Raw genomic sequence first — 55,976 nt, 5'->3', positions numbered from 1 at the left:
CTGTGCGAAGGACTCGGAGCCCCCACCGAGGACCACATCGGGGCGCGTGTCCAGGTACTGCTCCGTGATGGACCCCGGGCCACCGTTCTCCAAGGCGAAGTCAGGGCATTCCTCGGATGCCTCCACCGGGCCGTAGCACCCGCGGCGATCGATGTGAGACACCAGCGCGGCCGGCGTCGCATCCTGGATCTCCGCAGTGGAGACGTTCCCGGTCTTCAGCCCGGCCTCCTGGGCGTGCTGCAGGATGGTGGTCTGCGGGTTGTACTCATGGTCGATGCCCAGCGCCCCGTTGTACGTCTTGGTGCCCGAGCCCCACGCCGTGGCCGAGGCCGCGGAATCCACCACGTAGTCCGACTCCCCGGTCTCCTCATCCACGGCGTAGGTGGTGTACTGGCCGGTCAGAGGAAACTGGTCCAGCCCCGGCAGGGAGCCCCCGGCCCCATACTCATAGTTGCGCGCGATGGTGATCTCAGAGTCAGCCATGCCGTCGCCGACCAGCAGGATGACGTTCTTGGCGTCGCTGTCTTCGATGGCCTCACGGATGGCGTCGGTCTGGTCGCCTTCGAATCGCTGCGCCCCTCCGTGCTCGGTGATGTCCCCGACAGCGCTGCGATCCACGTGGGCCTCGTGGCTGCCTGCGTCCCCCTGGGCATCGCCGCTGTCCTGCGCATCCGCTCCAGCCTCGCCACAGGCTGTGAGAGCGATCAGCGCGGTCAGGCCCAGCGCTGCCCACCGAGCGATGGGGCCGCGCAGGGCCCTCCTCGAAACGACGTCATTCGTTCTCCGCATAGGTCCTCTTCCCTCAGGCTTGGCTTGGATTCCGTTCGGCGGCGCAGGTCAGTCCGACCATCCGGGCCGAAGGCGCACTGGGACAGCCCCAACACCGCGTGGTTCAGCTCATCGGAGGAGAGTGACCAGCAGGTGACAGGCAGCTGAGAAGGACACGAACAGCCGGGAACCACAGGCGGAATACAAGTCCAGCTCGGGCATTCAGCCGTTCAGCGCATCCGGTGGCCGCAGCCACAGGGGGCCATAGCCGCGCAGCATGGCTCGCCGCGGAGTGCCCAGCAGATCCTCCTCAGACTCGGAGAAGTCGGTGATGATCTTCCCGCCCCCTGCCGAGCTGCGGTCCTCTGCGCTGATGCTCTCCAGCTCCAAGTCCAGCCAGGAGCCGCCCTCGCCCACCAGGGCGTGCTCCACCAGACCGCGACCCCACTCGATCACGGTCACCGAGCCCGCCAGCGTGGAGAGCAGGTCCAGGGACTCCAGCCCTTCGGCGTCGGTGCGGTAGGCGTCCACGTGGACCAGGTCCGGCCCTTCGGCGGCCCTGCGGTGGATGCGGCTGAGCACGAAGGTCGGCGAGCTGACCGGGCCGGTCACGTCCAGCCCCTCGGCCAGGCTCTGGGTGAAGGTGGTCTTGCCCGCACCGAGGCCGCCGGTGAGCACCAGCAACGTTCCTGCGGTCAGTTCGGCGGCAAGGATGTGGGCGAAGCGTTCGGTGGCCTCGAGATCCTCCAGCGGCATCTCCAGGGTCCAGTTCTCCCCGGTCAGCGGTGCTGCGGGCCCGTCGTCCTGCCGGCGGCTCACCGGACCCCCTGAGCGGTCGACTGCTGCACGCCCTCGGCCTCCTGGTCAGCCTCGATCTGATCCAGGCCGCTGTCGCGGACGATCCGTGGCACCCGGGCGCCGATGCGCGTGATGATCTCGTAGTTGATGGTCTGGGCGGCCGCGCCCCAGTCGGCTGCGGAAAGGCCTGAGTCGCCGCCGAAGAGGACGGCGTCGTCGCCTACCTGAACCTCGGTCTCTGGGTCCTCCAGGTCCACCACGAACTGATCCATAGCCACACGCCCCACTGAGCGGTAGACCCTGTCTCCGATCCGCACCGGCGCATCCACGGCGATGCGCGGGACGCCGTCGCCGTAGCCCAGCGGGATGAGCCCCAGGGAGGTGGGGCGGTCCACGCGGTGGGTCAGGCCGTAGCTGATGCCCTGCCCGGCCGGCACACGCTTCACATTGGAGACGGTGGTGCGCAGCTCCATCGTGGGCTTCAGGCCCAGGTCCTCCCCCGTGCGGTCTGCGAAGGGGCTCTGCCCGTAGACCCCGACGCCCACGCGCACCATGTCGAAGTGCGCATCCGGCCGGGACATAGCGGCGGGGGTGTTGGCCGCGTGGCGCAGGTCAGGGGTGATGCCGGCATCCTCGGCGGTGGCCACGGCCTCGCGGAAGAGAGCGAGCTGTTCGTCGGTCTCGCGGCGGTCAGGCTCATCGGCCACGGCCAGGTGGGTGAAGATGCCCTCCACACTGATCAGACCGCGCTCCTGGTGATCAGCGGCGGCACGCAGCAGCTCTGGCCACTTCTCCGTCGGGCAGCCGTTGCGGCCCAGGCCGGTGTCGATCTTCAGGTGCACGTGGGCAGGCGTCTGCAGAGCTGCGGCGGCCTCCGCCACGGCCTCGATCTCCCAGCCGGAGATGCCCAGGGCGATATGACGCTCCACGGCTGCGATGAAATCGGTGTCGCGGGTGTGCAGCCAGGCCAGGATGGGAGTCTCGATGCCGGAGTCGCGCAGCTCGATGGCCTCGGTGACATGGGCGACGCCCAACCAGTCGGCACCGCCGTCGAGGGCCGCCTGGGCAGCGGTGAGCGCGCCGTGGCCGTAGCCGTCCGCCTTCACGGCCACCATGACCTTGGCAGGAGAGACCGCCACAGCGATGGTGCGGACGTTATGCCTGATCGCAGCGGGGTCGATGATCGTTGCGCGCTCCAGACCCTCGAGCGGGCCGACGGTAGAACTCATGGTCTCCACTCTACGAGACCCGACCTCTGCACTCCGGGCGGCGTACCGAATCCGGATCCGACGCCGAAGGCCACAGCCGCGAGACCGTGGGCGATGAGGGCTCCGCGACGGCCGGTCCCACGGCGCTGGACACCGGCCGTTCGAGCCCGTGGTTCGTCGGCGTGCTCTCCCCAGCCGGCAGGCTCAAGACGCACCTGCCGGATCTGTGCTGTGCCCACGGCATGGCCCGGACAGCAGGCCCACCACCAGCGCCGAGGCGCCGAAGCCGCCGTGGCCCGCCGGGTCAAGACGTTCAGCGGCCTGGGCGTGCAGGCGGACGGCCAGTGCCGCACCTTCGGCCACAGCAAGCTCATCCTGCTGAGTGGCCAGCACGGCTCCGAGCACGCCGCTGAGCACATCTCCGCTGCCGGCGGTGGCCAGCCCCGGCGTCTGGGCCCGGTGCAGCAGAGTCTCTCCGCCGGGAGCCGCGATCACCGTGGTGGCCCCTTTGAGCAGAACGGTGGCCCCGGCAGACTCGGCCAGCGCCTCAGCCGCGGCCGCAGGGTCCGTGCTGAGCAGAGGCTCTACCTCGCGGAGCCCCAGCCCGTGGGCCATCCGCCGCGCCTCGCCCAGATGCGGGGTCAGCAGGACCTGCTCGCAGAGCGTGATCTCGGGGACCAGCGCCAGCGCGGAGGCATCCACCACACAGGGCCGGCGCTGATGCACCGCCCAACGGATCGCATCCGAGGCCGACTCCAGCTGGGCGGGGTCCTCCCCCAGTCCGGGCCCGACGACGACGGCACGGCACTTCTTCAGCCGCTCGTTGATCCCATCGGGCCCATAGTCGGGAGCGCCCACCACCTCCGGGGCCTCCATGAGGACCTGCCGGCGGACCTCCTCCGGGGCCTCCAGGGTCAGCATCCCGACGCCGGTGTTCAGAGCTGCGCCCACGGTCAGCTGCGCCGCCCCGGGATACTGCGGGGACCCCGCCAGGATGTGGACGGCCCCGCGGGAGTATTTGTGGTCGGCGCTCCGGGGCGGGGTCCAGGAGGAGGCCGGGTCCCAGTCCTCTGGGAGCAGCTGAGCGCGCGGCGTCGGGAGGTGTTCTCGCAGGCCTATGTCCACCGCATGGATGCGTCCGCTCAGGTGTCCGCCATCGCCGGTGAGCAGCCCGAGCTTGAGTCCGCCGAAGGTGACGGTGTGGTCGGCGGGGATCGCGGAGCCGCGGACCTCTCCGGTGTCCGCATCCACGCCGGAGGGCAGGTCGCAGGCCACCACAGCGGTGCCCTCGGGGATCTGCGGGGCGTCGAACTCGCCGTGGAAGCCGGTGCCGAGGACGGCGTCGATGATGAGCTCGGTCTGCGCCGGGATCTCCTCGACCACCCGGCCGCCGGCGTCGCAGAAGGCCTGCAGCGCCTCCTGATGGGCACGTCCGCGGGTCAGCACCGCACTGGCGTCCACTCCGCGACGGCGCAGAAAGGTCAGAGCCCAGAGGCCGTCGCCGCCGTTGTTCCCGGAGCCGATCAGCCCCGTGACCCGCGCACCATAGACCCGGGCCCCAGAGACCTGCGCGCCAGGGTCCCACGCACCGCGCGCAGCAGCACCGGAACCGGCGCGCAGCAGCTTCAGCACCACGGCGGCCAGCCCCCAGGAGGCTCGGCGCATCAGGGCGGGCCCGTGGCCGGCCTCAAGCAGGGGCATCTCCGCCGCGCGCACCTGTGCCCCGGTCCAGACCGGGGCCAGGGGCAGAGCAGAGGTCATGGGATCAGCCTTCGGCGACCACCATGGCGGTGGCGACGTCGCCGTCGTGGGAGAGGGAGAGGTGCCAGCTCTTCACACCGCGCTGCTCGGCGACGGCGGCCACGGTGCCCTCCACGTGGACCTGCGGGGCGCCGGCGGCGTTGAGCACCACCTGACAGTCCTGCCAGTTCATGCCGGCCGGGGCGCCGAGGGCCTTGGCCACAGCTTCCTTGGCGGCGAAGCGCGCGGCCAGGGAACGGGTGTTGAGCTCACGCTCGGCGGGGACGAAGAGCCGCTCGCGCAGGGCCGGGGCCCTGCGCAGCTGCTGCTCGAAGCGAGTGACCAGAACGACGTCGACGCCGATCCCCACGATCATGTGACTCTCCCCCTCTATAAGTCTTCGGACTCAGTCTCTGTCCGGGCTCAGACTCAGACCGGTCCGATCACTCCACGGTGACGGACTTGGCCAGGTTGCGCGGCTGGTCCACGTCGTAGCCCTTCTCAGCAGCCAGCGCGCAGGCGAAGATCTGCAGGGGCACGGTGGTCAGCAGCGGCATCAGCAGCGGCTGGGTCTCCGGCACATGGAAGACGGTCTCGGAGAACTCGCGCACGGCGTCATCACCGTCCTCAGCCACAGTGATGGTCTTGGCGCCGCGGGCGCGGACCTCCTGGATGTTGGAGACCACCTTGGAGTGCAGCGAGTGGCGCCCGTGCGGCGAGGGCACGACGACGAACACCGGCTGGCCTTCCTCGATCAGCGCGATCGGGCCGTGCTTGAGCTCGCCGGCGGCGAAGCCCTCGGCGTGGATGTAGGCCAGCTCCTTGAGCTTGAGAGCGCCCTCCATGGCCACCGGGAAGCCGACGTGGCGGCCCAGGAACAGCACCGAGGGGGTGTCGGCCATCCGGCGGGCCAGGTCCTTGATCTGGTCGGCGTTGTCCAGGATGCTCTGGATCTTGGACGGGATGCTGTGCAGGTCGGCCAGGATGTCCTTGATCTGGCCGGTGAACAGCTGGCCGCGCAGCTGGCCCAGGTAGAGGCCCAGCAGGTAGGAGGCGGTGACCATGGCCAGGAAGGCCTTGGTGGAGGCCACTGCGATCTCCGGACCGGCGTGCAGGTAGAGCACGGCGTCGGACTCGCGCGGGATGGTGGATCCGTTGGTGTTGCAGATGGCCAGGGTCCGGGCGCCCTGCTCCTTGGCGTAGCGGACGGCCATGAGGGTGTCCATGGTCTCGCCGGACTGGGAGATGGACACCACCAGGGTGGTCTCGTCGATGATCGGGTCGCGGTAACGGAACTCGTGGGCGAGCTCCACCTCCACGGGAATGCGGGTCCAGTGCTCGATCGCGTACTTGGCGACCTGACCGGCGTAGGCGGCGGTGCCGCAGGCCAGCACGATGATCTTGGAGGTGTTCTTCAGCTCCTCCGGATCGATGCGCAGCTCATCCAGGGCCAGGCGGCCCTCGGCGTCGGTGCGCCCCAGCAGGGTCTCCTCGACGGCCTTGGGCTGCTCGTTGATCTCCTTCTCCATGAAGGAGTCGTAGCCGCCCTTCTCCGCGGCGGAGGCGTCCCAGTCGATGTGGAAGCGCTTGCCCTCAGCGGAGGAGCCGTCGAAGTTGATGATGGTCACGTCACCGGTGGTGATGGTGACGATCTGGTCCTGCTCCAGCTCGACGGCCTCACGAGTGAAGTCGATGAAGCCGGAGACGTCGGACCCCAGGAAGTTCTCGCCCTCGCCCAGGCCGATGACCAGCGGGGAGTTGCGGCGGGAGGCGACCACCCGGTCGGGCTGATCGGCGTGGACGGCCAGCAGGGTGAAGGCACCCTCGAGCTCGTTGGAGGCCAGGCGCATGGCCTCGGTGAGGTCGCCCTCGGCGTCGCCGGTGAAGCAGCGGCCGATCAGCTTGGCTGCGACCTCGGTGTCCGTCTGGGACTCGAAGGTGTGACCCTCGGCCCGCAGCTTCTCCTTGAGCTCGGCGAAGTTCTCGATGATGCCGTTGTGGATCACGGCGAGCTTGGCCTCGTCGGCCAGGTGCGGGTGCGCGTTCTGGTCGGTGGGGCCGCCGTGGGTGGCCCAGCGGGTGTGACCGATGCCCAGCGAGGCGGGAGCCACCGGGGACTCCTCGATCTCGTTGATGAGGTTCACCAGCTTCCCGGACTTCTTCCGAGCTTCGACCCGACCTCCGGTGACCGTTGCCACACCGGCAGAGTCATAGCCGCGGTACTCCAAGCGCCGCAGCCCTTCCAACAACACGTCCAGAGCCTGATGCTCAGCAGACTTCTCCGGCAGACCGATGTAGCCAACAATTCCACACATGCCTTCTAGGGTACCGCGGGAATCAGGTGCGGACTCACTCCGACGCAGGGGCCTCACCTGTGCCGCGCTCGACGAGATCCTCGCCGCTCGAACTGCTCCACGACGACGTCGCACCTGACGCGCAGAGCCCGCAGGAGGCCCGCAACCACTACCGCGCGGTGATCCTGTTCCCCATCTCCGTGCTGATCGGCCTGATCGGCGCGGTGGCCGGGCTCCTCTTCCCCGCGCAGGTCGGCGAGGGATCCTTCCTGACCAATCCGTTGCTGGGCATGATCATGTTCGGCATGGGCCTGACCGTCCGTCCCGCCGACTTCCTGCTGGTGCTGAAGAAGCCGCTGCCGGTGCTGCTGGTGGTGCTGATGATCGCCCAGTACGCGAACATGCCGCTGAGGCGACTCAGCCGTCGTCGGAGTCTGAGCTGAGTTCGACGAGCTCCACATCTCCGGTGCTGTCCATGATCACCAGAGAATAGGACCCGCTGAGGCGCTCCTCGATGAGTCCTGCGAGCGCCGACGCCTGCGCCTCTCCTTCGCCTTCAGAGACTCGGACCTCGACGCTCTGCTCCCCTGAGGCGTCACGGGACCAGTCCAGGAATGTCACCTCGCCTGAGAGATCGCCTTCAGCGGCCGCCTCGGCCACCTGCTCAAGCGCTCGAGTCCCTCCTCGCTCTCCCCAGCGGTGGCACTCAGCAGGACGGTGACCGAGTCCTCGTCCTCCGATACGTCGGTGATGACCCCTCCCTCGGGGTAGAAGAGCACCTGGCCCTCCAGGGAGAGACCGATGTTCTGCAGACCGGCCGGCGTCTCGTGACTCTGCCAGGAACGGAACGCCTCAAGGTCTGCGGCATCGGCCCTGGAAGACCCCAGCTGGACATTCATGGCGAGCCCGTGGTCACCGGTGACCAGACTGGCTGAAGCCGGCTCCTCCTCCAGCAAGAGCGCCACCATGTCACCCCATGTATCTTCCGTGAGGGTCTCCAATTCGAATGACCGACCTCCGTCCGCGGTGAGGCTGGGGGCGCTCGAATCGTGCACGTCGCCCACGACGATGGTGACGTCAGTGAGTTGGTGATCCCGCTCCAGGCTTCGCTCGGTCCGCGACTCCGAGGGCCCGCATCCCGTCAGCACCAGCAGCCCCACGGCACCCGCTCCGAGCACCTGAGCCCGACGCCGACGCTCCCCCTGCACACCTCACGCTCTGCCCTTCCCACGTGATCCGCTCTCTGCCTTCCCAACCGTAGAAGAGAGCCTCGGCCGGGCCCGTTCCGGTATCGTGTCAGCGTGTCACTCCACTCACCTGACGAGGGGCCCCGCGCGGGCGACGGGCAGCCGCCTGCCGAACGACGTGCCCCCACGACGGCGACCGGCCCCATCCCGGCGGTCTACTCGAACACAGCCCCCTGGGCGAGCTCCCCGCCGTTCGAGGAGTCGCCCAACGCCTCCTATTCACCCTTCGTGGAGTTGGACCGCCAGGCCTGGGCCCGACTGGCCGACACCATCGAACAGCCGCTGAACCAGGACGACGTCGACCGCCTGCGCGGCATCGGCGAGCACCTCTCCCTGAACGAGGTGGAGCAGATCTACCTGCCGCTGTCCCGACTGCTGTCCATCTACGTGGAGAGCGCCGCCCAGCTGCGCGCCTCGGCCAACGACTTCCTGGGCGAGCAGACCCGGCGCACGCCCTTTGTGATCGGCGTGGCCGGATCCGTCGCCGTCGGGAAGTCCACCACCGCCCGTGTGCTGCAGGAGATGCTGCGCCGCTGGCCCTCCACCCCGCGGGTGGAGCTGGTGACCACCGACGGCTTCCTCTACCCCAACGCGGAGCTGAAGCGCCGCGGGATCATGGACCGCAAGGGCTTCCCGGAGGCCTATGACCGCCGTGCTCTGCTGCGGATGGTCTCGGAGGTGAAGTCCGGCAAGCCGGAGGTCACCGCGCCGAAGTACTCCCATCTGAAGTACGACATCATCCCAGAAGAGAAGGTCGTGGTACGTCGCCCCGATGTGCTCATCGTGGAGGGGCTCAACGTGTTGCAGCCCGCCCGGGTGCGCGAGGACGGCACCACCGGTCTGGCGCTGAGCGACTTCTTCGACTTCTCCATCTACGTGGACGCCAAGCAGCGCCACATCGAGCAGTGGTACGTGGACCGGTTCATGCGCTGGCGCTACGGAGCCTTCGCGGATCCGGAGAGCTACTTCCACCAGTACTCGTATCTCACCGACGAGGAAGCACGCGCCCGAGCCACCGACATCTGGCAGCGCATCAACGGGCCCAACCTTCGGGAGAACATCCAGCCCACCCGCTCCCGAGCACGTCTGGTGATGTCGAAGTCGGAGGACCACTCGGTCTCTCGGGTGCTGCTGAGGAAGGTCTGAGCATGGAACCGGCAGGACTGCGCCGAATCTCCCACCGCCTGGGTGCCGCGGCCGCCGCGCTGGCCCTGCTGGTCGCCTGCTCCGATCCGGAGTCAGCCGGCCCCACCCAGGGGCCCACAGAACCGACGACGACGCCGGCCACAGGTTCCGATCCGGCTGAGGCCAGCCCTCAGCCCGAGCCCACTCCGGAGCGGGCCAGCGATCCCTCCTGGGATCCGGATTCCATCCACGTGCTGGTCAATCCGCTGAACCCGCTGGAGCCGTTGGACTATGAGCCCCAGGACCTGGTGGAGCCGGAGGTTCGCATCACCACCGAGACCCCGCAGCTGCTGCGCGAGGAGCCGGCCGAGGCCCTGGAAGAACTCTTCGCGGCCATCCAGGGCGAGGGGATGGAGCTGGCGATGACCAGCGCATACCGCTCCTATGACCAGCAGTCGGCGATCTACCAGGAGCGAGCCGCCGAGCAGGGCACCGAGGCCACCGATGAGGCCATGGCCCGGCCCGGCTACTCCGAGCATCAGACCGGCCTGGCCGCCGATGTCATCTCCATCGACAACCCCGACTGCATCCACGGCGGCTGCTTCGCCGACACTCCGGAGGGCCAGTGGGTGGTGGAGAACGCCCATGAGTTCGGGTTCATCATCCGCTACCCCGAGGGCGCGGAGGACATCACCGGATACCAGTACGAGCCCTGGCATCTGCGCTATGTGGGCGTGGAGACCGCCCAGGAGGTCGTCGAGGAGGATGTGGCCCTCGAGGAGTACTGGGATCTGCCGGATGCGGCTGAGTACGACGAACAGGATCCGCCGGAGCCTGAGGATCCGGAGTTTGAGGATCCTCAGCAGGAGAACGGCTCGCCGGAGAACCCGGAGGGGCCTGCGCACCAGGAAGGTGCCCCACAGCAGGAGGGCTCGGCAGAGGGCTGAGCCGCTGCTGAGGCGGCCCGCTGCGGCTGCCCGAGCCGCCGGCGTGGGGACCTGCTGGTCACCGCCGGCTCAGCGACCGGCGTCGGGGTCACTCGCCCCAGACGATGCCCTTGGCCTTGCCCAGCAGACCCTTGTTGTTCTTCTCCTCCTCAGCCTTGGCGGCCTCTTCCTCGGCCATGCGCTCGGCTTCCACCAGGGAGGCGATGTAGGCCGGGTTGGTCACTTCGGTCTGAGCCTTGAGCTGATCGCGGATCTCCTTGAGGAGAGTGATGTTCTCCTCCTCTTCGTCCTCGGGCTCGCCCAGGGCCTTGTTGCGGGCCTCTATCATCTTGTTCATCGGCATGATGACGACGAAGTAGATCGCGGCGGCGATGAGCACGAAGTTCACCACGGTGGTCAGCAGGACGCCGAACTGGATGGGCGGACCGTCCATCACGCGCACCACTGCGAACTCGTCGAAGTCGGGCTCACCGCCCACCACCGAAGCGACCAGGGGCATCAGCACGCTCTCCACGAGCGCGTTGACCACAGCGCCGAACGCCGTGCCGATGACGACAGCAGTGGCAAGGTCGATGACGTTGCCCTGCATCAGGAAGTCTTTGAAACCCTTGAGCATGGCACAAGTGTAAGGCGATCCGTCGGCGAGTTATAGAGTCATCCGAGATCAGAGCTGTGAGGGGTTCTCCAGCGGAGACCCAGCGGGATCCCAGACACGATAACCTGGTGGCATGCGCCGTTCACTGCTCAGCACAGCCGCCGTGGGGACCCTGCTGCTGGCGGCGGGCTGCGCCGCGGAGGAAGACCCGAAGGACGATCCCGAGAGCACGGAGCACGCTGAGGGCACACCTGCGGAGACTGATCAGGAGGCAGCCGACGACGCCGAGCCCGCACCTCTCAGCGAACCTTCCTGGGATCCCGCATCCATCTATGTGCTGGTCAATAAGGCCAACCCGCTGGAGCCCGCCGATCATGAGCCCTCTGATCTGACCGTGCCCGTTGTCCCGGCCGAGCAGGATTCAGAGATGCGCGAGGAGCCTGCCCAGGCCCTGGAGGAGCTCTTCGAAGCGGCCGGTGAGGCGGAGATCCCGCTGGTGGTGACCAGCGCCTACCGGGACTATGAGCTGCAGAGCGCCCTCTACGAGCACTATTCGGAGACTATGGGCCAGGAGTCTGCGGACGAGGTCTCAGCCCGGCCCGGCTATTCGGAGCATCAGACCGGGCTGGCGGTGGATCTGTCCTATCCGGGCAATGAGGAGTGCTATCTGAAGGCCTGCTTCGGGGAGACGCCAACGGGAGTGTGGCTGGCGGAGAACAGCCATGAGCACGGCTTCATCATCCGGTACCCGGAGGATGCCCTGGAGATCACCGGCTTCTCCTATGAGCCCTGGCATCTGCGCTATGTGGGCCCGGAGACGGCCACTGATGTGGTGGAGCAGGGTGTGACCCTGGAAGAGTATTGGGACCAGCCCGCGGCCCCCGACTATGAGGACTGATCACCGATGAGCGCCCCGGCTGCTACCCCACCTGCCCACCCTCGTTCTACCAAGGCAGATTCAGATTACCCTGCACATCTGCAGGGGTAATCTGAGAAACGGTTGGTAAAACTAAGGTTCAGGGCCCGACGCCGGCCGCGGCAGTGACTGCAGTGCGGCTCAGATCAGAGCGCCAGCTCGGCCTGGACGATCTCGGCCAGGGCGGCGGCCTCAGAGTCGGCGATCTCGGCAGTCTCAGCCTCGACCATCACACGCACCACCGGCTCGGTGCCGGAGGGACGCAGCAGCACGCGGCCCTTCTCCCCCAACCGAGATTCGGTGGCCGCCACTGCCGCCAGCACGGCGTCGTGGGTCTTGGCCTTGGCCTTGTCCACTCCCTTGACGTTGACCAGCACCTGCGGGAGGCGCTCCATGGCCTCTTCGGCCAGCTGACGCAGCGATGTGCCGGTGGCAGAGACCCGCGCCGCCAGCTGCAGACCGGTCAGCAGACCATCACCGGTGGTGGCATAGTCGGAGAAGATCAGGTGCCCGGACTGCTCGCCGCCCAGGGAGTGTCCCCCGGAACGCATGGCCTCGAGCACGTAGCGGTCGCCCACTGCGGTCTCCACCAGCTCAATGCCCGCCGCGGCCATGCCCAGCTTCAGGCCGAGGTTGGACATCACGGTGACCACCAGGGTGTCGTCCACCAGGCCGCCGGTCTCCTTCAGCGCACGGGCCAGCACGCCCATGATCTGGTCGCCGTCGATGACCTCACCGGTGTGGTCCACGGCCAGACAGCGGTCGGCGTCACCGTCGTGGGCGATGCCCAGATCCGCTTTGTGCTCGACCACAGCGGCCTGCAGCGGCCCCAGGTGGGTGGACCCGTAGCCGTCGTTGATGTTCAGACCATCCGGATCCGCGCCGATGACCACGACTTCCGCACCGGCGGCCGCGAAGGCCTCCGGGGAGCAGCCCGAGGCCGCACCGTGGGCGCAGTCCAGCACGATCTTCATACCCTTCAGCGAGACCTCTCCCAGGGACTTCAGCAGGTGGACCACATAACGATCCTCCGCATCGGAGAAGCGCTGGACCCGGCCCACCTCGGCGCCGATCGGGCGCGGGGGCTCTTCGCCCATCTGCACTTCGATCTCGTCCTCGACGGAATCGTCGAGCTTATGACCGCCGCGGGCCAGGAACTTGATGCCGTTGTCCGGGGCAGGGTTGTGGGAGGCGGAGATCATCACACCGAAGTCGGCGTCGATGTCTCCCACCAGGAAGGCTGCGGCCGGAGTGGGCAGCACGCCGGCGTCGTAGACGTCCACACCGGAGGCGGCCAGGCCGGCCTCCACTGCCGAGGAGATGAACTCCCCGGAGACGCGCGGATCCCGGGCCACAACAGCCACGGGCCGCTTGCCCTGGGCCGCCCGCTCAGAGCTGATCCGCCGGTGCCCCAGCACCACTGCAGCTGCCTGAGACAGCTTCAACGCCACCTCCGCGGTCAGCAGCTCATTGGCCACCCCGCGCACGCCATCGGTACCGAATAGTCTCGCCATGATGGCTCAGTCTACTGGGGGTTGGAGCAAAATCCCCGCCGGTCGAACCTGACAGGGGCATTCGTGTTGAAGCTGTGATCAACGCCCCTGGATGCGCACTCCAGACGACGGCGCCGACCAGCCCGGAGGCAGACGGATCACCCGCCCGCAGACACGAAAGAGGCCCGCACCCTGCAGACGGATCTGCGAGGTGCGGGCCTCTTCTGCGAAGCCGCAGCATCCGGACGACGGTCCGGGTATGCGGCAATCAGCGCGTGGGAGCCGAGCGCTGGGCCGGCGAAGCCGGCCGCTGGCGCCAGCCAGCGAGATTGCCGCAAAGGGCCCCGGCACAGCTGCGGAGCAGATGTGCCGGGTATGCGGCAATCAGCGCTTGGAGTACTGCGGGGCCTTGCGTGCCTTCTTGAGGCCGGCCTTCTTGCGCTCCACGGCACGTGCGTCGCGGGTGAGGAAGCCTGCCTTCTTCAGCCCAGCGCGGTTGTGGTCGCGGTCGATCTCGTTCAGCGCACGGGAGATGCCCAGGCGCATGGCGCCGGACTGCCCGGAGGGGCCGCCGCCGTCGATACGTGCGATGACGTCGTAGGCGCCTTCCAGACCGAGCAGGGTGAACGGGTCGTTGACCTCCTGCTGGTGCAGCTTGTTCGGGAAGTAGTCCTCGAGCGCACGGCCGTTGATGGTCCACTGGCCGGAGCCGGGGATCAGGCGAACACGGGCACGGGCCTTCTTGCGACGGCCGATGGCTGCGCCACCGACGGTCAGCGGAGCACGCTCAGAAGAGACGGTCTCCTCAGCGGCGGGGGCAGATTCCGAGGTGTAGCTGTTCAGCTCCTCGGTCTCGTTGAGCTCTTCAGTGTTCTGAGCCACGGTTCTCCTCAATAAGTCTCTAGAGTCGGGCCCGGATTACTGGGCGACCTGGGAAATTTCGAACGGCTGGGGCTGCTGAGCGGCATGCGGGTGCTCGGCACCTGCGTAGACGCGCAGCTTCTTCAGCTGGGCGCGGCCGAGCTTGTTGTGCGGCAACATGCCCTTGACGGCCAACTCCACCGCGCGGGTGGGGTGGCGCTGCATCAGGTCGTTGAAGTTCACGGACTTGATGCCGCCGGGGAAGCCGGAGTGGCGCCAGTAGCGCTTCTTCTCAGCCTTGTCACCGGTCACGGCAACCTTGTCTGCGTTGATGATGATCACGAAGTCGCCCATGTCCTGGTGCGGAGCAAAGGTCGGCTTGTGCTTACCGCGCAGCAGCGCGGCGGACTGGGTGGCCAGACGGCCGAGCACGACGTCGGTGGCATCGATGATGTGCCACTGCGCGTCGGCGTCGCCGGGCTTGGGGGTGTACGTACGCACGTGTTAATGCCTTCGGTCGGTGTTCTACGGTTCAGCGCACTGCCCTGACCGGCAGGTGAGCTCCACCGGAGGCCAGTGCCTGATGCACTGTCATTCTTCGAGAGTGCGCTGTCCGGATCCCCAGGTGAGGGCTGGAGAGTTACCGGGCCCGTGGTTTCCCCTGGGGTCCGCGGAGGCTGTATGGGCCATGCAACTGAGCCGCCTCGACACGGTTCCACGCAGGAGTGGACACGCACAACAGCTGATAACTATACCTGGCCTCCCCTAACGGAGCAATCGGCGGCCAGCAACCCCACACGCGGAAGGCGTGTCTTCACGGGATCCTGCACGGAACCCTCAGTGCCGATCCCTCACCCAGGGAACTGCGGCGGGTGATTCGGCGCGTACTGGGGAGGATGCTGCGGCGCACTCCCGCCCACCCGGAAGATACCGCTGGACCTGACCGTCGAAGGCGAGGGCCAGCCACCACACGGTGAGGGTCAGCACTCCGGCACCCGAGGCGAGACGCTCGTCGCCACAGCCCTCCAGCTCCATCGGTACACCCAGGACACGGGAGATAGCGGTCTCCTCATTCGGTGAAGGTCCGGGCGGACTGCTCGCCTCACCCTCAACGGCATGCAATCACTCACCCATCTCCCGCCAGATGTGTTGGGCTCCCGGGAATCACCCCTCCTGGCTCCAGCCTTCCCAGGAACTCAACACATCGGCGGTCCTGCCGCCCGCACCGCGACGCCGATGGGCCCGCTTCTGTTGCAAAACACAGATATACACAGATAAAGTACGGAAAATCCCACAGCAGAGTGGGCCAGACCACATCCCCAGACACATTCCTCCGCCCCATCCCAGGAAGGCCTCATGCCGCTTCTGCCGCCCGAACGCCATGGGCGCATCCTCTCCCTCCTGGCCCGTGAGGGATCGGTGAGCGTCCAGCAGCTCGCCGATTCCCTCGACGTCACCCGGGAGACCGTCCGCCGCGACCTCGATCAGCTCGAGTCCGCCGGAGAGCTGCGCCGCATCCACGGAGGCGCCGTCGCCTCCGGCTCCACCTCGCGCACCGAGTCCTCCCTGCAGGAGCGGCTCAGCCGCCACTCCGCGCAGAAGCAGGACATCGCCGCCGCGGCCCTGCATCACCTCCCACCCGAGGACGGCGGCTCGCTGATCATCGACGCCGGCACCACCACCGAGGCCCTGGCGGACCGGATCGCCGCCGCCTCCAACCCCAACACCACGGCCTCCGCACAGCCCGACGCCGGCCCCCTCCCCCGCACCGGGGACCTCGCGCTGCTCACCACCGCGGTCCCCATCGCCCATAAGCTCAGCAGCACCGGCGCCCTCGACGTGGAAATCCTGGGCGGGACCATCCGAGGGATCACCGGCGCCGCCGTGGGCCAGGAGACGGTGGAGGCGCTGAGCCGGCGTCGTGCCGATGTGGTCTTTCTGGGCACCAACGGCGTCAGCAGCGAGTTCGGCCTCTCCACTCCGGACACCGCTGAGGCCGCTGTGAAGGGCGCCCTGATCCGCGCCGCCCGCAAGCGGGTCCTGCTGGCCGACTCATCCAAACTCGGTGAGACCTCCTTGGTGCGCTTCGGCGGACTGGAGGACCTTGATGTGCTGATCACCGACGCCGCACCCCAGCCCGAACTGGCTGAGGCGCTGGAGGCCGCAGAGGTCGACGTCGTCGTCGCAGGCTCCGACCAGACCAACACCACCCCGGGAGGCGAGGCCGCGTGATCATCACCGTGACCCCCAACCCCAGCCTGGACAAGACGGTGGAGCTGCCGGACCCGCTGGCCGTGGGCCAGGTCCAGCGCGCCGCCGCCCAGCACGCCGAACCCGGCGGCAAAGGCGTGAACATCTCCCGGGCGCTCACCGCAGCCGGCCACCAGACTCTGGCGCTGCTGCCCGGCGACCCCACCGACCCGGTGCTCACCGCGCTCTGCGAGATCGGGGTGGCCCACCGCGGCCTGCCCGTGGGTGAGGCGCTGCGCACCAATATCGCCATCACCGATCCGGCCGGGACCACCACCAAGATCAACGAGCGCGGCCCCCAACTGGACGCCGCCGCCGTGGCCGGCTTCCAGGAGATGATCCTGCGCGCCGCCCAGGGCGCCTCCTGGGCGGCACTGGCGGGATCGCTCCCGCCCGGCGCTCCCACCGACTTCTACGCCCGGCTGATCACCGCGCTGCGGGAGAACACCCCCGACGACGCCGTCTCGGCGAGCACCGACAGCACCGGCGCAGAAAGCCCTGGCACAGACGATGCAGCAGCAGACGACTCTGCCCTGGTCGCCGTGGACGCCTCGGGCGAGGCTCTGGCCGCGGCCGCCGCGGCGGGACCGGACCTGATCAAGCCCAATGCCGAGGAGCTGCTGGAACTGCATACCGCACTCTGCGGCGCTGAGCAGGCTGAGAAACCCGGGCCGGTTGAGGCACCCACGGCTGCCGCAACGATCACCCCCGAGGAACTGGAGATCGACAAAACCCAAGTGCTGCGGCTGGTCCGCGACTGCCAGGCCCACGGCGTCCGCGCCGCGCTGGTCACCCTGGGCGCCCATGGGGCCCTGCTGGTCCCTGCTCCGGGTTCCGGTGAGCCGGTGCTCACCGCCTCCGGTCCCCCGCTGGAGGTGCGCAGCACCGTCGGCGCCGGGGATGCCTCCCTGGCCGGCTATCTCAGCGCCGCCCAGCGCGGGGCCAGCCCCGCCGATCGGCTGCGGCAAGCCATGGCCCAGGGCCGTGCCGCCGCCTCCCTGCCGGGCTCCACCATGCCCGGCCCCGATGACCTCCGGCTCTCCGACGTCACCGTCGCAGAGTTCACCCCAGAGACAAAGGACACCGCATCATGACCATCATCACCAAAGATCTGGTCAGCCTGGACACGCTGAAGGCCGAGACCCCGCGGGAGGTCATCCGGGCCATCGCCGAGCAGATCGCCGCCGCAGGCCGCTCCGAGGACGCCCAGGCACTCTTCGACGGCGCCTGGGCCCGCGAGGAGAGCTCGGCCACCGGAATGCCCGGCGGCTTCGCCATCCCGCACTGCCGCACCACGGCGGTGGAGCAGCCCACTGTTGCCTTCGCCCGGCTGGCCACCCCGGTGGACTTCGACTCCGGAGACGGCGACGCCGATCTGGTCTTCTTCATCGCCGTCCCCGACGGCGCCGACACCGATCACCTGGCCATCCTCTCCACGCTGGCCACCTCGCTGATGCGCGATGAGTTCGTGGAACGGCTGCGCTCGGCGCAGGACGCCGGGGAGATCGCCCGGATGATCCAGGAGGCCGCGGACCCGACGCCGGCCGAGGAGCCGGCCGCTGAGTCTGGCGCGGCGGCTGGTGCCGAAGCAGGCGCGGCCGAGGGTGCGGCGTCGGCGTCGGGAGCTGAAGGAGCTGAGCCCGGCTCCGCGCGGACGCTGATCGCGATCACCGCCTGCCCCACCGGCATCGCCCACACCTATATGGCCGCCGATGCGCTCAAGCAGGCCGCCCAGCGCCTGGGCGTGGACCTGCACGTGGAGACCCAGGGCTCAGCTGGCTCCTCCGCACTGGACCCGCAGGTGATCAGCCGGGCCGAGGCCGTGATCTTCGCCGCCGATGTGGACGTCCGGCAGAAGGAACGCTTCGCCGGCAAGCCAGTGGTCGCCTCCCGGGTGAAGCGCGGGATCGACGAACCCGATCAGATGCTGCAGGAGGCACTGACCGCCGCGGAGGATCCGCAGGCCCAGACCGTCATCGCGGAGACCTCCGCCGAGACTGAGGACGGCTCCTCCTCGGAGGGCTTCGGCCGAACCGTGCAGCGGGTGCTGATGACCGGTGTCAGCTACATGATCCCGTTCGTGGCGGCCGGTGGCCTGCTCATGGCCCTGGGCTTCCTGCTGGGCGGCTATGACATCGACGGCGTGGCCGAGGACGTCGCGCTGAACAGCTCGCTGTGGGACCTACCCACCGCCGACCAGCTGCCGGATCCCTTCCGCGGATGGGGCGCCCTGGGCGGCTACCTGGGTGCTGTGTTCTTCCTGATCGGCAACACGGCGATGAGCTTCCTGGTCCCTGCGCTGGCCGGCTATATCGCCTACGGAATGGCTGACCGTCCCGGCATAGCACCGGGCTTCACCGCCGGCGCCGTGGCCGTGACCATGGACGCCGGATTCATCGGCGGCATCGCCGGCGGTGTGCTGGCCGGCCTGGTGGCCGCAGGCTTCCGCCGGCTGAGCGTGCCGCGCTGGCTGGCCGGACTGATGCCCGTAGTGATCATCCCGCTGTGCGCCTCCATCGCGGCCGGCGGCCTGATGCTGCTGGTGCTCGGCGCACCGATCGCCTCGCTGACCGCCTCCCTGGAGGACTGGCTGGCCTCGATGACCGGTTCCGCCGCCGTGCTGCTGGGCGTGATCCTCGGTCTGATGATGTGCGTGGACCTGGGCGGCCCGGTCAATAAGGTGGCCTACTCCTTCGCCGTGGCCGGCCTGGGTGCCGCCACCGCCGACTCCGAGGCCCCGCTGATGATCATGGCGACCGTCATGGCCGCCGGTATGGTCCCGCCGCTGGGCCTGGCCCTGGCCACCTTCCTGCGCCGGAAGCTGTTCACCGTGGCCGAGCGGGAGAACGGCAAGACCGCTGTGCTGTTGGGCGCGGCCTTCATCTCCGAGGGCGCCATCCCGTTCGCCGCCGCCGATCCGCTGCGTGTGCTGCCCGCGGCCATGGCCGGCGGCGCCACCACCGGCGCCCTGGCCATGACCTTCGGGACCACCTCCATGGCACCTCACGGCGGCGTGTTCGTCCTCTTCGCCATCGACCATTGGGCCATGTTCCTGGTGGCGGTGCTGGCCGGTGCTGTGGTCACCGCGCTGAGCGTGATCGCGCTGAAGCAGTGGACCCGTCCGGCGTCGACCGATGCCCCGCAGGAAGCCGCCGCGACGGCCTGAGCGGGCCCCGTCAGAACCGCAGACCAGACGACGACGGCGCCCCGTCGGCTCTCCGAGGAGGGCCGACGGGGCGCCGTCGTTCCGTCTTCAGCTGGGGAGCAGCTCAGCCCTGGCGGGTCTGCACCAGATCCACCACGGGGGCGAAGAGCGGGTGCTCGGCGCTCAGGCCGGTGACCTGCTCGGTGAAGGCCTCGGCGCTGAGCTCGCCCAACAGCTCCTGTAGCTCCACGGCCTGTTCGTCCTCCGGCAGGGAGAACTCCAGGGCCGCGCCGATCACGGTCAGCAGGCCCTCGGCGGAGAGTCCCCGCTCGGCTGCCTCGGCGGCCGGGCCGATCAGCCGCTCCTTCCGGGAGAGCTTGCGCAGCGGCTGGCGTCCCACGCGGTCGGCGGTGTCCGGCAGTGCCGGGTTGCGGAAGCGGCCCAGGATGGTGATCCGGTAGGCCTCCATGTCCTCGGAGGTGAAGCCGTGCTTGGCGCTCAGCAGCGCGGAGGTCTCCTCCAGGGCTGCGGCCACACCCGCGGCCACCTGCTCATCGGCCAGAGCATCGGCGATCTTCTCCCGGCCGGCGCGGGTGCCCAGGTAGGCGGCCGCGGCGTGGCCGGTGTTCACGGTGAAGAGCTTGCGCTCGATGTAGGGGCCCAGCTCGTCCACGAAGTGCGCGCCGGGGATGTTCGGCAGGTTTCCGCCGAAGGCACCCCGCTCGATGGCCCACTCGTAGAAGGGCTCCACGGTCACGTCGATGGCCACTCCGCCGCCCGGTGCCTCAGCGGGCTGGCCCGGCACGATCCGGTCCACCGCCGTGTTGGCGAAGACGGCCTTGGCCTCCAGGGAGGCCCACTCCTCGCCGGCGAGCTCCACGATGTGCTCACGCAGGGTCTCGGTGGCACCGATGGCGTTCTCGCAGGCCATGACCTGCAGCGGGCTGGCCCCGTCCGCGCGCCCGCGCAGTCCGGCCAGGATGTGCGGGGCGATGAACTTCAGAATGGTGGGTCCCACAGCAGTGGTGACCACCTCGGCCGAGGCCACCTCGGAGGCCACAGCCTCCGGATCCTCTGCCGAGTTCAGCGCACGGAAGTCGGTGATGACCTTGTCCCGGTTCTCACGGCCGGGGCCGCCGTCGCCGACTTCGTGGACGGTGTAGGACTCCGCTGCGTCCAGAGCATCCACCAGGGCTGCCGCCACGTCGGAGAACACCACCTCGTAGCCGCCCTGGTGCAGCAGCATGCCGACGAAGCCGCGGCCGATGTTCCCGGCCCCGAAGTGAACTGCTTTCATGGATCTCTTCCTATCCCTCAGTGTGGATCGTGTACCGGATTGTGGCGAATGGGGGCGATCACGGTCCCCATTGTCGACAATCCGGTACGCAATTCGTATGGGTTGAGCCTCAACCGTCGTTGACCGCGGAGAGCATCTGGAGCAGCTCATCCTCGGTGGATGCTCCGCGGAGCTTGGCGACCTCGTCCTCGTCGGCGAAGAGCACAGCGATCTTGGAGAGGATCTCCAGGTGCTCATCGCCCACTCCGGCGATGCCGATCACGAAGTCGGCCTGGTCGCCGGCCCAGTCCACGCCGCCGTCGTAGCGGACCACGGACAGCGCCGAGGTCTTCACGGCATCCTTGGCGTCATTGGTGCCGTGCGGGATGGCCAGGCCGTTGCCCATGAAGGTGGAGACGGTGTCCTCGCGGTCCTTCATGGCCTGCAGGTAGTCCTCGGTGACCGCGCCGGCGCCGATGAGGATCTGCGAGACCTCGGCCAACGCCTCCTCCTGGGTGACGGAGCCGGAGTGGATCCGCACCTGGCTCAGGGTCAGGATGCCGGACTCCTCTCCGGCCTCAGCAGGTGCCTCAGCCTCAGCGGGTGCCTCAGCTGCGGCCGGGGCGGCCGACGACGACGCCGACTCCTCCCCCGCTCCCACAGCGACGGGCTGACGCGAGTTCTGCACCAGCTCCACGACCTCGTCGTACTCCGGTGCATTCATGAAGCTGTCCACGGTGACGTGGATAGCGTTCGGCTCCTGGCCGCGGGCGCGGTCGGTCAGCGACTCCTGGGTGATGACCAGGTCGGTGTGTCCGGGCAGGGCCGCGATAGCCTTATTGGTGACCTCCACGTCCTGGATGCCGGCTGCCTTGAACTTCTTGCGCAGCACGGAGGCGCCCATGGCGGAGGAGCCCATACCGGCGTCGCAGGCGAAGATGACCTGCTGGATGACCTTCTCGGTCTGGGCGGGCACTGCGGCGGCGCCGGCCAGGTTGCTCAGGTGGCCGGAGGACTTGCCCTTGGCCGCGGCGGTCTTGGCCACCGCGGAGGTGAACTCGTCCGCGCCCTCGAGGTCTTTCTTGCGGTCCTTGAGCAGGATCAGCGCGGCGACGGCGAAGGTCACTGCGGCGGAAAGAACCACGGACAAGATGACGCCCAGGTGGCTGCCAGAGGCAGTCATGATCATCACTGCGATGAAGGAGCCCGGAGCAGCTGCACTCACCAGTCCGGAGTCGAACACCATGTTGGTGCCCACACCGGTGGCGCCGCCGGCGATGACGGCCAGCAGCAGGGCCGGCTTCATCAGCACATAGGGGAAGTAGACCTCGTGGATGCCGCCCAGGAAGACGATGACGGCTGCACCGGGTGCGGTGGCCCGGGCTGCGCCCACGCCGAAGATGGAGAAGGCCAGCAGCAGGCCCAGGCCCACGCCCGGGTTGGCCTCCAGCAGGTAGAGGATGGAGCTGCCCTCCGCCGAAGACTCCTGAGCACCCAACGGGGTCAGCACGCCGTGGTTGATGGCGTTGTTGAGGAAGAAGACCTTGGCCGGCTCGATGATCACCGAGGCCAGCGGCAGCAGACCGTTGTCCACCAGGAAGCCGACGATGCTCTCCAGCACGTTCATCAGCCCGTTGATGACCGGGGCCAGACCGAAGAATCCGCCGATCACCAGGAAGAACCCGAGGATGCCCGCGGAGAACATGTTGACCAGCATCTCGAAGCCGGCCTTGATCTTGCCCTCCCACAAGCCGTCCAGCTTCTTCATGATCCATGCGGCCAGCGGGCCCAGGATCATGGCGCCGATGAACATGTGGACGTATTCGATCTGCTCAGCCTCAGGCCGACCGGCGTTGAACTGCTCGATGATGTAATCCGAACCGGCGATGACGCCGAGGGTGGCGATGCCGCCCACGACGGCGCCGCGCGTCTCGTAGACCATCTTGCCGCCCTGCACTGCGATCAGGATCGGGAGCAGGTAGTGGATCATCGGGAAGATCGCCGTGTCCAGGGCCTCGGCGGGCGCCCAGCCGGTGGTCCATTGAGCGATGTTGACCAGCACTGCGGTCAGGAGTCCCCAGGCGATGAGCGCGGGGACCACGGGCATGATCATGCCCGACATGAAGGATCCGACCTTCTGGATCCCGACGCGCAGGGCGCCGGGTTGCTTCTGCCCTTCGGCCGGCTCAGCCGTTGCGGTGGACATAGTCTGTGCCTTTCTCATCCTTGAGAGGGGTGCGGTAGTGGTGTGGGGCCCCGGCTGTGTCCAGCCGAGGCCCCGTGGAAGCGGAACGTCAGGACTGCGACGCCGCCAGGGCTGCCTTCCGTGCCTCGGCCGCGGAGGAGGCGCCCAGGGCGGCCTGAGCCACAGCGCGCGCCTTCTCAGCGGAGTGCAGGGTCAGCTCGGTGCGGACGTCAGAGAGCGCAGCCGGTGCCATGGACAGGGTGTTCACGCCCAGGCCCACCAGCACCACGGCCAGCAGCGGGTCCGCGGCGGCCTCGCCGCAGACGCCCACCGGTTTGCCGGTGGACTGTCCGGCGGCGCCCACCTCGCGGATCAGCCGCAGCACGGCGGGGTGCCACGGGTCCTGGAGGTGGGAGACCGAGCCGAGCATGCGGTCTGCGGCCATCGTGTACTGGGTGAGGTCGTTGGTGCCGATGGAGGCGAAGTCGGCCTCACCCAGGATGTTCTCGGCCAGCAGTGCGGAGGAGGGGACCTCCACCATCACGCCGGCAGTCTTCAGGCCCTTGGCGTGAGCCAGCTCGGAGAAGCGCTGGGCCTCCTCCACAGTGGAGACCATCGGGGCCATGACCCACAGGTCCGCCTCCGTGGCCTCCTGGGCATTCGCCAGGGCGGTGAGCTGATCATCCAGGACCTGCTCGTCGGTCAGCAGGGCACGCAGGCCGCGCAGACCCAGGGCCGGGTTCTCCTCCTCAGTGTTGGTGAGGAAGCTCAGCGGCTTATCCGCACCGGCGTCCAGGGCCCGGACCACGACCTTCTTGCCCGGGAACGCCTGCAGCAGCTCGGTGTAGGACTCGGTCTGCTCCTCGACCGTGGGCGCCTCATCCGAGGAGAGGAAGAGGAACTCAGTGCGGAACAGGCCCACACCTTCAGCACCCAGCTCCACAGCCTCGGCAGCACCCTTGGGCGAGCCGAGGTTGGCCAGCAGCGGGACCTCGGTGCCGTCGGTGAGCGCACCGGGGGACAGCGGGGCGGCCTGGACGGCTGCCCGCTGGTCGATGCGCTGTTCGGCGTCGTCGATCTGCTCCTGGGTGGGTGCCACGGTGACGGTGCCGGCGGCGGCGTCGACGATGACGTCCTCTCCCCCGGTCAGCTCCTCAGCGGCGGCGACGCCGACCACTGCGGTGATGGCCTTCTCCCGGGCCAGGATGGCCGTGTGGGAGGTGGGGCCGCCTTCGATGGTGACCAGCGCGAGGACCTTCTCCAGGTCCAGCAGCGCGGTGTCAGCGGGGGCGAGGTCCTCGGCCACCAGGATGAACGGGTGGCCCGGTTCCGGGACACCGGGGGCCGGCAGGCCGCGCAGCCGGGCGATGACCCGCTGGGCGACGTCGGCGAGGTCGGCGGCCCGCTCCCCCAGGTAGCCGCCCAGGGCGGCCATGGTCTGGCGGAACTCGTCGAAGGCTTCGAACACGGCCCATTCGCCGGTCTTGCCGGCCTGGGTGCGCTCAGCGACGGCGTCGGCGAGCGCAGGGTCCTGGGCCATCATCGCCTGGGCCTCGAGCACGTCCTGGGCCTGGCCGCCGGCCTGCTCGCCTCTGGCGGCGAGCTCCTCGGCCACAGCCTGGACGGCCTCGGCCACCCGCTGAGACTCCTCCTCAGGGCTCAGCTGGGAGGGCACGTCCTGCGGCGGCTCCGGCGGAGCGGCCATGCGCGCCACGGGGCCGTGGGCGATGCCGCGGCCGATTCCGATTCCGGTCAGGTCATTCATCGAAGGGGTCCCCGCTGTGCTCACGCGTCGTGGTCGGTGGTGAGGAAGTGCTCGAGGGTGTCGAGGGCCTGCTCCTCCTCGCCGCCTTCAGCGGTGAGGGTGACCTCGTCGCCCTTCTCCACGCCCAGGGAGAGCACGGTCAGGATGGATGCGGCGTTGACGCTCTTCTCGCCCTTGGCCAGGGTGACCTGGGAGCCGGTGCCCTGGGCGGCCTCCACGAAGAGCTTGGCCGGGCGGGCGTGCAGCCCGGAGGAGGAAGCGACGGTGACGGTGCGCGATGCGGACATGGAGATTCCTTCTTCCGTATTCTCGGCTGCCGGGGAGCTCTTCCCGGCAGGCACAGTGATGACCTCGCGGAGCGCCGAGAGGGCCCGGGTTCCGTCGAGGTCGCTGTAGATATCGTCAGGAAGCACAGTGATGAGGGGGCCGCGCTCTCCGGTCAGGCCGCGGATGTCGTCTGCGGTGTCCGCCATATGCGGTCCCAGCAGCACGACGTCGGCGGTGTCCAGCTCGTAGAGCAGGGAGGAACCGTTCCCGGCGTCCGCCTGATGCCCCAGCCCTTCGGCGCGCATGGCGCTGTTGAGCCGCTGGGCGACAAACGTCGACGACGCACCCGCGCCGCACACCACCAGGATCTTCATCGATCTGCCTTCCGTCCTTCTCCCCTCCAGTGTCCCGTGACCCAGTGCACAATGACAGCCTGAGGGGCTCAGAGTTCTTTCCGCCCCTGCGGAAAGTGGACGCTATGGTCCTCGGCCGAAGTCGATAGGGTGGTCCTGTGGAGAGGACAGCCCGGTGAGCCGCAGACGTCAGGAACAGCTGATCGGACTGCTCATGCGTGATCAGGGGTGGATGCCCTCAACAGTCCTGGCAGACCGCCTGGGGGTCACCCCGCGCAGCGTGCGTTCCTATATCGCTGCGATCAACGCTCAGGCCGAGGGGGCGGTGGAGTCCGGGTCAGCCGGGTACCGGGCCGACCGCAGCGTGCTGGCCGGTCTGCGCGCCAAGGACTCCCGCCCCAAGACCGCCCCCCGGGACCGGCTGCATGCCCTGGTCCGCGAGCTGCTGGAGGCCTCCTCCGGAGTGGACCTCCACCGGGCGGCCGAACGGCTGCATGTCTCCGAGGCCACGCTGGAGGCCGATCTGGTCCGGGCGCGCGGCCTGCTCCACGGCACCGGACTGGCTCTGGAGCGCTCCGGGCCGAGACTGCTGCTGGTGGGCGGTGAGCTGGAACAGCGGAAGCTGGTGTCCACGCTGGCCCACGCCGAGATGGAGCACGGATACTTCGACGTCGACGGCATGCGCCGCGGAGCCGGGATCGGTGCGGTGGACAGCTCCGCCTTCGGACCCTTCAAGAGCGAACTGGCCGCTGAGCTGGCCGAACAGGGCTATTACGTCAATGAGTTCGCCACCGCCGATGTGGTGCTGCATGTGGCCATCGCCGCCGAGCGCGTCTCCCAGGGACGGGCCGTGGAGGGCACCCCGGTGGAGCCTGCCGAGCAGCAGGAGCGGATCGCTCAGCTGCTGGGACGGCTGAGCAGCCGGCACTTCGGTATGAACCTGGGCCGCGGGGATCTGAACCATCTGGCCTCCCTGGTGCTGACCCGCGTGGTGGCCCCCGGTGGGGATCCCTCCACGCAGATCGCCCTGGACCCGGCGGTGGAGGCCGCAGTGGCCGAGGCCGTGCAGCGGGCGGCCCGGGAGTACATGGTGGACATCGACCATGCGGCCTTCGTACGCCGACTGAGCCTGCATGTGCAGAACCTGGCCCACCGTGCACGGGAGCAGGCCTGGTCCCGGAACCCGCTGACCCGTTCGCTGAAGACTGCCTATCCGATGATCTTCCAGGTGGCGGTGTCCATCTCCGATGAGCTCTCCCAGGTGCTGCACATCCCGCTGCGCGATGACGAGATCGCCTATATCGCCATGCATGTGGGCGGGCAGCTGGAGCGCAGCCGCCGGGCCGGAGAGGCGCTGACGGCCACGATCATCTCCCCCGGCTACTACGAGATGCATGAGCTGCTGCGGGCGCGAATCGATAAATCCCTGGGCAGCGGGATCGAGGTGACCCGCATGGAGACCCGCGTGGATCCTGACTGGTCCTCCATCGACACCGACCTGGTGCTGACCACGATAGAACCGCCCGTCCCGGATGAGCGGACCGTGCACCTGCCTCCGTTCCTCACCGACCAGGACATGGAGCGGATCTCGGCGGCGGCAGGGAAACGGCGCCGAGCACGCCGGTTGGCGCGGCTGCGCAGCGAACTGGAGTCCTATCTGGACCCTGCGGCGTTCCTGCGTCCGCTGAAGGCCGTCGATGAACAGGATGCGATCCGTCAGCTGGCTGCCCCGCTGCGCGAGCGTGGGGTGATCGACCAGGACTATATCGAGCGGACCATCGAGCGCGAGCAGCTCTCCTCCACGGCCTTCACCGACTCCCTGGCGGTTCCGCATGCACTGAAGATGACCGGCACCACCACTGCGATCTCGCTGGGCATCGCCGAGGGCTCGCTGCCCTGGGGCGAGGGCCGTGTGCAGGTGGTGGCGCTGGTGGCCTTCAGCGAGGAGGAGCGCTCTGCCTTCCAGACGATCTTCGAGCAGCTGGTTGAGGTCTTCAACGAACCCGACTCGGTGCAGCGGCTGCTGCGCCGCGGCACAGACTTCTCCAGCTTCCTGGACGAGCTGGTGGCGATCATCAACAGCTGAGCCGGCGCCGGACGAGCTGTGGCCGCGCAGAGTCGTGCTCGCTCAGATTTTCGAGTAGCCCTCTTCTCCTGCCGCCTCTTCAGCGGCCGGAGCACTGGTCCGGGAGCGGTAGAAGTAGAGGAGCGCTGCCAGGATGGCCAGCACGACGACGGCGCCGATGATCAGTCCCAGCCAGATCGGTGGGCCCTCGGAGAGCTCGTGCCAGGAAGAGTGGCACGCCAGAGCCTGGTCGCCCCCTGTCTGGTAGACGCAGGCGGTCGAGCTGAAGTCGGCGCCCTCCGGGGCGTCAGACTGCTCCCCCTGGCCTGGTTGACCGTCTTCGATCATCTCAGCACCCTCATCCGTGAGGGCCACCGTCTGTTCGAAGGTCGCGGTCTGGCCGGGCTCCACGCTGGTCCTCCAGACCATCTCGTGGCCGACGGGCTGACCCTCGGGATCGGAGGAGACGCGTTCGAAGCCTGCCGGCATGGCATGGGTGATATCCACCTCGACGGCCTCGTCTCCGTCGTTGGTGGCTTCGATCGTGAAGGTGAGCTCATCGCCTTCGGAGATGTCGGTGCCGTCGTCGGGAGTGACCGAGATGGCGAAGTCATCCCCTTCCTGCTGAGCAGGCTCATCCTGCTGGGCTGCCTCCTGCTCCTCACCCACCGGCTCAGCAGAGACGGGAGAGGCGAGGACGGCAAGCATCATCACACACATCAGCAAGGCTGCGAAGACGCCTGCCGAGAGCCTCTCACCCGCCGGGGCGGGCACTGCAGTCGTGGTGCTGTCCGATCGAGCCATCGTCGGTCTCATCATGCCTGAGTCCCCCTGGGTCTGCCTGCTGTGACGTCCGGCCTCCCTAGGTACCAGGTTACCGCGGCCAGACCCGCCAGCCCAGAGCTGCGGCTGTCAGAGCCTCACGTCGAGCGCAGCGCGCGGGTCTGCTCCGCGCGCACCCGCAGCTGATCGTCGGCCGGATACCGCACCGACTCCAAGACCAAGCCGTTGGGCGGCGCCAGGCGCACTGAAGAGTCCCAGCTGGGCTGCTCCAGACGGCTCAGCACCCAGCCGGGATCGCGCCGCCCCTCCCCCACATCGATGCAGGCGCCGATCAGCGCGCGCACCATGTGATGGCAGAAAGCGTCCGCAGTCAGGGAGGCCTCCAGCACGTCGTCAGCGCCCCGGCGGATGCTGAACTGCTGCAGCTGCCGGACCGTCGTGCTCATCTCGCGCGGCCTGCAGAAGCTGCCGAAGTCGCGCAGCCCGCCGTCCGCGGCCACTGCCGAGGTCGCTTCAGCATCCATCAGCCGCTCGTCGAGTCCGCGGGGATGCCACGCGGTGTCGAAGCGGCGCAGCGGATCCCTGCGCTGAGGGCCATCGGCCAAGCGGTAGGTGTAGCTGCGGCTCAGAGCCGAGAACCGCGCGTCGAAGTCCGCCGGCACCTGGCGGGCGCGGTGCACGATCACCGCACCCTCCTGCCGGGAGAGCACTCCCCCGACCCTGCGCAGCAGCGCCTCCGCCGGTGGGATGTCCCGGCCGCGCGCCAGCTTGTGCCACTCCTCCTCGCTGAGGTCGAAGTGGACCACCTGACCGCGGGCATGCACGCCCGCATCCGTTCTGCCGGCCACCACCACCGGGACCTCCCGGCGGATGAGCGTGGCCAGGCCTTCCTGCAACACGCCCTGGACGGTGGGAAGTCCGGGTTGGGCCGCCCATCCCTTATAGGCGTTGCCGTCGTAGGCGAGATCGAGGCGGATTCTGGGCATGTACCCAGCCTATCGCCGCGGCATAGAAAAGCGCCCCGGACCATACGGTCCGGGGCGCTTCCCACAAGAGGGGGGTCAGAGGATCACTTGTCCTCGGACTCCTCGGAGGTCTCAGTCTCCTCGGAGGGAGCCTCAGCGGTCTCCTCAGCCTCGGCAGACTCCTCAGCGGGAGTCTCCTCAGCCTCGACCTCAGCGGCCTCCTCCGGCGCGGCGGCGGCGGTGGCCTTCTCGGCGTCGGCGACGACCTTCTGCTTCGGGGAGACGGGCTCCATCACCAGCTCGATGACAGCCATGGGGGCGTTGTCGCCCTTGCGGTTGCCGATCTTGGTGATGCGGGTGTAGCCGCCCTCGCGCTCGGCCATGGCCGGAGCGATCACGGTGAACAGCTCGTGGACGATCGCCTGGTTGGTGGCGTTCTTCGCAGAGAGCTGGCCGACCACCTTGCGGCGTGCCGCCAGGTCACCCTTCTTGGCGAAGGTGATCAGGCGCTCAGCGAAGGGCTGGACACGCTTGGCCTTGGTCAGGGTGGTGGTGATCGAGCGGTTCTCGAACAGGCTTGCAGAGAGGTTCTGCAGCATCATCTTCTCGTGCGTCGGGCTGCCGCCCAGGCGCGGTCCCTTGGTGGGGGTAGGCATTGTCTTGTTCTCCTAGAAATATATGTGCCGCAGCGGCTCAGTACTGCTGCTGCTCGTCGTCGAGGTACTCGTCCTCGCCCGCCTCCTGGAAGCGTGCGGCGGTCGGGTCGAAGCCTGCCGGGGAGTCCTTCAGGGACAGACCCAGCTCGGTCAGCTTGTCCTTGACCTCGTCGATGGACTTCGCACCGAAGTTGCGGATGTCCATCAGGTCAGCCTCGGAGCGTGCCACGAGCTCACCCGCAGTGTGGATGCCCTCGCGCTTGAGGCAGTTGTAGGAACGGACCGTCAGCTCGAGGTCCTCGATCGGCAGAGCCATGTCCGCAGCCAGGGCTGCGTCCGTCGGGGACGGACCGATCTCGATGCCCTCGGCGGCCACGTTGAGCTCACGTGCCAGCGAGAACAGCTCGACCAGAGTGGTGCCGGCCGATGCCAGAGCGTCGCGCGGAGCCACAGAGGGCTTGGTCTCGACGTCGACGATCAGCTTGTCGAAGTCGGTGCGCTGCTCGACACGGGTCGCCTCGACCTTGAAGGAGACCTTCAGGACCGGGGAGTAGATGGAGTCGACCGGGATGCGGCCGATCTCCGAGTCGGCGACCTTGTTCTGAGCGGCAGAGACATAGCCCCGGCCGCGCTCGACGGTCAGCTCAATGTCCAGCTTGCCGTCCTGGTTGAGGGTGCCGAGGTAGAGATCCGGGTTGTGGAACTCGACGCCGGCCGGCGGGGTGATGTCAGCTGCGGTCACCGCACCGGGGCCCTCCTTGCGGAGGTAGGCCACGACGGGCTCGTCGTGCTCGGAGGAGACCGACAGCTTCTTGACGTTGAGCACCAGCTCGGTGACGTCTTCCTTGGCACCGGCGATGGTGGTGAATTCGTGCAGCACGCCGTCGATCCGGATGCTGGTCACAGCAGCACCGGGGATGGAGGACAGCAGGGTGCGGCGCAGCGAGTTGCCCAGGGTGTAGCCGAAGCCGGGCTCCAGGGGCTCGATGACGAAACGCGAACGGTTATCTGCGACGACTTCTTCGGTCAGCGTGGGGCGCTGTGCAATGAGCACGTGTGATTCCTTTCAGAGTGCATCCGCTATATGACGCAAACTCACTGATTATGATGCTCGGCCCGCGCCCCGGCGCAGGGCCGGGGCGGGGGCTTGGGCCAATAGAAGGTCGCTCAGACGCGACGGCGCTTCGGCGGCCGGCAGCCGTTGTGGGCGCTGGGGGTGACGTCGGAGATGGAGCCGACCTCCAGGCCTGCGGCCTGCAGGGAGCGGATCGCGGTCTCGCGGCCCGAGCCCGGGCCCTTCACGAAGACGTCGACCTTGCGCATGCCGTGCTCCTGTGCGCGCTTGGCTGCGTTCTCAGCGGCCATCTGCGCGGCGTAGGGAGTGGACTTGCGGGAACCCTTGAAGCCCACCTCGCCGGAGGAGGCCCAGGAGACCACGGCGCCGGTCGGGTCCGTGATGGACACGATGGTGTTGTTGAAGGTCGACTTGATGTGAGCCTGACCCTGAGTGATGTTCTTGCTTGCCTTACGGCGCGGCTTACGTGCCGCAGCGCGAGTCTTGGGGGGCATATCTTCTCCTGTGACTACTTCTTCTTACCGGCGACGGTCTTCTTCGGGCCCTTGCGGGTGCGGGCGTTGGTCTTGGTCTTCTGACCACGCACCGGGAGACCGCGGCGGTGACGGAGGCCCTCATAGGAGCCGATCTCGACCTTGCGGCGGATGTCGGCGGAGACCTCACGGCGGAGATCGCCTTCGACGGTGAAGTTGCCCTCGATGTAGTCACGCAGAGCGACCAGCTGATCATCAGACAGGTCCTTCACGCGGGTGTTGGGGTCAACACCGGTGGCCTCAAGGGCCAGGGCGGCGCGGGTCTTGCCGACGCCGTAGATATAAGTGAGTGCGATCACCGTGCGCTTTTCGCGCGGGATGTCCACACCTGCCAGACGTGCCACGTGGCAGTCCTCCTTCTGCTTGTCCGAAGGTCTTCAGCAGTGCGTGTCCCGGCATCGGAGGCGATGCCTTGCGGGTCCCCGGCCTTCGGCAACCGGAGGTGTGCTCGCCAGCTCCTGCGAGCTGCACTGCCATGATTCTTTTGAGCTGCGGTCAGCGCGGGTGCGCCCTCACTTGAACGGTTAAGTACAGTGAGGAGCTCAGCCCTGGCGCTGCTTGTGGCGCGGGTTCTTGCAGATCACGCGGACGACACCCTGACGACGAATCAGTTTGCAGTCCGAGCAGACCGGCTTAACGCTCGGCTGAACCTTCATGGGTTCTCCTCTATCACTTGTACCGGTAGACGATGCGTCCACGGTTGAGGTCATACGGGCTCATCTCCACCACGACCCGGTCCTCCGGGAGGATTCGGATGTAGTGCTGGCGCATCTTGCCCGAGATCGTGGCCAGGAGGACATGCTCGTTCTCCAGCCGGACACGGAACATTGCATTCGGGAGGGCCTCGATGACCTGACCCTCAACTTCGATGACGCCTTCTTTTTTGCCCATGACTCCCCAACCTGGTTGTGTTGCTGGTTCAGTTCTCCGGGCACACCCATGTCAGCCCGTTAATAGGCAGGGGTTAACCACAGAGACAACCAGCAGTCCATCGTACACGCCGGGACCGAATTCAGCCAATCGGCCTCCGGCACTGCTAGGAGCTCCGAGAACAGGACGGCACGACGCCGGCGCAGCAGCTCGGCCGCACCGGAGCCGCACCGCGGGTTCTACTGACCGATCGGAACCGGGGTGACGCCCAAGGGCTCCAGCTCGGAGGCGCCGCCGTCGGGCGCGGAGAGGACCCAGACGCCGCCCACATGACGGGCCACGGAGTGCTCCCACTGGGAGGCGCGGGATCCGTCGGAGGTGACCACGGTCCAGTCGTCGTCGAGCACATCGGTCTCGATGCCGCCGCGGGTCAGCATGGGCTCGATGGCCAGGGCCATGCCCGGGCGGATCTTGGTGCCCTTCATGTCGGTGGAGTAGTTGAAGACGTCCGGGGGCATATGCATGGCCGAGCCGATGCCGTGACCCACGTAGTCCTCCAGGATGCCCAGCCGCTTGCCGGGCTGAGAGCGGACGTAGTCCTCGATGGCCTCGCCGATCTCCCCGATGTGCTTGGCCTGGGCGAAGGCTGCGATGCCCTGCCACATGGCGCCGCGGGTGATGGCGGAGAGGCGCTCGTCCTCGGAGTCGGCGGTGCCCTCCTCGGAGGAGCCGAGGATGACGGTGCGCGCGGAGTCCGAGTGCCAGCCCTCGATGATGCAGCCGGCGTCGACCTTCAGCACATCCCCGGCCTGGAGCACCCGCTCCCCCGGGATGCCGTGGACGACCTCCTCGTTGACCGAGGCGCAGATATGACCAGGGAAGCCGTGGTAGCCGTAGAAGTTCGGCTCCGCACCCCGCTCGGTCAGATGATCGGCGAACAGCTTGTTCAGCTCGCCGGTGGTCTTCCCCGGAGCCGCCGCTGCGATCACAGCGTCGAGCCCCTCGCAGAGGATGGTGCCGGCGGCATCCATCGAGGAGAGCTGCGCTGCGGACTTCAGCTCCACACGGCCCCGGGAGAAGACACCCATCCGTTCAGGCCTTCAGCGCTTCTGCGATGCGGGCTCCGACCTCTTCGACGGCACCCAGGCCGTCGACCTGCTTCAGCACGCCGCGCTGACGGTACTCCTCGATCATCGGAGCGGTCTCCTGCTCGAAGACTTCCAGACGGTGACGGATGACGTCCTCGGTGTCATCGGCGCGGCCGTCGATCTCGGCACGTCTGACCAGGCGGCTGATCAGCTCCTCGCGGTCCGCGGTGAGCTCCAGGACCACATCCAGCTCGACGTCGAGCCGGGAGGTGATCTCATCGAAGGCGGCCACCTGGGTGCGGTTGCGCGGGTAGCCATCCAGCAGGAAGCCGTCCTTGGCGTCATCCCAGGTGAGACGATCCTCGATCATCCGGTTGGTGACGGAGTCGGGGACCAGGTTGCCGGCGTCGACGTACTTCTGGGCCTCCTTGCCCAGCTCCGTCTGCCCCTTGATGTTCTCCCGGAAGATGTCACCGGTGGAGATGGCGATGATGCCGTGCTCCTCGGAGATCTTCTTGGACTGGGTTCCCTTGCCGGCCCCGGGGGGACCGACGATCAGCATACGAGTCATCGCAGCAGCCCTTCGTAGTTCCGTTGTTCCATCTGTGCGTTGATCTGCTTGACTGTGGTCAAGCCCACACCAACCATAATCAGAATAGACGTTCCGCCGAACGGGAAGTCCTGGTCAGCGCCGATCAGCACAAACGCGATCAGCGGAATCAGGGCGATGAAGCCCAAGTAGAGGGAGCCCGGGAACGTAATACGGGAGATCACGTAGGCCAGATAGTTCTCCGTGGGGCGGCCGGCGCGGATGCCGGGGATGAATCCGCCGTATTTGCGCATGTTCTCCGCGACCTCGTTCGGGTTGAACGTGATGGTCACGTAGAAGTAGGTGAAGCCGATGGTCAGGAAGAAGAAGGTGGCCATGTAGACCGGGTGGGCGCCGGTGCCGAAGTACTGCTGGATCCACTGGCTGATCTGACCCGGCTCCTCCCCCGGCGCAGGCTCGTTGAACTGCATGAGCACCTGCGGGAGCATCAGCACCGAGGAGGAGAAGATGACCGGGATGACGCCGGCCATGTTGACCTTGATCGGGATGTAGGTGGAGGTTCCGCCCACTGTGCGGCGTCCCACCTGCTTCTTGGCGTACTGCACGGGGACGCGACGCTGGGACTGCTCCACGAAGACCACTGCGGCGATGATCGTCAGACCGATCAGGCAGACGATGGTGAAGGTCTGCCAGCCCTGGGTGGTCCAGATGGCCGCCATCGAGCCGGGGAAGCCGGCGGCGATGGAGACGAAGATCAGGATGGACATGCCGTTGCCCACGCCGCGCTCGGTGATCTGCTCACCGAGCCACATGATGACGGCGACGCCGGAGGTCATCACCAGGACCATGAGCAGGATGGTGCCCAGGTTGTCATTGGGGATGATCGGGATCTCGCACTGCAGCAGGGCGCCGGTGCGCGCCATGGAGACCAGCGTGGTGGCCTGCAGGGCGGCCAGGGCGATGGTGATGTAGCGCGTGTACTGCGTCAGCTTGGACTGACCCTGGGGGCCCTCACGCTGCAGGGTCTCGAACCGCGGGATGACCACGCGCAACAGCTGCACGATGATCGCCGCGGTGATGTAGGGCATGATCCCCAGTGCGAAGAGCGACACCTGGAGCATCGCACCGCCGGAGAACATGTTCACGAAGTTGTAGAGGCCGCCGTCGGTGCCGCCCATATCCAGGCACGCCTGAACAGCGTTGTAGTCCACACCGGGTGCCGGGATGAAGGCACCGATCCGGTAGATCGTGATGATCCCGATGGTGAACCAGATCTTCCGGCGCAGGTCGGGTGTCTTGAACACCCTGGCGATAGCGCTGAACAAGCGTCCTCCTCTATGGGTCTGTCGACCACACAGTCAGTCATCCTAACGTGAACGGCCCTCCCCGGTCTCCTTGAGGGAGTCCGGGGAGGGCACAGGTTCACATCAGGCTGATTCTCATTCCGCCTTTGCGGCAGCCTTCAGCGGAAGCTGCTCCACGGAGCCGCCTGCCGCCTTGATCTTCTCCTCAGCGGAGGCCGAGAAGGCGTGAGCCTTCACGTTGACCGCCACGGAGATCTCGCCGGAGCCCAGAACCTTCACCGGGCGGCCCTTCTTGGCCACGCCCTTGGCGATCAGGTCCTCAGCAGCGACGTCGCCGCCCTCCGGGAAGAGCTGGCCCAGCTTGGCCAGGTTCACCGGAGAGTACTCGACGCGGAACGGGTTCTTGAACCCGCGCAGCTTCGGAAGGCGCATGTGCAGCGGAAGCTGACCACCCTCGAAGCCGGCGCGGACCTGGTAACGGGCCTTCGTACCCTTGGTACCACGGCCTGCGGTCTTGCCCTTGGACGCCTCACCACGGCCCACACGAGTGCGGTCCTTGCGAGAGCCGGGGGCTGGACGCAGGTCGTGAACCTTGAGGACACCCTCTTCAGCAGAGGACTGAGCAGAGTTCTTCTCCACCATCATTTCGCCTCCTCAACCTTCACGAGATGCTTCACCGAGTTGAGCATACCCACAGTCACGGCGTCGGCGTCGCGGACCACAGTGTGGCCGATACGCTTCAGACCAAGAGACCGGACGGTCTCGCGGTGCTTGGGGGTAGCGCCGATGAGCGACTTGGTCTGCGTGACCTCCAGCTTGGAGTCACCGACCTTGAAGTTCACTGCGGTGTTGTACTGAACGGCCTTGGCCATCATGCACCTGCCTTCTCGGCACGCGCTGCGCGGTCCTCCTGCATGGTGCGGAGCATCGGAGCGGGTGCCACCTCGTCGAGGGCCAGGCCGCGGCGTGCTGCCACTGCCTCAGGCTCTTCGAGCTGCTTGAGGGCGTCGATGGTGCCGTGCACGATGTTGATGGCGTTCACCGAGCCCATGGACTTGGTCAGCACGTCGTGGATGCCTGCGCACTCCAGGACGGCACGGACCGGACCGCCGGCGATCACACCGGTACCTGCGGATGCGGGACGCAGCAGCACGACGCCGGCCGCTTCCTCACCCTTGACCAGGTGCGGGATGGTGGAGCCCACGCGCGGGACGCGGAAGAAGTTCTTCTTCGCCTCCTCGACACCCTTCTGGATGGCTGCGGGAACCTCCTTGGCCTTGCCGTAGCCGACGCCGACGGTGCCGTCGCCGTCGCCGACGACCACCAGTGCGGTGAAGCTGAAGCGACGACCGCCCTTGACGACCTTGGAGACGCGGTTGATGGTCACGACACGCTCGAGGAACTTGTCCTTCTCCTCATCACGACCGCCGCGGCCACCACGGCCTCCGCGGCCTTCGCTGCGTCCGCCGCGGCCACCACGACCGCCGTCACGGCCGCCGCGCTGGCCCTGGTTCTGCTCGCCCGCGCCCTGAGTCTGCTCAGCAGTCTCGGCAGCGGCCTTCTCGTTGGACTCAGTCACCTGTGCGTCCTTCTCGTTGGTGTTCTCGCTCACAGCTTCAGTCCACCTTCCCGGGCGCCGTCGGCGACGGCGGCCACACGACCGTGGTACTTGTTGCCGCCGCGGTCGAAGACCACGGCTTCGATGCCGGCAGCCTTGGCACGCTCAGCGATCAGCTCGCCGACCTTCTGTGCCTTGGCGGTCTTGTCGCCGTCGAAGCTGCGCAGGTCTGCCTCCATGGTGGAGGCGGAGACCAGAGTGCGGGACTCGAGGTCGTTGACGACCTGAGCGACGATGTGGCGCGCGGAGCGGTTCACCACGAGGCGCGGACGCTCAGCGGAGCCGCTGAGCTTCTTGCGCAGGCGCAGATGGCGACGGCCGCGGGCCGCAGACTTGCTCTTGCCCTGGATACCAATAGCCATGGTTTACTTACCTGCCTTTCCGGCCTTGCGGCGAATCTGCTCGCCCTCATAACGCACGCCCTTGCCCTTGTACGGATCGGGCTTGCGCAGCTTGCGGATGTTCGCGGCGACCTCGCCCACCTGCTGCTTGTCGATGCCGAAGACAGCAAGCTTGTTGGCGCCCTCCACGGTGAAGGTGATGCCCTCGGGGGCCTCGACCGGAACCGGGTGGGAGTAGCCCAGGGCGAACTCCAGGTCCGAGCCCTTCGCCTGCACGCGGTAGCCGGTGCCGACGATCTCGAGCTTCTTGGTGTAGCCCTCGGTGACACCGATGATCATGTTGTTGATCAGGGTGCGGGTCAGACCGTGCAGGGAACGGGACTCGCGCTCGTCGTCGGGACGGGTCACCGTGATGACGCCGTCCTCGAACTCGACGCTGACGCCCTCGGAGAGGGTGCGGTTCAGCTCGCCCTTGGGGCCCTTGACCGAGATCTCGCGGCCGTCGAGCTTGACCTCGACGCCGGCAGGGACAGTGATCGGAAGTTTACCGATGCGTGACATAGTGCTTCGACTCCCTTCCGTTACCAGACGTAGGCGAGGACTTCCCCGCCGACGCCCTTCTTCTGAGCCTGCCGGTCGGTGAGGAGACCGGAGGAGGTGGACAGGATTGCGATGCCCAGGCCGCCCAGCACGTGCGGGAGGTTGTTGGACTTCGCGTAGACGCGCAGACCAGGCTTGGAGATGCGCTTCAGGCCGGCGATCGAGCGCTCACGGCTCGGGCCGAACTTCAGGTCGATGACCAGGGTCTTACCGACCTCGGCCTCTTCCTCGCGGTACTCGGTGATGTAGCCCTCTGCCTTGAGGATGTCGGCGATACGGACCTTCAGCTTGGAGCTGGGCATGGAGACCTGGTCGTGGTATGCCGAGTTGGCGTTGCGCAGACGGGTCAGCATGTCTGCGACTGGGTCAGTCATTGTCATAGGGGCTTATGCCCTTCCTCGCCACGGTTTCCTCATCTCCGGAGATTCCGTGTCCGGAACTCTGGTGAAGGGACCTGCGGCGTAGATGCTTACTGTTCGGTCTTGAAGGGGAAGCCCAGGGCACGCAGCAGCGCGCGGCCTTCCTCGTCAGTCTTGGCGGTGGTCACCACAGTGATGTCCATGCCGCGCGGACGGTCGATCTTGTCCTGGTCGATCTCGTGGAAGACCGCCTGCTCGGACAGACCGAAGGTGTAGTTGCCGTTGCCGTCGAACTGGTTGGCACTCAGGCCACGGAAGTCGCGGATGCGCGGCAGCGCGAAGGTCACAAGGCGGTCCAGGAACTCCCACATGCGGTCGCCACGCAGAGTGGTGAACGCACCGATCGGCTGGCCCTCACGCAGCTTGAACTGCGCGATGGACTTCCGAGCGCGGGTGATCTTGGGCTTCTGACCGGTGATGTTGGTCAGGTCCTCGACGGCGCCCTGGATCAGCTTGTTGTCGCGAGCAGCCTCGCCGACGCCCATGTTGACCACGACCTTGACCAGGCCGGGGACCTCCATGACGTTGGAGTATCCGAACTCCTCCTGCAGGGAGGCGCGGATCTCCTCGCGGTACTTGGTCTTGAAGCGGGGGGTGATCTTCTGAGTCACGCTCTGCACCTCGGTCATCACAGCTCCTTTCCGGAGGCCTTGGCAAAGCGGACCTTGGTGGTCTCGCCCTCGCCGTTCTCCTCGAACCGGAAGCCGACACGAGTCGGCTTGCCGGTCTCCGGGTCAACCACAGCCACATTCGAGATGTGCAGCGGAGCCTCGGACTCGACGATGCCGCCCTCGGTGTTGCCGAACTGACCAGCGCGGAGGTGACGCTTCACTCGGTTGACGCCCTCGACGACCACGCGCTCCTCGGCGGGCAGGACCTGCAGGACCTTGCCCTGCTTGCCCTTGTCCTTGCCTGCGAGCACCTGGACGAGGTCGTCCTTCTTGATCTTGTTGGCCATGAGTCAGAGCACCTCCGGGGCGAGAGAGACGATCTTCATGAACTTCTGGTCGCGAAGCTCGCGCCCGACGGGGCCGAAGATACGGGTGCCGCGCGGATCCTGGGTGTCACCCTTGAGGATGACGGCAGCGTTCTCGTCGAAGCTGATGTAGGAGCCGTCGTTGCGACGGGTCTTCTTACGGGTACGCACGATGACGCCCTTGACGACGTCACCCTTCTTGACGTTGCCGCCCGGGATGGCATCCTTCACGGTGGCGACGAATGTGTCGCCGATACCTGCGTAGCGGCGTCCGGATCCGCCGAGAACACGGATGACAAGGAGTTCCTTGGCACCGGTGTTGTCGGCGATCTTGAGCCGCGATTCCTGCTGAATCACTTGGTTTCTCCTGTCGTCGCACTGGTTCTCCCCCGAAGACCGGGTGAGCCTTGTGGAACTTCTAGAATGAACAACTCCCCCGCCGCTTACCCACCCGATCCTGACGGTCAGTCAGTGTGGTGACCGGATGGCCGAGGCGGCCCTGGGGGACGTGCGCTGTCCGCGGCGACTCGACGAGTCAACGCATACGGGCGCACAACCTCAATATCATACACGAAACAGAAAAAGACCCCAACCCGGAGCCGAGTTGGGGTCTTGATCTATGACGCGCTGTGCGGCGTCGGGAGGCTGCCTAGCGGATCACTTGGCCTTCTCGACGACGCGCACCAGGCGCCAGCGCTTGCTCGCGGAGAGCGGGCGGGTCTCGGCGATCTGGACGATGTCGCCCACACCTGCCTCACCGTTCTCGTCATGAGCCTTGAACTTGCTGTGGCTCTTCATGACTTTGCCGTAGAGCGAGTGCTTCTTGCGGTCCTCGACCTCGACCACGATGGTCTTCTCCATCTTGTCCGAGACGACGACGCCGCGCAGGTTCTTACGGTAGTTGCGCTCCGGAGCAGCGTCTGCTGTGCTGTTCTGCTCTGCCATGGTCAGTCCTCAGTCTTCTCTTCGCTGGTCTCGGCCTCGTCCTCGCCGGAGGCGATGACCTCACGGATGCCGAGCTCACGCTCACGCAGGATGGTGTAGATCCGTGCGATGTCACGCTTGACGGCCTTCAGACGGCTGGAGTTCTCCAGCTGACCGGTGGCCGACTGGAAACGCAGGTTGAAGAGCTCTTCCTTGGCGCTGCGCAGAGACTCGGCGAGTGCTGCGTCATCCATCTCTGCCAGTTTCTCCACTGCCAGATCCTTGGTTCCGACTGCCATCTTCACTCACCACTCTCTCGGCTGATCACGCGTGCCTTCATCGGCAGCTTGTGGATTGCCAGACGCAGGGCCTCCTTGGCGACCTCTTCGCTGACACCGGACAGCTCGAACATCACGCGTCCGGGTTTCACGTTGGCGACCCACCACTCGGGGGAACCCTTACCGGAGCCCATGCGGACCTCAGCAGGCTTCTTGGTGAGCGGGTGGTCCGGGTAGATGTTGATCCAGACCTTACCGCCACGCTTGATGTAGCGGGTCATGGCGATACGAGCGGACTCGATCTGACGGTTGGTCACGTAGGCCGGAGCCAGTGCCTGGATGCCGTACTCGCCGAAGGCAAGCTCAGTGCCGCCCTTGGCTCGGCCGCCACGCTTGGGCTTATGCGGCTTACGGAACTTGACGCGCTTAGGCATCAACATCAGTTCTGCCCTCCTTCTGCGGCAGGTGCCTCGGCCGCCGGCGCTGCAGCGGCCTCAGCCTGCTGCGGTGCCTGCTGGTCCCCGCGGGAGCGGCCACCACGACGACGACGCTCGCCGCCGCGACCACCACGGTCGTTGCGACCGCGGCCGGACGGCTGGGAGGCCTGCTGGGCAGCGAGCTCCTTGGAGGTCAGGTCGCCCTTGTAGACCCAGACCTTCACGCCGATGCGACCGAAGGTGGTCTTGGCCTCGTGCTTGCCGAAGTCGATGTTCGCACGCAGGGTGTGCAGCGGCACGCGACCCTCGCGGTAGAACTCCGAACGGGACATCTCAGCGCCGCCCAGACGACCGGAGCACTGGATACGGATACCCTTGGCACCGGAACGCATGGCGGAGGAGATGGCCTTCTTCATCGCGCGGCGGAAGGCCACACGTGCGGCCAGCTGCTCGGCGACGCCCTGCGCGACCAGCTGAGCGTCGGTCTCAGGGCTCTTGACCTCGAGGATGTTCAGCTGGATCTGCTTGGAGGTGAGCTTCTCCAGCTCACCGCGGATGCGATCTGCCTCAGCACCGCGGCGGCCGATCACGATGCCCGGACGCGCAGTGTGGATGTCCACACGGACGCGGTCGCGGGTCCGCTCGATCTCGACCTTCGAGATGCCGGCGCGCTCGACGCTCTTCTCCAGCAGCTCGCGGATCTGGACGTCTTCCTTCACGAAGTCCTTGTAACGCTGACCCTCTTTGCTGGAGTCGGCGAACCAGTGGGAGACGTGGTCAGTGGTGACGCCCAGACGGAAACCATTGGGGTTGATCTTCTGTCCCACTACTGATCCCCACCTTTCTCTTCCGTACCGACCACGATGCTCACGTGGCTGGTGCGCTTGTTGATGCGGTATGCGCGGCCCTGAGCACGGGGGCGGAACCGCTTCATGGTCGGGCCTTCGTCGACGCGTGCCTCGGTGATGTAGTAATCGTCCTCATTGAAGGCGACACCGTCCTTGTCCGCGTGCTGGCGAGCGTTCGCCAGAGCGGAGGCCACCACCTTGTACACCGGCTCAGATGCGCCCTGCGGGGCGAACTGCAGGATGGCCAGTGCCTCGTTGGCCTGCTTGCCGCGGACAAGGTCGACGACGCGCCGGGCCTTCATAGGCGTCACACGCAGGTAGCGCGCAATTGCCTTGGCTTCCATTGCTTTCCTTCTCTCGTCTTGTCTAGAAGTTCAAACGCTGCAGAACCCTCGCGGGGTCAGCGGCGCTTGCCCTTCTTGTCGTCCTTCACATGGCCGCGGAAAGTGCGCGTCGGGGCGAACTCGCCGAGCTTGTGCCCGACCATCGACTCAGTGATGAACACGGGGATGTGCTTACGTCCGTCGTGCACGGCGATGGTGTGGCCGAGCATGTCCGGGATGATCATCGAACGGCGGGACCAGGTCTTGATGACGTTCTTGGTGCCCTTTTCGTTCTCAGCGTCGACCTTCAGGTACAGGTGCTGATCAACGAAGGGGCCCTTCTTCAAGCTGCGTGGCATGTCTCCAGGCTCCTATCGCTTGTTCTTGGTACGACGGCGACGCACGATGAGCTTGTCGCTTTCCTTGTTGGGACGACGGGTGCGACCCTCGGGCTTGCCGTTCGGGTTGACCGGGTGACGGCCGCCGGAGGTCTTGCCCTCGCCACCACCGTGCGGGTGGTCGACCGGGTTCATGACCACACCGCGGACAGTCGGGCGGACGCCCTTCCACCGCATACGGCCGGCCTTGCCCCAGTTGAGGTTCGACTGCTCGGCGTTGCCCACCTGGCCGAGGGTTGCGCGGCAGCGCACGTCGACGTTGCGGACCTCACCGGAGGGCAGACGCAGCTGGGCGTACTTGCCCTCGCGGGCCACCAGCTGGATGGAGGCACCTGCGGAGCGGCCCATCTTGGCGCCGCCGCCGGGGCGCAGCTCCACAGCGTGGATCTGAGTGCCCAGGGGGATGTTGCGCAGCGGCAGGTTGTTGCCGGGCTTGATGTCGGCGTTGGGGCCGGACTCCACGGCGTCGCCCTGCTTCAGCTTGGCCGGAGCCAAGATGTAGCGCTTGGTGCCGTCGACGAAGTGCAGCAGCGCGATGCGGGCGGTGCGGTTGGGGTCGTACTCGATGTGAGCGACCTTCGCCGGCACGCCGTCCTTGTCCGAACGGCGGAAGTCCACCATGCGGTACTGACGCTTGTGGCCGCCGCCCTTGTGGCGGGTGGTGATCTTGCCCGAGCTGTTGCGGCCGCCCGACTTGGACAGCGGCTTCAGCAGGGACTTCTCCGGGGTGTCCCGGGTGATCTCTGCAAAGTCGGCCACGGACGAGCCGCGCTGGCCCGGTGTGGTCGGCTTGAGGTTACGGATAGCCATGTTCTTCTTCCTCGATTAAGTGGTCTCCGACCGGCTTCAGCCGACCGGACCTCCGAAGATGTCAATGTTGAAGCCCTCTTTGAGGGTCACGACTGCACGCTTGGTGCTGTTGCGCTGACCCCAGCCGAAGCGCGTGCGCTTCCGCTTGCCCGGGCGGTTGATGGTGTTGACCGAGTCGACCTTGACGGAGAAGATCTTCTCCACCGCGTACTTGATCTCGGACTTGGTGGCCTTGGGGTCGACGAGGAAGGTGTACTTGCCCTCGTCGATGTTGGCGTAGGACTTCTCCGAGACGACCGGCGCGATGACCACGTCCCGCGGATCCTTTTCAGTCAGGACGCTCACTTGGACTCCTCCTCGGTGTTGATGCGCTTCCCAGCCCCATCGGTATGTGCGAGGAAGGCGTCGTAGCCGGCCTGGGTGAACACGACGTCGTCGGAGACGATGACGTCGTAGGTGTTCAGCTGGTCGGCGTAGAGAGTGTGGACGGTCGGCAGGTTGCGGGTCGACAGCGCTGCGGCGTCGTCGCTGCGGTCGATCACCACCAGCCAGTTGCGGTTCGCGCCGCCCAGGCCGGCCAGTGCTTCCTTGGCGGCCTTGGTGGACGGTGTGCCGGAGACCAGTGCGTCGACCACGAGGACGCGGCCGTTGCGAGCCCGATCGGAGAGGGCGCCGCGCAGAGCAGCGGCCTTCATCTTCTTCGGGGTCTTCTGGCCGTAGCTGCGCGGAACCGGGCCGTGCACGACGCCGCCGCCGATCATGTGCGGGGCCTTCATGGAGCCCTGACGCGCGCGACCGGTCCCCTTCTGGCGGAACGGCTTGGTTCCGGTGCCGGAGACCTCGGAACGGGTCTTGGCCTTGTGGGTGCCCTGGCGGGCTGCCGCCTGCTGCGCCACGACGACCTGGTGGATCAGCGAGACGTTGGTGTTGGCGTCGAAGACCTCTGCGGGGAGGTCGACGGAAACCTTGTTGGCCATGTGGATCATGCTCCCTTCACTGCGGTGCGGACCAGGACGACCTGGCCACGAGCACCGGGAACGGCGCCCTTGATGAGCAGCAGGTTCTTCTCGGCGTCCACTGCGTGAACGGTGAGGTTGTGCGTGGTCTGGCGGTTGTTGCCCATGCGGCCGGCCATGCGCACACCCTTGAAGACGCGGCCAGGGGTGGCTGCGCCACCGATGGCACCCGGCTTGCGGTGGTTCTTGTGCTGACCGTGGGATGCGCCCACACCGGCGAAGCCGTGACGCTTCATGACACCGGCGAAGCCCTTGCCCTTGGTCTTGCCGACGACGTCGACCTTCTGTCCGGCCTCGAATGCCTCGACGTTCAGGTCCTGACCGAGGTCGTACTCGGAGGCGTCAGCGGTACGGACCTCGACGACGTGGCGGCGCGGGGTCACGCCTGCCTTCTCGAAGTGTCCGGCCAGCGGCTTGGTGACCTTGCGAGGATCGATCTGGCCGTAGCCGATCTGGACGGCGTTGTAGCCGTCGTTCTCGCTGTTGCGGATCTGGGTGACGACGTTGGAGTCGGCCTGCACGACAGTGACCGGGATGAGGGTGTTGTCCTCGTCCCAGACCTGGGTCATGCCGAGCTTCGTGCCCAGCAGCCCCTTGACGTTCAGTTCAACGCGGGAAATGTTGGTCATAGTCTCTCAGCACCTCCCTGCTTCAGAGCTTGATCTCGATGTTGACGTCAGCAGGCAGGTCGAGCCGCATGAGCGAGTCGACGGCCTTCGGCGTCGGGTCCACGATGTCGATGAGGCGCTTGTGGGTGCGCATCTCGAAGTGCTCGCGGCTGTCCTTGTACTTGTGGGGAGAACGGATCACGGCGTACACGTTCTTCTCGGTGGGAAGCGGCACGGGGCCGACGACCGTTGCACCTGCACGCGTGACCGTGTCGACGATCTTCCGGGCCGAAGTGTCGATGACCTCGTGGTCATAGGACTTCAGCCGGATGCGGATTTTCTGTCCCGCCATGGCGACAAGCCTCTCTGTTCATGGTTCGTCTCGTCATTCGTCGCAGCCCAGTGACGCGAGTCCTCGCGAACTCACAGAAAGGCGTCTTCCACAGTGGGGACCTTCTGCTGTTATGGGCTGCCCGACAGGATGAATCCGCTGCAGGCCCTGATGGCCTCAGTGGGTTCCTCACCCTGCCGGTGACCGGCCCCCGCGGTCGGGCGTGTCGCTTAGATGAGCAGAAGATTTCTGCGCACAGCAGTACACCCGCGGTGTGCCGGCTTCGATGTGGTGGTCTATCAGCTCACACAATCAGTTGCCATGAAGACATACCTCTGCGTGAACAACTTGTCTATTCTGACACACGAAGGCCCCCGACGCAAAGCGTCGGGGGCCTTCGTGTATCAGAGGCTGACTAGGAGCCCAGGATCATCACTTGATGATCTTGGTGACCTTGCCGGAGCCCACGGTGCGGCCACCCTCACGGATGGCGAAGCCGAGGCCCTCCTCCATTGCGATCGGCTGGATGAGCTCGACCGTCATCTCGGTGTTGTCACCGGGCATGACCATCTCGGTACCCTCGGGCAGCTCGATGACACCGGTCACGTCAGTAGTCCGGAAGTAGAACTGCGGACGGTAGTTGGTGTAGAAGGGGTTGTGACGGCCGCCCTCATCCTTGGACAGGATGTAGACGTTCGCCTCGAAGTTGGTGTGCGGGGTGATGGAGCCGGGGGCTGCCACGACCTGGCCGCGCTCAACGTCGTCACGCTTCAGACCGCGAAGCAGCAGACCGCAGTTCTCGCCTGCCCATGCCTCGTCGAGCTGCTTGTGGAACATCTCGATACCGGTGACGGTGGTCTTCTGCTTCTCGCGGATGCCGAGGATCTCGACGTCGGAGTTGATGCCCAGGGTGCCACGCTCGGCACGACCGGTGACCACGGTGCCGCGGCCGGTGATGGTGAAGACGTCCTCGATGGGCATGAGGAACGGCTTGTCCTTGTCACGCTCCGGCTCGGGGATGTACTCGTCGACGGCGTCCATCAGGTCCTCGACGGTCTTGACCCACTCGGCGTCGCCCTCGAGGGCCTTCAGGCCGGAGGTGCGGATGACCGGTGCGTTGTCGCCGTCGAACTCCTGCTCGGACAGCAGCTCGCGGACCTCCATCTCGACGAGGTCCAGCAGCTCCTCGTCCTCGACCATGTCGGACTTGTTCAGAGCCACCAGCAGTGCCGGGACGCCCACCTGGCGGGCCAGCAGCACGTGCTCGCGGGTCTGTGCCATCGGGCCGTCGGTGGCGGCGACCACGAGGATCGCGCCGTCCATCTGAGCAGCACCGGTGATCATGTTCTTCACGTAGTCAGCGTGACCCGGAGCGTCGACGTGTGCGTAGTGACGCTTCTCGGTCTGGTACTCCACGTGGGACACATTGATCGTGATGCCGCGCTCGCGCTCCTCGGGAGCGTTGTCGATGGACGCGAAGTCACGCTGGTCGTTCAGCTCCGGGTACTTGTCGCCCAGAACCTTGGAGATGGCGGCAGTCAGGGTGGTCTTGCCGTGGTCGACGTGACCGATGGTGCCGATGTTGAGGTGCGGCTTGCTCCGCTCGAACTTTGCCTTGGCCACAGGTTCCTCCTATAGAACTTGTTCAGGTCAGAAGACTTACTTCAGCCGCACGGGTGTCGAGGCTGAAACTTTCGCAAGTCTACTAAGTGTGTGTTTGTTTGGGGAAATCAGGCGGGAATGAGCTGGGTGCTCACTCGCCGCGGCTCTTCTCGATGATCTCCTCTGCCACAGCCTTCGGCACCTCAGCATAGGAGTCGAAGGTCATGGTGAAGACGGCACGTCCCTGAGTGCGCGAACGCAGCTCACCGATGTAGCCGAACATCTCCGACAGCGGCACAGAGGCCTTGACGACCTTCACGCCTGCCGCGTCCTCCATGGACTGGATGTGACCGCGGCGGGAGTTCAGGTCACCGATGACGTCGCCCATGTACTCCTCGGGAGTACGGACCTCGACGGCCATGGTGGGCTCGAGCAGCACCGGCTTGGCGCGCCTCGCACCCTCCTTGAAGGCCTGCGAGCCGGCGAGTTTGAACGCCATCTCGGAGGAGTCGACGTCGTGGTACTGGCCATCCTTCAGGGTGGCCTTGACACCGACCAGCGGGTAGCCGGCCAGGATGCCCAGCTGCATGGCGTCCTGGATGCCGGCATCCACGGACGGGATGTACTCGCGCGGGATGCGGCCGCCGGTGACGGCATTCTCGAACTCGTACATCTCCTCGTCGGCGGCGTCCACGTCCAGGGGCTCGAAGTCGAGGATCACCTTTGCGAACTGACCGGAGCCACCGGTCTGCTTCTTGTGGGTGTAGTCGACGCTCTCGACCTTCTGGCGGATGGTCTCGCGGTAGGCCACCTGCGGCTTGCCGACGTTGGCCTCCACCTTGAACTCGCGCTTCATGCGGTCCACGAAGACGTCGAGGTGCAGCTCGCCCATACCGCCGATGACGGTCTGGCCGGTCTCCTCGTCCAGGGAGACGGTGAAGGTCGGGTCCTCGGCCACGAGCTTCTGGATGGCGGTGGACAGCTTCTCCTGGTCGCCCTTGGACTTCGGCTCGATGGCCACGTTGATGACCGGCTCCGGGAAGCTCATGGACTCCAGGACGATCGGCTCTTCGAGGTTGGAGAGGGTGTCGCCGGTGGTGACGTCCTTCAGACCGATCACCGCGTAGATGTGGCCCGCCTGGACCTCCTCCACCGGGTTCTCCTTGTTGGCGTGCATCTGGAAGAGCTTTCCGATGCGCTCCTTCTTGCCCTTGGTGGAGTTCAGGATCTGCGTACCCGAGGACAGGTGGCCCGAGTAGACGCGGATGAAGGTCAGCTGGCCGAAGAACGGGTGGGACGCGATCTTGAAGACCAGTGCCGAGAACGGATCCTGCTTGGAGGGCTTACGGGTGCGGATCTCTTCCTCGTCGCCCGGCTTGTGGCCCTCCATGGAGGAGATGTCTGCCGGGGAAGGCAGGAAGTCCACGACGGCGTCGAGCATCGGCTGCACACCGCGGTTCTTGAAGGCGGAGCCGCAGAACACGGGGTAGGCCTCGCCGGCGACGGTCAGGTCACGGATGCCCTTCTTGAGCTCGTCGATGGTGAGCTCCTCGCCGTTGAGGTACTTCTCCATGAGCTCCTCGTCGGCCTCTGCGACGTTCTCGATGAGCTCGTTGCGGTACTCCTCGGCGCGCTCCTTGAGGTCCTCCGGGATCTCCTGGGTCTCGTAGGCAGCGCCCATGGTCACGTCGCCCTTGGCGTCGCCGGGCCACACGAGAGCCTTCATGGAGAGCAGGTCCACGACGCCGACGAAGTCGGACTCGGAGCCGATCGGCAGCTGCATCACCAGCGGCTTGGCGCCGAGGCGCTCCTTGATGGTGTCCAGGGTGAAGTAGAAGTCAGCGCCCAGCTTGTCCATCTTGTTGACGAAACAGATGCGCGGGACGTTGTACTTATCGGCCTGGCGCCACACAGTCTCGGACTGCGGCTCCACACCCTCCTTGGCGTCGAAGACGGCGACGGCGCCGTCGAGCACGCGCAGGGAGCGCTCGACCTCGACGGTGAAGTCGACGTGGCCGGGGGTGTCGATGATGTTGATCTGGTTGTTCTCCCAGAAGCAGGTCACCGCGGCGGAGGTGATGGTGATGCCGCGCTCCTTCTCCTGCTCCATCCAGTCCGTCGTCGAGGCACCATCGTGAGTCTCACCGATCTTGTGGTTCAGGCCGGTGTAGAACAGGATGCGTTCGGTGGTGGTGGTCTTACCGGCATCGATGTGAGCCATGATGCCGATGTTGCGGACCTTGTTCAGGTCGGTGAGCACGTCTTGTGCCACGGTGAATCCCCTTAGATAAGCGGTTTTTCTCGGTCTTCAGGTTACTCCGACGAGGTCCTGACGGCCTAGACAGGTCGCCAGGGGTCTCTGATCCTCCGATGCCCGTGCCGAGCTGAGCAGCTCGGCACGGGCATCGATGGGACTACCAGCGGTAGTGGGCGAAGGCCTTGTTGGACTCGGCCATCTTGTGAGTGTCCTCGCGGCGCTTCACAGCGGCACCCAGGCCGTTGGAGGCGTCGAGGATCTCGTTCATCAGACGGTCGGTCATCGTCTTCTCGCGGCGGTCCTTGGAGTAGCCGACCAGCCAGCGCAGAGCCAGCGCGGTGGCGCGGCCCGGCTTGACCTCGACGGGCACCTGGTAGGTGGCACCGCCGACGCGGCGGGAGCGCACCTCGAGAGCGGGACGGATGTTGTCCATCGCAGTCTTGAGAGTGTCGACAGCGTTCTCGCCGGTCTTCTGAGCCACACCGTTGAGTGCGCCGTAGACGATGCGCTCAGCAGTGGACTTCTTGCCGTCGACGAGCACCTTGTTGATCAGCTGAGTGACCAGCGGGGAGCCGTGTACGGGGTCCTGGACGAGAGGGCGCTTAGGAGCGGGTCCCTTACGAGGCATTACTTCTTCTCCTTCTTCGCACCGTAGCGGGAGCGGGCCTGGCCACGGCCCTTGACACCCTGGGTGTCGAGGGCGCCGCGGACGATCTTGTAACGGACACCGGGAAGATCCTTCACACGGCCGCCGCGCACGAGCACGATGGAGTGCTCCTGCAGGTTGTGACCCTCGCCCGGGATGTAGGCGGTGACCTCAACGCCGCCGCCGAGGCGCACACGGGCGACCTTACGGAGAGCGGAGTTCGGCTTCTTGGGGGTCGTGGTGTACACGCGGGTGCACACGCCACGACGCATCGGGGAACCCTGCAGAGCAGGGGTGGCGTTCTTTGCGCGCTTGGGCGAACGGCCCTTGCGCACCAGCTGCTGAATAGTAGGCACTATGCGTTCTCCATACGTGGTTCAGGGGTGATGTTCGAGGCCGGGCCTCTGGCAGTCTCCCGCGGGCGATCAGTTCTCACACACTCCGCGGGAAGGGCCCCTAGGCGTGCAAAAATGTGGCATTCGTTGCGCAACTTCCCCGCAACCCGGACCGAGTCCCTCTGCCACACAGAAACAATCGAATCAACTGTAGCAGGTACCGGCGCGTCACGCCAGGGGCAGCGTCGGAGGTGGGGTCCGGGGCCGGTGCTGCGGATCCCGTCCTCGCGGCGCTACTCGTCCAGGGCGGGGCGGGCAGTGATGGGGACCTGCAGGTTCGGGAGGCCGAAGCCCAGGTCCTGCTCGATGATGCGCATCAGCGTCTCCCCCGGACGCGCGAAGGCCCGGGCCCCTTGTCGGGACCCGGACCTTCGTCAGACCTCGGTCAGGCCTTCACGGTGATCAGCTGATCACCGGAAGTCGACGTCGGTGTTGTAGTCATCCAGCGGGATGGCGTGGAACTCGCCCTCGCCCTCCGCCCCGGCGTAGTCGAAGCTCGAACCGTAGAGGCTCGGACCGGTGAACAGGTTGGCCTTCGCCTCCTCGGTCGGCTCCACGCTGGACTGCGTGTAGCGGTCCAGACCGGTGCCGGCCGGGATGAGCTTACCGATGATCACGTTCTCCTTCAGGCCCAGCAGCGGATCGGACTTGCCCTCCATCGCTGCCTGGGTGAGGACTCGGGTGGTCTCCTGGAAGGAGGCCGCCGAGAGCCAGGAGTCGGTGGCCAGCGAGGCCTTTGTGATGCCCATGAGCTCGTCACGGCCGGATGCGGGCTGCGCACCCTCGGCCACGGCCTTCCGGTTCGCCGCGGTGAAGCGGAACCGGTCGGTGAGCTCACCGGGCAGCAGGTTGGTGCCGCCGGACTCGATCACGGTGATGCGGCGCAGCATCTGACGGACGATGACCTCCACGTGCTTGTCGTGGATGCCCACACCCTGGGACTGGTAGACGTCCTGGACCTCGGAGACCAGGAACTTCTGCGCAGACCGCGGGCCGAGCACACGGAGCACCTGCTTGGGGTCCACCGCACCGGCGACCAGCTGCTGGCCGACCTCGACGTGCTCGCCATCCTCGACGAGCAGACGTGCACGGCGCAGCACCGGGTAGGCCTGCTCCTCGGAACCGTCGTCCGGGGTCAGCACCAGGCGCAGCTGCTTGTCCGCCTCCTCGATGCGCACCCGACCGGCGGTCTCCGCGATCGGAGCCACACCCTTCGGAGTACGGGCCTCGAAGAGCTCCTGAATACGGGGCAGACCCTGGGTGATGTCGTCGGCCGAGGCGATACCACCGGTGTGGAAGGTACGCATGGTCAGCTGAGTACCGGGCTCACCGATGGACTGTGCGGCGATGATGCCCACAGCCTCGCCGATGTCCACGCGCTTGCCGGTGGCCAGCGAACGGCCGTAGCACAGCGCGCAGGTCCCGACGGCGGACTCACAGGTCAGCACGGAGCGGACCTTGATCTCGGTGACGCCGGACTCGTACAGGCTCTGGATCAGCACATCGCCGACGTCGGAGCCAGCCTCAGTCAGCACAGTGCCGTCCTCGGAGGTGACGTCCACAGCCAGGGTGCGGGCGTAGGCCGAGTTCTCGACGGCGTCGTGGAGCTTGAGCTCGCCGTTCTCGTCCGCCACAGCGATCGGTACGGTGAGGCCGCGGGAGGTGCCGCAGTTCTCTTCGCGCACGATGACGTCCTGAGAGACGTCCACCAGACGACGGGTCAGGTAACCGGAGTTCGCGGTCTTCAGCGCGGTATCCGCCAGACCCTTACGGGCACCGTGGGTCGCGATGAAGTACTCCAGCACGGACAGGCCCTCGCGGTAGGAGGACTTGATGGGCCGCGGGATGATCTCGCCCTTCGGGTTGGTCACCAGGCCACGGATACCGGCGATCTGCCGGACCTGCAGCCAGTTGCCACGTGCGCCGGAGGTGACCATGCGGTTGATGGTGTTCAGACGGTCCATGCCGTCCTTCATCGCACCGGCGACCTCATCGGTGGCCTTGGACCAGATCTCGATGAGCTCGGAGCGACGCTCCTCGTCACCGATCAGACCCATGTCGTACTGGGACTGGACCTTGGCGGCCTGGTCCTCGTAGGAGTCCATGATGACCTTCTTGTCCATATCCGAGGTCACATCGCTGATCGCGACGGTGACGCCCGAACGGGTGGACCAGTAGAATCCGGCGTCCTTGAGGTTGTCCAGGGTGCGTGCGGTGTCCACAGTGGGGTAGCGCTCAGCCAGATCGTTGATCAGAGCCGAGAGCGCGCCCTTGTCCGCCGCCGAGTTCTGCCACGGGTAGTCCGCAGGCAGCAGCTCGTTGAACAGCACCTTGCCCAGCGTGGTGTCCAGAGTGACCGGAGTGCCTTCCTCCCAGCCCTCAGGTGCGGGGACCTCCTTGGAGGGCACGAAGCCCTCCACGGTGATCTTCACCGGAGCGTTGAGGTGCAGCTCGCGCAGGTCGTAGGCCATCTGAGCCTCGCCCACGGAGGAGAAGGCGCGGCCTGCGCCGGCCTCGTCCTCGCGGTCGGTGGTCAGGTGGTGCAGACCGATGATCATATCCTGCGAGGGCAGGGCCACCGGGCGACCGTCCGAGGGCTTCAGGATGTTGTTCGAGGACAGCATCAGGATGCGTGCCTCGGCCTGGGCCTCCGGGGACAGCGGCAGGTGGACTGCCATCTGGTCACCGTCGAAGTCCGCGTTGAACGCGCCGCAGACCAGCGGGTGCAGCTGCAGGGCCTTGCCCTCCACCAGCTGCGGTTCGAAGGCCTGGATGCCGAGACGGTGCAGGGTGGGTGCACGGTTCAGCAGGACGGGGTGCTCGGTGATGATCTCCTCGAGCACGTCCCAGACCTGCGGACGCTGGCGCTCCACCATCCGCTTGGCGGACTTGATGTTCTGAGCGTGGTTCAGGTCGACCAGGCGCTTCATGACGAAGGGCTTGAACAGCTCCAGAGCCATCTGCTTGGGCAGACCGCACTGGTGCAGCTCCAGCTGCGGACCGACCACGATGACCGAACGGCCCGAGTAGTCGACGCGCTTGCCGAGCAGGTTCTGACGGAATCGTCCCTGCTTGCCCTTGAGCATGTCGGAGAGCGACTTGAGCGGACGGTTGCCCGGTCCGGTGACCGGACGACCGCGACGGCCGTTGTCGAACAGCGAGTCCACAGACTCCTGGAGCATGCGCTTCTCGTTGTTGACGATGATCTCCGGCGCGCCCAGGTCCAACAGGCGCTTCAGGCGGTTGTTGCGGTTGATCACACGGCGGTACAGGTCGTTCAGGTCGGAGGTCGCGAAGCGGCCGCCGTCCAGCTGCACCATCGGGCGGATCTCCGGCGGGATCACCGGGACGGCGTCGAGCACCATGCCCTCCGGCGAGTTGCCGGTGGCCAGGAAGGCGTTGAGGACCTTCAGGCGCTTCAGGGCCCGGGTCTTCCGCTGGCCCTTGCCGTTGGCGATGATCTCGCGGAGGTTCTCGGCCTCGGCGTCCATGTCGAAGTTCTCCAGGCGCTTCTGGATCGCCTCGGCGCCCATGTAGCCCTCGAAGTACTGGCCATAGCGGGCACGCAGCTCGCGGAACAGCGCCTCATCGCCCTCCAGGTGGGAGACGGTGAGGCTCTTGAAGCGATCCCAGACCTTCTCCAGCTGCTCGATCTCGGCGTCGGCACGCTTGCGGATCTGCGCCATCTGCTTATCAGCAGTGTCGCGGGCCTTCCTCTTCTCCGCGGCCTTGGCGCCCTCGGCCTCCAGACGCTCGAGGTCGTCCTCGAGGTCCTTGGAGACCGCAGCGATGTCGGAGTCGCGGTTGTCGGCCAGGACCTTGAGCTCCTGGTCGATCTCGGCCTGCAGGTTGGGCAGGTCCTCGTGACGACGCTCCTCGTCCACGAAGGTGATCATGTAGGCGGCGAAGTAGATGACCTTCTCCAGGTCCTTCGGCGCCAGGTCAAGCAGGTAGCCCAGACGGGAGGGAACACCCTTGAAGTACCAGATGTGGGTCACCGGGGCGGCCAGCTGGACGTGGCCCATCCGGTCACGGCGGACCTTGGCACGGGTCACCTCAACGCCGCAGCGCTCACAGATGATGCCCTTGAAGCGCACGCGCTTGTACTTGCCGCAGTAGCACTCCCAGTCGCGGGAGGGACCGAAGATCTTCTCGCAGAAGAGTCCGTCCTTCTCCGGCTTCAGGGTGCGGTAGTTGATGGTCTCCGGCTTCTTGACCTCACCGTGGGACCAGCTGCGGATGTCGTCACCGGTGGCCAGACCGATGCGCATCGTTCCGAATGAGGATTCGTGGGACATAGTCCTGTATCTCTCTTTTCTCTAAAAATCGTGACGTCAGTGGAGAGCGCTGCGCGCTCAAGGAGTTCGCTCAGACCTCTTCGCGTCAGACTTCTTCGACGCTGCTGGGCTCTGCACGGGAGAGGTCGATGCCCAGCTCTTCAGCAGCGCTGAAGCCGGACTCCTCTGCGTCACGCATCGAGACTGCGCTGCCATCTGCGGAGAGGACCTCCACGTTCAGGCAGAGCGACTGCATCTCCTTGATGAGGACTTTGAACGACTCCGGAACACCGGGCTCCGGGATGTTCTCGCCCTTGACGATGGCCTCGTAGACCTTCACACGGCCGTGGATGTCATCGGACTTGATGGTCAGAAGCTCCTGCAGGGTGTAGGCGGAGCCGTAGGCCTCCAGGGCCCACACCTCCATCTCACCGAACCGCTGACCGCCGAACTGTGCCTTACCGCCCAGCGGCTGCTGGGTGATCATGGAGTACGGGCCGGTGGAGCGGGCGTGGATCTTGTCGTCCACCAGGTGGTGCAGCTTCAGGATGTACATGTAGCCGACCGAGACGCCCTCGGGGAACGGCTCGCCGGAGCGGCCGTCGATGAGGTCTGCCTTGCCGTTGGGGCCCACCAGCTGCTCGCCGTCGCGGGACGGGTTGGTGGCCTCCAGGATGCCGGTCAGCTCCTCGGGCTCGGCACCGTCGAACACCGGGGTGGCGACCTTGGTCGGGCCGGTCTCGCGCGGCAGGTTCGGAAGCCCGGAGAGCCATTCGGGCTCGCCCTCGATCTTCCAGCCCTGCTTGGCGGCCCAGCCCAGGTGCAGCTCCATGACCTGGCCGATGTTCATACGGCCGGGCACACCCATGGGGTTCAGCACGACGTCCACCGGGGTTCCGTCGGGCAGGAAGGGCATGTCCTCCACCGGAAGGATCCGGGAGATGACGCCCTTGTTGCCGTGACGTCCGGCGAGCTTGTCGCCGTCGGTGATCTTACGCTTCTGAGCCACGTAGACGCGGACCAGCTGATTCACGCCCGGGGGCAGCTCGTCGCCGTCCTCGGCGTCGAAGATACGCACACCGATGACAGTGCCGGACTCGCCGTGGGGCACCTTCAGGGAGGTGTCGCGGACCTCGCGGGACTTCTCGCCGAAGATGGCGCGCAGCAGGCGCTCCTCCGGGGTCAGCTCGGTCTCACCCTTGGGAGTGACGCGGCCGACCAGGATGTCGCCGGCCTCGACCTCAGCGCCGATGTGGATGATGCCGCGCTCGTCCAGCTGGGAGAGCATCTCGTCGGAGACGTTCGGGATGTCCCGGGTGACCTCCTCGGCGCCCAGCTTGGTGTCGCGGGCGTCGACTTCGTGCTCCTCGATGTGGATGGAGGTCAGGACGTCGTCCTGGACCAGCCGCTGGGAGAGGATGATCGCATCCTCGAAGTTGTGGCCCTCCCACGACATGAAGGCGACCAGCAGGTTCTTGCCGATCGCGAGCTCGCCGGCTTCAGTGGAGGGCCCGTCGGCGATGATGCTCTGACGCTCCACGCGATCGCCTTCGGAGACGCGCACACGCTGGTTGTACCCGTTGCCCTGGTTGGAGCGCTGGAACTTCATGATCGGGAAGTGGGTCTGGGTGCCGTCGTCGTTCATGACGGTGACCAGATCTGCGGCCACCTTGGTGACCACACCCGGCTGCTCGGCGGTGACCGAGTCGCCGGAGTCGACGGCGATGAACTTCTCCATGCCGGTGCCGAC

At 66.7% G+C, this 55,976-nt stretch carries 60 protein-coding genes and 2 pseudogenes (2 of these 62 cut by a window edge); 8 read left to right on the top strand and 54 right to left on the bottom strand.

The annotated features are described in order from the left end of the window. The 6 genes from phoA to glmS all read right to left on the bottom strand — a co-directional run. Nucleotides 1-789: the 5' portion of an alkaline phosphatase gene (phoA, locus tag IEW85_RS08420; protein ID WP_188684614.1), read on the bottom strand. The gene continues 759 nt to the left of window position 1, outside the view; 789 of the gene's 1,548 nt are visible here — the first part of the coding sequence; the start codon lies at nt 787-789; the stop codon falls past the left edge of the window. 201 nt (nt 790-990) lie between these two features. Continuing rightward, entirely contained in the window at nt 991-1,587 is a 597-nt protein-coding gene (gene tsaE / locus IEW85_RS08415; protein WP_229658903.1) for a tRNA (adenosine(37)-N6)-threonylcarbamoyltransferase complex ATPase subunit type 1 TsaE, read from the bottom strand. Then, entirely contained in the window at nt 1,584-2,795 is a 1,212-nt protein-coding gene (gene alr / locus IEW85_RS08410) for an alanine racemase (RefSeq protein ID WP_188684612.1), read from the bottom strand. Before alr ends, tsaE begins: the two co-directional genes overlap by 4 nt. A gap of 183 nt (nt 2,796-2,978) precedes the next feature. Then, complete coding sequence (locus IEW85_RS08405) at nt 2,979-4,535, bottom strand: NAD(P)H-hydrate dehydratase (RefSeq protein WP_188684610.1); 1,557 nt, start codon at nt 4,533-4,535, stop codon at nt 2,979-2,981. Between the two features lie 4 nt (nt 4,536-4,539). Further along, nucleotides 4,540-4,890: a holo-ACP synthase gene (locus tag IEW85_RS08400; RefSeq protein ID WP_188684608.1), complete on the bottom strand. Its 351-nt coding sequence runs from the start codon at nt 4,888-4,890 to the stop codon at nt 4,540-4,542. 67 nt (nt 4,891-4,957) lie between these two features. Then, on the bottom strand, nt 4,958-6,829 hold the full coding sequence (glmS, locus tag IEW85_RS08395; RefSeq protein ID WP_188684606.1) for a glutamine--fructose-6-phosphate transaminase (isomerizing): 1,872 nt from the start codon (nt 6,827-6,829) through the stop codon (nt 4,958-4,960). A 59-nt stretch (nt 6,830-6,888) separates the two neighbouring features. On the opposite strand from glmS, the gene IEW85_RS08390 reads away from it, so the two are divergent. Beyond that, nucleotides 6,889-7,251 (top strand): hypothetical protein, encoded by a 363-nt coding sequence (locus IEW85_RS08390; RefSeq protein WP_188684604.1) that lies wholly within the window; start codon nt 6,889-6,891, stop codon nt 7,249-7,251. Here the strand turns inward: IEW85_RS08390 and IEW85_RS08385 are convergent. Both IEW85_RS08385 and IEW85_RS08380 read right to left on the bottom strand, forming a co-directional pair. Then, nucleotides 7,226-7,429 carry a hypothetical protein gene (locus IEW85_RS08385; RefSeq protein WP_188684602.1) on the bottom strand — a complete coding sequence of 68 codons (204 nt, stop codon included), beginning with the start codon at nt 7,427-7,429 and terminating at the stop codon, nt 7,226-7,228. The genes IEW85_RS08390 and IEW85_RS08385 overlap by 26 nt on opposite strands. Continuing rightward, entirely contained in the window at nt 7,426-7,776 is a 351-nt protein-coding gene (locus IEW85_RS08380; RefSeq protein ID WP_229658902.1) for a hypothetical protein, read from the bottom strand. The genes IEW85_RS08385 and IEW85_RS08380 overlap by 4 nt, the downstream gene beginning before the upstream one ends. Nucleotides 7,777-8,283: 507 nt before the next feature. Between IEW85_RS08380 and coaA the strand changes: the two genes are divergently transcribed. Then, nucleotides 8,284-9,201 carry a type I pantothenate kinase gene (coaA, locus tag IEW85_RS08375; RefSeq protein ID WP_229658914.1) on the top strand — a complete coding sequence of 306 codons (918 nt, stop codon included), beginning with the start codon at nt 8,284-8,286 and terminating at the stop codon, nt 9,199-9,201. A 2-nt stretch (nt 9,202-9,203) separates the two neighbouring features. Further along, complete coding sequence (locus IEW85_RS08370) at nt 9,204-10,127, top strand: M15 family metallopeptidase (RefSeq protein ID WP_188684598.1); 924 nt, start codon at nt 9,204-9,206, stop codon at nt 10,125-10,127. 229 nt (nt 10,128-10,356) lie between these two features. Here IEW85_RS08370 and mscL read toward each other — a convergent pair. Continuing rightward, a pseudogene (gene mscL / locus IEW85_RS08365) lies at nt 10,357-10,743 on the bottom strand (large conductance mechanosensitive channel protein MscL); the annotation flags it as partial. A gap of 112 nt (nt 10,744-10,855) precedes the next feature. On the opposite strand from mscL, the gene IEW85_RS08360 reads away from it, so the two are divergent. Further along, on the top strand, nt 10,856-11,620 hold the full coding sequence (locus IEW85_RS08360) for a M15 family metallopeptidase (RefSeq protein WP_188684594.1): 765 nt from the start codon (nt 10,856-10,858) through the stop codon (nt 11,618-11,620). Nucleotides 11,621-11,784: 164 nt separating this feature from the next. On the opposite strand, the gene glmM is transcribed toward IEW85_RS08360, so the two are convergent. The 3 genes from glmM to rplM all read right to left on the bottom strand — a co-directional run bounded on the left by glmM (nt 11,785) and on the right by rplM (nt 14,493). After that, the gene (gene glmM, locus IEW85_RS08355; protein ID WP_188684591.1) at nt 11,785-13,152 is read right to left on the bottom strand and encodes a phosphoglucosamine mutase; all 1,368 of its coding nucleotides are present in this window, start codon (nt 13,150-13,152) and stop codon (nt 11,785-11,787) included. Nucleotides 13,153-13,515: 363 nt separating this feature from the next. Next, on the bottom strand, nt 13,516-14,013 hold the full coding sequence (rpsI, locus tag IEW85_RS08350) for a 30S ribosomal protein S9 (RefSeq protein WP_188684590.1): 498 nt from the start codon (nt 14,011-14,013) through the stop codon (nt 13,516-13,518). A gap of 36 nt (nt 14,014-14,049) precedes the next feature. Next, nucleotides 14,050-14,493, bottom strand: coding sequence for a 50S ribosomal protein L13 (rplM, locus tag IEW85_RS08345; RefSeq protein ID WP_188684588.1), 444 nt, complete (start codon nt 14,491-14,493; stop codon nt 14,050-14,052). 855 nt (nt 14,494-15,348) lie between these two features. Here rplM and IEW85_RS08340 point away from each other — a divergent pair. The 3 genes from IEW85_RS08340 to IEW85_RS08330 are packed head-to-tail and all read left to right on the top strand — an operon-like array spanning nt 15,349 to nt 19,408. After that, the gene (locus IEW85_RS08340; RefSeq protein WP_188684586.1) at nt 15,349-16,224 is read left to right on the top strand and encodes a DeoR/GlpR family DNA-binding transcription regulator; all 876 of its coding nucleotides are present in this window, start codon (nt 15,349-15,351) and stop codon (nt 16,222-16,224) included. Beyond that, nucleotides 16,221-17,336: a 1-phosphofructokinase family hexose kinase gene (locus IEW85_RS08335; protein WP_188684583.1), complete on the top strand. Its 1,116-nt coding sequence runs from the start codon at nt 16,221-16,223 to the stop codon at nt 17,334-17,336. The genes IEW85_RS08340 and IEW85_RS08335 overlap by 4 nt, the downstream gene beginning before the upstream one ends. After that, nucleotides 17,330-19,408: a PTS fructose transporter subunit IIABC gene (locus IEW85_RS08330; RefSeq protein ID WP_188684691.1), complete on the top strand. Its 2,079-nt coding sequence runs from the start codon at nt 17,330-17,332 to the stop codon at nt 19,406-19,408. Before IEW85_RS08335 ends, IEW85_RS08330 begins: the two co-directional genes overlap by 7 nt. Before the next feature lie 103 nt (nt 19,409-19,511). On the opposite strand, the gene IEW85_RS08325 is transcribed toward IEW85_RS08330, so the two are convergent. The 5 genes and pseudogenes from IEW85_RS08325 to IEW85_RS08305 all read right to left on the bottom strand — a co-directional run. Next, a complete protein-coding gene (locus IEW85_RS08325; protein ID WP_188684581.1) occupies nt 19,512-20,684 on the bottom strand; it encodes a mannitol-1-phosphate 5-dehydrogenase in 1,173 nt (390 codons plus the stop codon). A 109-nt stretch (nt 20,685-20,793) separates the two neighbouring features. Beyond that, complete coding sequence (locus tag IEW85_RS08320) at nt 20,794-22,869, bottom strand: PTS mannitol transporter subunit IICBA (protein WP_188684579.1); 2,076 nt, start codon at nt 22,867-22,869, stop codon at nt 20,794-20,796. Nucleotides 22,870-22,957: 88 nt separating this feature from the next. After that, a complete protein-coding gene (gene ptsP, locus IEW85_RS08315) occupies nt 22,958-24,613 on the bottom strand; it encodes a phosphoenolpyruvate--protein phosphotransferase (protein WP_188684577.1) in 1,656 nt (551 codons plus the stop codon). 20 nt (nt 24,614-24,633) lie between these two features. Further along, the gene (locus IEW85_RS08310; protein ID WP_188684689.1) at nt 24,634-24,900 is read right to left on the bottom strand and encodes an HPr family phosphocarrier protein; all 267 of its coding nucleotides are present in this window, start codon (nt 24,898-24,900) and stop codon (nt 24,634-24,636) included. Nucleotides 24,901-24,990: 90 nt separating this feature from the next. Next, nucleotides 24,991-25,254, bottom strand: a pseudogene (locus IEW85_RS08305) (PTS sugar transporter subunit IIB); the annotation flags it as partial. 154 nt (nt 25,255-25,408) lie between these two features. Here IEW85_RS08305 and IEW85_RS08300 point away from each other — a divergent pair. After that, nucleotides 25,409-27,319, top strand: a complete 1,911-nt coding sequence (locus IEW85_RS08300; RefSeq protein WP_188684575.1) for a BglG family transcription antiterminator — start codon at nt 25,409-25,411, stop codon at nt 27,317-27,319. Nucleotides 27,320-27,361: 42 nt separating this feature from the next. Here the strand turns inward: IEW85_RS08300 and IEW85_RS08295 are convergent, their stop codons facing one another. The 37 genes from IEW85_RS08295 to rpoB form a co-directional block, all read right to left on the bottom strand. Beyond that, on the bottom strand, nt 27,362-28,102 hold the full coding sequence (locus tag IEW85_RS08295) for a DUF11 domain-containing protein (RefSeq protein ID WP_188684573.1): 741 nt from the start codon (nt 28,100-28,102) through the stop codon (nt 27,362-27,364). 116 nt (nt 28,103-28,218) lie between these two features. Next, nucleotides 28,219-29,067 carry a tRNA pseudouridine synthase A gene (locus tag IEW85_RS08290; protein ID WP_188684571.1) on the bottom strand — a complete coding sequence of 283 codons (849 nt, stop codon included), beginning with the start codon at nt 29,065-29,067 and terminating at the stop codon, nt 28,219-28,221. An 83-nt stretch (nt 29,068-29,150) separates the two neighbouring features. After that, on the bottom strand, nt 29,151-29,702 hold the full coding sequence (rplQ, locus tag IEW85_RS08285; protein ID WP_188684569.1) for a 50S ribosomal protein L17: 552 nt from the start codon (nt 29,700-29,702) through the stop codon (nt 29,151-29,153). Between the two features lie 37 nt (nt 29,703-29,739). Further along, nucleotides 29,740-30,756 (bottom strand): DNA-directed RNA polymerase subunit alpha, encoded by a 1,017-nt coding sequence (locus IEW85_RS08280; protein WP_188684567.1) that lies wholly within the window; start codon nt 30,754-30,756, stop codon nt 29,740-29,742. Nucleotides 30,757-30,869: 113 nt separating this feature from the next. Then, complete coding sequence (rpsK, locus tag IEW85_RS08275) at nt 30,870-31,271, bottom strand: 30S ribosomal protein S11 (RefSeq protein ID WP_188684565.1); 402 nt, start codon at nt 31,269-31,271, stop codon at nt 30,870-30,872. 14 nt (nt 31,272-31,285) lie between these two features. Next, nucleotides 31,286-31,654: a 30S ribosomal protein S13 gene (rpsM, locus tag IEW85_RS08270; RefSeq protein WP_188684563.1), complete on the bottom strand. Its 369-nt coding sequence runs from the start codon at nt 31,652-31,654 to the stop codon at nt 31,286-31,288. A 198-nt stretch (nt 31,655-31,852) separates the two neighbouring features. Continuing rightward, complete coding sequence (rpmJ, locus tag IEW85_RS08265) at nt 31,853-31,966, bottom strand: 50S ribosomal protein L36 (protein WP_188684561.1); 114 nt, start codon at nt 31,964-31,966, stop codon at nt 31,853-31,855. A 13-nt stretch (nt 31,967-31,979) separates the two neighbouring features. Beyond that, entirely contained in the window at nt 31,980-32,201 is a 222-nt protein-coding gene (gene infA / locus IEW85_RS08260; RefSeq protein WP_188684559.1) for a translation initiation factor IF-1, read from the bottom strand. Between the two features lie 218 nt (nt 32,202-32,419). Continuing rightward, the gene (gene map / locus IEW85_RS08255) at nt 32,420-33,268 is read right to left on the bottom strand and encodes a type I methionyl aminopeptidase (protein ID WP_188684557.1); all 849 of its coding nucleotides are present in this window, start codon (nt 33,266-33,268) and stop codon (nt 32,420-32,422) included. A 4-nt stretch (nt 33,269-33,272) separates the two neighbouring features. Then, nucleotides 33,273-33,839, bottom strand: coding sequence for an adenylate kinase (locus IEW85_RS08250; RefSeq protein WP_188684555.1), 567 nt, complete (start codon nt 33,837-33,839; stop codon nt 33,273-33,275). After that, entirely contained in the window at nt 33,836-35,143 is a 1,308-nt protein-coding gene (secY, locus tag IEW85_RS08245; protein WP_188684553.1) for a preprotein translocase subunit SecY, read from the bottom strand. The genes IEW85_RS08250 and secY overlap by 4 nt, the downstream gene beginning before the upstream one ends. A 114-nt stretch (nt 35,144-35,257) precedes the next feature. Further along, on the bottom strand, nt 35,258-35,764 hold the full coding sequence (gene rplO / locus IEW85_RS08240) for a 50S ribosomal protein L15 (RefSeq protein ID WP_188684551.1): 507 nt from the start codon (nt 35,762-35,764) through the stop codon (nt 35,258-35,260). Beyond that, entirely contained in the window at nt 35,764-35,994 is a 231-nt protein-coding gene (gene rpmD / locus IEW85_RS08235; protein ID WP_188684549.1) for a 50S ribosomal protein L30, read from the bottom strand. Before rpmD ends, rplO begins: the two co-directional genes overlap by 1 nt. Beyond that, nucleotides 35,994-36,734 carry a 30S ribosomal protein S5 gene (gene rpsE / locus IEW85_RS08230; protein WP_188684547.1) on the bottom strand — a complete coding sequence of 247 codons (741 nt, stop codon included), beginning with the start codon at nt 36,732-36,734 and terminating at the stop codon, nt 35,994-35,996. Before rpsE ends, rpmD begins: the two co-directional genes overlap by 1 nt. Continuing rightward, a complete protein-coding gene (rplR, locus tag IEW85_RS08225) occupies nt 36,731-37,102 on the bottom strand; it encodes a 50S ribosomal protein L18 (protein ID WP_188684545.1) in 372 nt (123 codons plus the stop codon). Before rplR ends, rpsE begins: the two co-directional genes overlap by 4 nt. A gap of 3 nt (nt 37,103-37,105) precedes the next feature. Next, nucleotides 37,106-37,642 (bottom strand): 50S ribosomal protein L6, encoded by a 537-nt coding sequence (rplF, locus tag IEW85_RS08220; RefSeq protein ID WP_188684543.1) that lies wholly within the window; start codon nt 37,640-37,642, stop codon nt 37,106-37,108. A 20-nt stretch (nt 37,643-37,662) separates the two neighbouring features. Next, the gene (gene rpsH, locus IEW85_RS08215; protein WP_188684541.1) at nt 37,663-38,061 is read right to left on the bottom strand and encodes a 30S ribosomal protein S8; all 399 of its coding nucleotides are present in this window, start codon (nt 38,059-38,061) and stop codon (nt 37,663-37,665) included. A gap of 89 nt (nt 38,062-38,150) precedes the next feature. Next, on the bottom strand, nt 38,151-38,729 hold the full coding sequence (rplE, locus tag IEW85_RS08210) for a 50S ribosomal protein L5 (protein WP_188684539.1): 579 nt from the start codon (nt 38,727-38,729) through the stop codon (nt 38,151-38,153). After that, nucleotides 38,729-39,058, bottom strand: a complete 330-nt coding sequence (gene rplX / locus IEW85_RS08205; RefSeq protein ID WP_188684537.1) for a 50S ribosomal protein L24 — start codon at nt 39,056-39,058, stop codon at nt 38,729-38,731. Before rplX ends, rplE begins: the two co-directional genes overlap by 1 nt. 3 nt (nt 39,059-39,061) lie before the next feature. After that, the gene (gene rplN, locus IEW85_RS08200) at nt 39,062-39,433 is read right to left on the bottom strand and encodes a 50S ribosomal protein L14 (protein ID WP_188684535.1); all 372 of its coding nucleotides are present in this window, start codon (nt 39,431-39,433) and stop codon (nt 39,062-39,064) included. 300 nt (nt 39,434-39,733) lie between these two features. Continuing rightward, nucleotides 39,734-40,021, bottom strand: coding sequence for a 30S ribosomal protein S17 (rpsQ, locus tag IEW85_RS08195; RefSeq protein ID WP_188684533.1), 288 nt, complete (start codon nt 40,019-40,021; stop codon nt 39,734-39,736). A gap of 2 nt (nt 40,022-40,023) precedes the next feature. Further along, entirely contained in the window at nt 40,024-40,299 is a 276-nt protein-coding gene (gene rpmC, locus IEW85_RS08190) for a 50S ribosomal protein L29 (RefSeq protein WP_188684531.1), read from the bottom strand. A 2-nt stretch (nt 40,300-40,301) separates the two neighbouring features. Beyond that, on the bottom strand, nt 40,302-40,718 hold the full coding sequence (gene rplP / locus IEW85_RS08185; protein WP_188684529.1) for a 50S ribosomal protein L16: 417 nt from the start codon (nt 40,716-40,718) through the stop codon (nt 40,302-40,304). After that, entirely contained in the window at nt 40,718-41,542 is an 825-nt protein-coding gene (gene rpsC, locus IEW85_RS08180) for a 30S ribosomal protein S3 (protein ID WP_188684526.1), read from the bottom strand. Before rpsC ends, rplP begins: the two co-directional genes overlap by 1 nt. Beyond that, nucleotides 41,542-41,907, bottom strand: coding sequence for a 50S ribosomal protein L22 (rplV, locus tag IEW85_RS08175; RefSeq protein ID WP_188684525.1), 366 nt, complete (start codon nt 41,905-41,907; stop codon nt 41,542-41,544). Before rplV ends, rpsC begins: the two co-directional genes overlap by 1 nt. 56 nt (nt 41,908-41,963) lie before the next feature. After that, a complete protein-coding gene (gene rpsS, locus IEW85_RS08170; protein WP_188684523.1) occupies nt 41,964-42,245 on the bottom strand; it encodes a 30S ribosomal protein S19 in 282 nt (93 codons plus the stop codon). 12 nt (nt 42,246-42,257) lie between these two features. After that, the gene (gene rplB / locus IEW85_RS08165; protein WP_188684522.1) at nt 42,258-43,094 is read right to left on the bottom strand and encodes a 50S ribosomal protein L2; all 837 of its coding nucleotides are present in this window, start codon (nt 43,092-43,094) and stop codon (nt 42,258-42,260) included. Nucleotides 43,095-43,130: 36 nt separating this feature from the next. Continuing rightward, nucleotides 43,131-43,439, bottom strand: coding sequence for a 50S ribosomal protein L23 (gene rplW / locus IEW85_RS08160; RefSeq protein ID WP_188684520.1), 309 nt, complete (start codon nt 43,437-43,439; stop codon nt 43,131-43,133). Further along, the gene (gene rplD, locus IEW85_RS08155; protein ID WP_188684518.1) at nt 43,436-44,071 is read right to left on the bottom strand and encodes a 50S ribosomal protein L4; all 636 of its coding nucleotides are present in this window, start codon (nt 44,069-44,071) and stop codon (nt 43,436-43,438) included. The genes rplW and rplD overlap by 4 nt, the downstream gene beginning before the upstream one ends. 5 nt (nt 44,072-44,076) lie before the next feature. Further along, nucleotides 44,077-44,739 (bottom strand): 50S ribosomal protein L3, encoded by a 663-nt coding sequence (rplC, locus tag IEW85_RS08150; protein ID WP_188684516.1) that lies wholly within the window; start codon nt 44,737-44,739, stop codon nt 44,077-44,079. Nucleotides 44,740-44,761: 22 nt separating this feature from the next. Beyond that, nucleotides 44,762-45,070 carry a 30S ribosomal protein S10 gene (gene rpsJ, locus IEW85_RS08145; protein WP_022871716.1) on the bottom strand — a complete coding sequence of 103 codons (309 nt, stop codon included), beginning with the start codon at nt 45,068-45,070 and terminating at the stop codon, nt 44,762-44,764. 411 nt (nt 45,071-45,481) lie between these two features. After that, entirely contained in the window at nt 45,482-46,672 is a 1,191-nt protein-coding gene (gene tuf / locus IEW85_RS08140) for an elongation factor Tu (RefSeq protein ID WP_188684514.1), read from the bottom strand. Between the two features lie 130 nt (nt 46,673-46,802). Next, on the bottom strand, nt 46,803-48,923 hold the full coding sequence (fusA, locus tag IEW85_RS08135) for an elongation factor G (RefSeq protein WP_188684512.1): 2,121 nt from the start codon (nt 48,921-48,923) through the stop codon (nt 46,803-46,805). Nucleotides 48,924-49,065: 142 nt separating this feature from the next. Then, entirely contained in the window at nt 49,066-49,536 is a 471-nt protein-coding gene (gene rpsG / locus IEW85_RS08130; protein WP_188684510.1) for a 30S ribosomal protein S7, read from the bottom strand. Beyond that, nucleotides 49,536-49,910 carry a 30S ribosomal protein S12 gene (gene rpsL, locus IEW85_RS08125; protein ID WP_188684508.1) on the bottom strand — a complete coding sequence of 125 codons (375 nt, stop codon included), beginning with the start codon at nt 49,908-49,910 and terminating at the stop codon, nt 49,536-49,538. Before rpsL ends, rpsG begins: the two co-directional genes overlap by 1 nt. A gap of 449 nt (nt 49,911-50,359) precedes the next feature. Further along, nucleotides 50,360-54,247, bottom strand: coding sequence for a DNA-directed RNA polymerase subunit beta' (locus IEW85_RS08120; protein WP_188684505.1), 3,888 nt, complete (start codon nt 54,245-54,247; stop codon nt 50,360-50,362). A gap of 85 nt (nt 54,248-54,332) precedes the next feature. Continuing rightward, a protein-coding gene (gene rpoB, locus IEW85_RS08115; RefSeq protein ID WP_188684503.1) for a DNA-directed RNA polymerase subunit beta crosses the window boundary here: on the bottom strand, nt 54,333-55,976 show its 3' end. Its footprint extends 1,860 nt past the window's final position; 1,644 of the gene's 3,504 nt are visible here — the last part of the coding sequence; its start codon lies off the right edge, out of view; the stop codon is at nt 54,333-54,335.

The organism is Nesterenkonia cremea, from assembly GCF_014642675.1.
Classification (GTDB): domain Bacteria; phylum Actinomycetota; class Actinomycetes; order Actinomycetales; family Micrococcaceae; genus Nesterenkonia; species Nesterenkonia cremea.
The sequence above is the reverse complement of the archived record's forward strand: the minus strand, read 5'-3'. Positions and strand labels throughout refer to the sequence as shown.

Bases quoted from the DNA above. Each gene is read 5' to 3' on its own strand.
- rplP (WP_188684529.1), bottom strand. From the start codon at position 40,718: ATGTTGATGCCTAAGCGCGTCAAGTTCCGTAAGCCGCATAAGCCCAAG.
- rplX (WP_188684537.1), bottom strand. From the start codon at position 39,058: ATGGCCAACAAGATCAAGAAGGACGACCTCGTCCAGGTGCTCGCAGGC.
- glmM (WP_188684591.1), bottom strand. From the start codon at position 13,152: ATGGCGAGACTATTCGGTACCGATGGCGTGCGCGGGGTGGCCAATGAG.
- rplO (WP_188684551.1), bottom strand. From the start codon at position 35,764: ATGGTGGAGAAGAACTCTGCTCAGTCCTCTGCTGAAGAGGGTGTCCTC.
- IEW85_RS08290 (WP_188684571.1), bottom strand. From the start codon at position 29,067: ATGCCCAGAATCCGCCTCGATCTCGCCTACGACGGCAACGCCTATAAG.
- IEW85_RS08310 (WP_188684689.1), bottom strand. From the start codon at position 24,900: ATGTCCGCATCGCGCACCGTCACCGTCGCTTCCTCCTCCGGGCTGCAC.
- IEW85_RS08400 (WP_188684608.1), bottom strand. From the start codon at position 4,890: ATGATCGTGGGGATCGGCGTCGACGTCGTTCTGGTCACTCGCTTCGAG.
- IEW85_RS08120 (WP_188684505.1), bottom strand. From the start codon at position 54,247: ATGTCCCACGAATCCTCATTCGGAACGATGCGCATCGGTCTGGCCACC.
- map (WP_188684557.1), bottom strand. From the start codon at position 33,268: ATGGGTGTCTTCTCCCGGGGCCGTGTGGAGCTGAAGTCCGCAGCGCAG.
- infA (WP_188684559.1), bottom strand. From the start codon at position 32,201: ATGGGCAAAAAAGAAGGCGTCATCGAAGTTGAGGGTCAGGTCATCGAG.
- IEW85_RS08250 (WP_188684555.1), bottom strand. From the start codon at position 33,839: ATGACTCGTATGCTGATCGTCGGTCCCCCCGGGGCCGGCAAGGGAACC.
- ptsP (WP_188684577.1), bottom strand. From the start codon at position 24,613: ATGAATGACCTGACCGGAATCGGAATCGGCCGCGGCATCGCCCACGGC.
- rplE (WP_188684539.1), bottom strand. From the start codon at position 38,729: ATGACCGAGGTGCAGAGCGTGACTCAGAAGATCACCCCCCGCTTCAAG.
- alr (WP_188684612.1), bottom strand. From the start codon at position 2,795: ATGAGTTCTACCGTCGGCCCGCTCGAGGGTCTGGAGCGCGCAACGATC.
- rpsS (WP_188684523.1), bottom strand. From the start codon at position 42,245: ATGCCACGCAGCTTGAAGAAGGGCCCCTTCGTTGATCAGCACCTGTAC.
- IEW85_RS08340 (WP_188684586.1), top strand. From the start codon at position 15,349: ATGCCGCTTCTGCCGCCCGAACGCCATGGGCGCATCCTCTCCCTCCTG.
- IEW85_RS08325 (WP_188684581.1), bottom strand. From the start codon at position 20,684: ATGAAAGCAGTTCACTTCGGGGCCGGGAACATCGGCCGCGGCTTCGTC.
- rplQ (WP_188684569.1), bottom strand. From the start codon at position 29,702: ATGCCTACCCCCACCAAGGGACCGCGCCTGGGCGGCAGCCCGACGCAC.
- IEW85_RS08380 (WP_229658902.1), bottom strand. From the start codon at position 7,776: ATGGTGGCGCTCTTGCTGGAGGAGGAGCCGGCTTCAGCCAGTCTGGTC.
- rplF (WP_188684543.1), bottom strand. From the start codon at position 37,642: ATGTCACGCATCGGTAAACTTCCGATCACTGTCCCTGCCGGCGTCGAG.
- rpmD (WP_188684549.1), bottom strand. From the start codon at position 35,994: ATGGCCAAGGCCGTTCAGTACAACACCGCAGTGAACTTCAAGGTCGGT.
- IEW85_RS08370 (WP_188684598.1), top strand. From the start codon at position 9,204: ATGGAACCGGCAGGACTGCGCCGAATCTCCCACCGCCTGGGTGCCGCG.
- rpsH (WP_188684541.1), bottom strand. From the start codon at position 38,061: ATGACAATGACTGACCCAGTCGCAGACATGCTGACCCGTCTGCGCAAC.
- rplC (WP_188684516.1), bottom strand. From the start codon at position 44,739: ATGACCAACATTTCCCGCGTTGAACTGAACGTCAAGGGGCTGCTGGGC.
- rplD (WP_188684518.1), bottom strand. From the start codon at position 44,071: ATGGCCAACAAGGTTTCCGTCGACCTCCCCGCAGAGGTCTTCGACGCC.
- rplV (WP_188684525.1), bottom strand. From the start codon at position 41,907: ATGGAAGCCAAGGCAATTGCGCGCTACCTGCGTGTGACGCCTATGAAG.
- rplR (WP_188684545.1), bottom strand. From the start codon at position 37,102: ATGGCTATTGGTATCCAGGGCAAGAGCAAGTCTGCGGCCCGCGGCCGT.
- glmS (WP_188684606.1), bottom strand. From the start codon at position 6,829: ATGTGTGGAATTGTTGGCTACATCGGTCTGCCGGAGAAGTCTGCTGAG.
- rpsJ (WP_022871716.1), bottom strand. From the start codon at position 45,070: ATGGCGGGACAGAAAATCCGCATCCGGCTGAAGTCCTATGACCACGAG.
- rpsK (WP_188684565.1), bottom strand. From the start codon at position 31,271: ATGCCCCCCAAGACTCGCGCTGCGGCACGTAAGCCGCGCCGTAAGGCA.
- IEW85_RS08295 (WP_188684573.1), bottom strand. From the start codon at position 28,102: ATGGCTCGATCGGACAGCACCACGACTGCAGTGCCCGCCCCGGCGGGT.
- rpsQ (WP_188684533.1), bottom strand. From the start codon at position 40,021: ATGGCAGAGCAGAACAGCACAGCAGACGCTGCTCCGGAGCGCAACTAC.
- rpsG (WP_188684510.1), bottom strand. From the start codon at position 49,536: ATGCCTCGTAAGGGACCCGCTCCTAAGCGCCCTCTCGTCCAGGACCCC.
- rpmJ (WP_188684561.1), bottom strand. From the start codon at position 31,966: ATGAAGGTTCAGCCGAGCGTTAAGCCGGTCTGCTCGGACTGCAAACTG.
- rpmC (WP_188684531.1), bottom strand. From the start codon at position 40,299: ATGGCAGTCGGAACCAAGGATCTGGCAGTGGAGAAACTGGCAGAGATG.
- IEW85_RS08320 (WP_188684579.1), bottom strand. From the start codon at position 22,869: ATGTCCACCGCAACGGCTGAGCCGGCCGAAGGGCAGAAGCAACCCGGC.
- rplB (WP_188684522.1), bottom strand. From the start codon at position 43,094: ATGGCTATCCGTAACCTCAAGCCGACCACACCGGGCCAGCGCGGCTCG.
- IEW85_RS08405 (WP_188684610.1), bottom strand. From the start codon at position 4,535: ATGACCTCTGCTCTGCCCCTGGCCCCGGTCTGGACCGGGGCACAGGTG.
- IEW85_RS08360 (WP_188684594.1), top strand. From the start codon at position 10,856: ATGCGCCGTTCACTGCTCAGCACAGCCGCCGTGGGGACCCTGCTGCTG.